The following is a 55,123-nucleotide window of genomic DNA, read 5'->3' on the forward strand; positions in this document are numbered from 1 at the left end:
GGTGCTGGCGCAAGCCGCCGAGTGATCGCGCCTTCACGCAAGCCCTCGCCTCATTCCTGACTATGCTAGGCTCGCTGCCGTTGAGCGCGCGCGAACGCGCGCCGGCCGACACAGGGAGAGCGCCATGGCCTATGAGCACATTCTCTATGAGGTGAGCGATAGAATCGCGACCATCACGCTCAATCGCCCTGATCGAATGAATGCGTGGACGCCGATCATGGAGCGCGACGTGCGCCATGCGATGGAAGCATCAAGTGCCGATGACAATGTCCGTGTCATCGTGCTGACCGGCGCGGGCCGCGCCTTCTGCGCCGGCGCCGACATGGATGCGCTGAAAGGGCTCGACCCCAACGATGTCAGGCGCGCTTCGAGCCTGCCGCCGTTCGACATGAACCGCCGGCCGGACTGGCAGACGCGCTACGGCTTCTATCCATCGATCGGCAAGCCTGTCATCGCGATGCTCAATGGCGCGACCGCCGGAATCGGCCTCGTCCATGCGCTGTATTGCGACCTGCGCTTTGCCGCGGACAATACGGTGTTCACGACCGCCTTTGCGCGGCGCGGCCTGATTGCCGAGCACGGCATCAGCTGGATGCTGCCGCGCATCGTCGGCCACGCCAATGCGATGGATCTCTTGCTCTCGGCGCGCCGCGTCTCGAGCGACGAGGCGCTGCGAATCGGTTTGGTCAACCGGCTCTGCGCGCCCGACAGGCTGCGCGAGGAAACCTACGCTTATGCCCGCGATCTCGCCGATTTCGTCTCGCCGAGCGCGATGGCCGTGATCAAGCGGCAGCTTTACGAGGTGCCGTTCCAGACCCTGGCCGAGGCAACGATCGAGGCCAACAGGGAGATGATGGTGGCGCTGAACGGCAGCGATTTCCGGGAGGGGGTGGCGAGCTTCATGGAGAAGCGGCCGCCAAGGTTTACGGGGAAGTAGGGGGTGTTTCTCAACCCGTCCGTCTTCGCCCTTTGGGCTTCGCCGGACACCACGCTTCGCCTTTCCGGCTCCGTCGTGGCTGCGCCACGCGTAGCCCGAAGGGCGAAGCGTGGTGGAGCCAGGCGGGATCGAACCGCCGACCTCGTCATTGCGAACGACGCGCTCTCCCAGCTGAGCTATGGCCCCTTTGCTGGCCGCTCTGGTGAACGCGGCCGACAACCGGGCGCCATTTAAGTCCCCGCCAAGGTCAAGTCAAGGACAGGTGTAAGGGGGTTTTAGCCATCCGGATGCCGACTTCCCTTGTTTGGGTCGGGGGGAACCGATATCTAGCCAAGATCACCCCCGCGGCAGGCCCAGAGAGTGTTTCGCTGATGCGTCCGATAGTCTTCATTCTGATCCAGATCATCAATCTCTACATCTATCTGCTGATCGCATCGGCAATCCTGTCCTGGTTGATCGCGTTCAACGTCGTGAATACTCGCAATCAGTTCGTTGGCGCGATCGCGGAATTTCTCTATCGGATTACCGAACCGGTCCTGGGGCCTATCAGGCGCCGGCTGCCCAGCATGGGCGGGCTCGACATCTCTCCGATCGTCGCCTTCTTCATCCTCTGGTTGATCCAGCTCTATCTCGCCGAATACGTTTATCCGAACGTACCCTAGGCGGTGGAACCGTGATGGAGCCCTGAGCGCCTTGACGGAACCCTGGCGCATCTCCACCACGGGCGTCAGCATCGCGCTGCGGGTGACGCCGCGCGGCGGACGTGATGGCGTCGACGGGATCGAGCTGCTTACCGACGGCCGCAGCGTGCTGAAGGTACGCGTGCGGGCCGTCGCCGATGGCGGCGAGGCCAATCGCGCCGTTCTGGCGCTGCTGGCGAAATCACTTCGTGTGCCCAAGGCCAGCGTCAGTCTCGTGTCGGGAGCGACGGCGCGGCTGAAGCAAGTCGCCATCGAAGGCGATCCGGCAAGGCTTGTCCAAGCGTTGCGCGAGCTCGCGCCAGTCAAATCGACAGACGAGGGGAACTGACATGACTGCCAGGATCATCGATGGAAAGATCATCGCCGCGGACCTTCGCGCCCGCGTCGCCGACGAGGTCGCCCGCGTCAGGCGGGAGCACAGTCTGGTGCCTGGCCTTGCCGTGGTCCTGGTCGGCAACGATCCCGCCAGCGAAGTCTATGTCCGCTCCAAGCATACGCAGACTCAAGCCGCGGGCATGGCCTCATTCGAGCACAAGCTGCCGGCAGATGTTTCGCAGGCGGAACTGCTGACCGTCGTCGCAAAGCTCAATCGCGATCCCGCCGTGCATGGCATCCTCGTGCAACTGCCGCTGCCCAAGGGCCTCGACACCGAGGCCGTGATCAATGCCATCGATCCCGCCAAGGATGTCGACGGCCTGCATCCGAACAATGCGGGTCGGCTCGCCGGCGGATTCCAGGCCCTGTCGCCCTGCACGCCGCTCGGCTGCATCATTCTGACCAAGAGCGTGCACGCTTCGCTCGAAGGCCTGAACGCCGTCGTGATCGGCCGCTCCAATCTGGTCGGCCGCCCGCTGGTGCAATTGCTGCTGAACGAGAACGCCACGGTGACGATCGCGCATTCGCGTTCGCGCGATCTGCCCGGCATCGTGAAGCGGGCCGACCTCGTCTATGCCGCGGTCGGCCGGCCCGAGATGGTGCGCGGCGATTGGCTGAAGCCGGGCGCGACCGTGATCGACATCGGCATCAACCGCATTCCGAAAGACGACGGCAAAACCCGTCTCGTCGGCGATGTCGCCTATCAGGAAGCGCTTGGCGTTGCCGGTGCGGTGACGCCGGTGCCGGGCGGCGTCGGCCAGATGACCGTCGCCTGCCTGCTCGTGAACACGCTGCGCGCGGCCTGCGCGATCGCAGGTTTGCCAAAGCCGGCGGTCTGAGCGGTGGCGTCGTTCCGGGGTGCACGAAGCGCGAACCATGGTGCGCAATTGCGCACCTGAGAACCTCGAGATTCCGGGTTCGTTGCTTTCGCATCGCCCGGAATGACGATCACCCCTTTTTCTTCTTCTCGCGCTCGATGCCTTCGAGGATCAGCTTCGCGGCTTCCTCGGGGCCGCCCCAGCGCAGGATCTTCACCCACTTGCCCTTCTCGAGATCCTTGTAGTGCTCGAAGAAGTGCTGGATCTGCTGCAGCGTGATGTCGGGCAGGTCGGAATACGACTTCACCTTGTCGTAGCGCTGCGTCAGCTTCGACGACGGTACCGCCAGAATCTTCTCATCGCCGCCGGCCTCGTCTTCCATGAACAGCACGCCGACCGGGCGTACGCTCATGACGGCGCCGGGAATGATGGCCCGGGTGTTGATGATCAAGACGTCGCAGGGGTCGCCGTCGTCGGACAGGGTGTGCGGGATGAAGCCGTAGTTACCGGGGTAACGCATCGGCGTGTACAGGAAGCGGTCGACCACGAGCGTGCCGGCTTCCTTGTCCATCTCGTATTTGATCGGTTCGCCGCCCACGGGGACTTCGATGACGACGTTGACGTCGTGGGGTACATTTTTTCCGATCGAGATAGCATCGATACGCATGAGGCAGGCTCCGTTGTCGCCGAGGTTAAATCGCGCCCGGCAGCGATTTCGGCGCTGTCATACGCGGGCTTGGCCCCTCGATCCATCGTGTTTTTGCGAAATAATGAATCCGGCGATCACCTGCGCAAACGCTGGCGGTATCGGCGGGTGGAGGGGCTGGCCGCCAAGATCTCAGCAGCTCAATTGGTCCAAACCTTGATTGGTCCAGATCTTAATTGGTCCAGGCGAAGGCTACCTTGTCGAGCGACTTCGGCCCGAACCGCTCCGAGGAGCGTGCCACCATGCGGCCGCCAAGGGCCCGGTAGAACTCGGTCGCCGGATCATTGTCCGACAGCGCCCACACCACCATGCTCTTCAGATTGCTCTGCATGAGATCGCGCCGGGCGGCGGCGAACAGACGGCGGCCGAAGCCGAGGCCCTGAAACTCCGGACGCAGGTACAGCTCATAGATCTCGCCGTCGAAATGCAGGCTGCGGGCGCGGTTACGGCCGTAATTCGCATAGCCCGCGATCTTGTCGCCGAACACCAGCACGCTGACGCGGCTGCCCTTGCGGATTGCGCTGTCCCACCATTGCGGACCGCGGCGGTTGATCAGCTTCTCGAGCTCGGCACCGGGAATGATGCCCTGATAGGCGGAGCGCCAGGCTTCGTCATGGGTGGACGCCACCGCAGTTGCATCTGCAGCTTTGGCCGGCCGAACCTCGATCAGGGTTGTGCTCATGAACGCGATCAAACCAAGTCGCCGCGCCGGCGGCAAGACCTATCGTTAATTATCGGTTAACCTGTGGACTTTCTGCATCAGTATTTTAACCATGTTGTGCCGAAAAAAGACAAGACGCCACTTCGATCGGCACCGGTGTGCCGCGCGTCGGTGCAAAACTGCCTTGCGGCAACGAATGAACGGCAACGGCAGCGCAGAAAGTCCGCCCCAAATGATTCGTTCCTACTAGTGTGCCGTCGCCGTCCGTGCTCGCTCCCGGCAACCCATGCGACTGTTCAACATCCTTGCGCGCCTGCCTCTGCTGGTTCTGCTGACTGCGTCGCCTGTGTGCGCGCAGGTCACGTTCGGGGCATCGGGCCCGGAGGGCGAGCCGTTTCGCCGCCAAGAATGGCGCGTGCCGTCACCGGATACCGATATTGCCGCGCGCGCGCTGCTATTTCGCCCCGCGGGCGCCGGCCCGTTCCGGCTTGCCGTGATCGCGCATGCCTCAACGCAGAACTTGCTCCGTCGTGCGCAAATGCCGCAGCCGGAATATCGTGCCCTCGCAGCGTTTTTCGTCGCGCGCGGCTTTGCAGTGCTGGTGCCGGAGCGCCTTGGGCATGGCGCGACCGGTGGCCGCTATGTCGAGGATCAAGGCGGCTGCGACGAAGCGGATTACGCGCGCGCCGGCCGCGCCACCGCGGCGGAAATTTCGCTCGCGCTGGACTATCTGCAAAAGCAGGATTTTATTCGCAAGGACGCCGCGGTCGTGATCGGGCATTCCGCCGGCGGCTGGGGCGCGCTGGCGCTTGCGGATGCCGATCCGAAAGCGATTGCCGCGATCATCGCCTTTGCACCCGGGCGCGGCGGTCATGCCAATGACGAACGCAACAAGATCTGTGCGCCGCATACTCTGCTCGCTGCGGCGGCTGAATTCGGCAAGACGGCGCGCATTCCCGTGATATCGCTGGTTGCAGCCAATGACAGCTATTTTGTGCCGGCATTTTCGAAGACACTGGCGGAGGCGTTTCGCAGCGGCGGCGGCAAGGATGATGTTCGCACGCTGCCATCGGTGGGCAGTGAAGGCCATTGGATGATCGAGACCGAGGCCGGTGTCCAAGCCGCAAGCAGCGAGCTCACGCGCGCGCTGAGCCCGCCAAAGCCGGTGGCGAAGAAGCCATGATGCTGTATTTCCTGGTCAAATATCTTCACATCCTCGGCGCCATCGTCATTCTTGGTACCGGAACCGGCATCGCCTTCTTCATGCTGATGGCGCACCGCACTGATCATCCGGAGTTCATCGCGCGTACGGCGTCGGTGGTGGTGATTGCGGACGCGATCTTCACGCTATCGGCGGTGATGCTGCAGCCAGTCACCGGCGGCCTGCTGATGATGCTCTCGTCCACGTCGATCATGGAGCGTTGGATCCTCGCCTCGCTCGTGCTCTATGCCATTGCAGGCCTGTTCTGGATTCCTGTCGTCTTCATGCAGATCGAGATGCGCGATCTCGCGCGCAAGGCCGCCGAGCAAAAAGCCGCGCTGCCGGAGCGTTACTTCGTCCTGTTTCGCCGCTGGTTCGCGTTCGGCTTTCCCGGCTTCGGCGCGACGATGGCGATCCTCTGGCTGATGATCGCAAAGCCGTTCTGAGGAATCCGATGAACCAGCGAACCATTTTGGCGCTCGGCGCCTCCGGCCTGATCGGCCGCTTTGTCACCGACGATCTGCGCGCGAGGGGTTTTCGCGTTGTCGGCGTCGCACGCAAGCTATCGCCGGCGCAGATGATGAGCGCGCTCGATATCGAGCTGCCGATCCTGTCACTCGATGCGCCCACGTTGACACGCCTGCTGAGCGAGCACGAAGTCGACGTCGTCGTGAACTGCCTCGGCGTGCTTCAGGACGGCCCCGGCAGCGACACCAATGCCGTGCATCGCGATTTTGTCGGGCGTCTGCTCCAAGCCACTGCCGATAGCGGTCGTGCGATCCGGCTGGTGCACATCTCGATTCCCGGCAACGCGGATGCTGATCGCACCGCCTTCGCCATGACCAAGCGCGAGGCCGAGCGGCTGATCGCGGCATCCGGCATTCCCCACGCCATCCTGCGGCCCGGCTTCGTCGTGGCGCCTTCAGCCTATGGTGGCAGCGCCATGCTGCGCGCGCTCGCCGCCTTCCCGTTCGATCTGCCGGAGAAGGAGATGGCGACGCCGTTCCAGCCCGTCGCGGTCGAGGATATCTCTGCGACCATCGCCTGGCTCGCCGCGCGTGAGATCGATGATGCCTCCGTGAAGGCCGTGGGTTGGGATCTCATGCAATCCGAGCCTGTTACGATGGCCGGTGTCGTCAAGCAGTTCCGCCGCGCATTCGGCACGGCCGGCTGGCCTGACATCGCGATGCCGTCCTTCATGCTCGACCTCGGCGCGAGACTGGGCGATCTCGCCGGCACGCTCGGCTGGATGCCGCCGCTGCGCTCCACCGCGATCGCCGAGCTTCGCCGCGGCGTGCGAGGCAATCCCTCGGCATGGATCACCGCCACCGGCATCGCGCCGAAGACGTTGGCGGATGCGATCGGTCGCCATCCCGCCACCATCCAGGACGTCTGGTTCGCGCGGCTGTTCCTGATCAAGGCGCTGATCATTGCGAGCCTGGTCGCGTTCTGGCTCGTCTCCGGCATCATCGCGCTGTTCGTCTCCTACCGCGCCGCGGCCGGTATCCTGACCGCGCACAACTTCCCGCCCGCGCTGGTCGATCCCGTCACGACAGGCACAAGCCTGATGGACATGAGCATCGGCGCGCTGATCGCCTTCCGCCGCACCGCTGCGATCGGCCTGGTTGCAGGCATCGTCGCCTCGCTCGGCTACATGTTCGGCGCCGCGATCCTGACGCCCGATCTCTGGATCGAGCCGCTCGGCGCGCTGGTGAAGACCGGGCCGGCGATCGTGCTGATGGTGGTCGCGCTGCTCATGCTGGATAATCGCTGATGTCAAAATGGCCCGACGACGACGTGATCCTGTTCGACGGTGTCTGCATCTTTTGCTCGCGCTGGGTCCGCTTCGTCGCTAAGCGCGACACGGCGAAGCGCTTTCGCTTCACGCCGATCCAGTCGGATTACGGGGCGCGATTGGCGCGCACGTTCGGCATTGACCCTGAAGATCCCGACACCAACGCGGTCGTCCACGGCGGCGAGGCGCTCTTGAAGTCCGATGCCGCGCTGACGGTGCTGTCGCAACTTCCGGGCTGGACCTGGGTGCGCGCACTCTTCGCCGTCCCAAAGCCGCTACGCGACCCCATCTACAGCCTCATCGCGCGCAATCGCTATCGCATCTTCGGCAAGTATGATGCGTGCTTCGTGCCGGATGCTGATTTGCGCACGCGGGTGATCGAGTGACTCGTCCTTGCGAGCGCAGCGAAGCAATCCAGAATCTTGCCGCGGCGGCAGTCTGGATTGCTTCGCTGCGCTCGCAAGGACGGCGTGTGAGGCTAGCGTTTGCTCCGAGCCGCCAGCACCTCCTTCGCCGCCCGCTCCCCGCTATCCCGCGCCCCATGCGCCGTCGTGAAGAACGTTGGCGACGTTGCTTCGCCCGCAAAGAACAGCCGTCCATCCACCGGCGCCGCGAGCACGGCGCGATCGCCGGCATGCCCGGGCAATGCGTGCGAATACGACCCCCGCGCCAACGGGTCGCGCCCCCAGCGCGACTCGTACAGCGGCTTCAGCTTGCGGCGGATGTCGTTGCCGAGAAAACCTGCGATCTCGTCGATGCTGTGCGCCGCGATGGCACCGTCGCCGGCATCTTCCAGCGCACGGGCAAAGCTGCCGCCGAAAAAGCCTTCGATGCAGGGCTGGCCGAACGGGCGGATGTGATAGGTGCCCATCTCGGTGCGCATGGTGGCGCCGCGCAAGTTTCCTTCTTTCGGAAATGCTTCGGCGCCGTCGAGCGCGAGCGTGACCTTGTCGTCGACGCCGAGCGGCAGGCCGGCTGCGGCATCGACCTTGGTTGGTAATGGCGGAGAGAAGCGGATCGCCTCGTCAGCGATCAGATTGCTCGGCACGGTGACGATCACCTTGTCGGCGGTCAGCGTGCCCTGTGATGTCTCGATGCGGACGCGCCTGTTCGAGTGATCGATCAGCGTGACGTTGCAGTTCAGCGCCACCGGGCAGGGCGCGCCATAGGCCGCGATGAGTGCGCCATAGCCGCGGCGGACGCGCCAGTTGAGCTCGCTGTCCTCATAGGCGTCCCAGTCGAGCGTCGACATGTCCTTGAGTTCGCAGCCGTTGATATAGGTCGAGATCGCGTCGATCATTGGGTTCCAGCGATTGCCAGGCTCGAGGCTCAGGCTCGCCGGCTCGTCCTTGCCCTTTTGTGCGGCCTGCCAAAGCCGATCGTAGAACGCGTCCATCGCGCGCATGAAATCGTCGCGCAGGCTTTGCGGAAACGCATTGCCATAGGCGCGCTCGCGCCAGGGCGGCAGGTCCTTGTTGAGCTCGAAGCCGAGCGTTCGCGCAATCGGCACGAAGGAGTTCTTGTCGGCGGAATGCAGCCAGCCGCAGCCGACGTCGAAGGTTACTTCAGGCGAAGCCTGTACAGTCCAGGCGCGGCCGCCGAGCCTGTTGCGCGCCTCCAGCACGATCACGGAGAGACCGGAGCCACCAAGCGCATGCGCCGCGCCGAGGCCGGCTGCACCGGCCCCGATGATGGCGACATCGACGGAGGAGGGGAAGGACATGGATGGGCTCTAGCACGTCTCCGATACGCGCTAAAGGCACCACAAAGTGGCGTTTCGTAGGGTGGGCAAAGGCGCTCTTGCGCCGTGCCCACCATTCTCAACTGTCATCGCCCGCGCAGGCGGGCGATCCAGTATCCAGAGGCAGGTGTTGTAGAGCCGAGAAGCCGCGGCGTACTGGATTCCCCGCTTTCGCGGGGAATGACACCGAGCGAGAAAGGTACCCTTACGCCACCGCTTCCTTGGCCTTTTCCGCGCGCTTGCGCTCGTTCGGATCGAGATGCTTCTTGCGCAGGCGGATCGACTTCGGGGTGACCTCGACGAGCTCGTCGTCCTCGATATAGGCGAGCGCCTTTTCCAGTGTCATACGGATCGGCGGGGTCAGGCGCACGGCTTCGTCCTTCGAGGTCGTGCGGATATTGGTGAGCTGCTTGCCCTTGAGCACGTTGATCTCGAGATCGTTGTCGCGGGTGTGCTCGCCGACGATCATGCCCTTGTAGACCTTCCAGCCAGGCTCGATCATCATCGGGCCGCGGTCTTCCAGCTTGAACATGGCATAGGCCACCGCCTCACCCTGGTCGTTGGAGATCAGGACGCCGTTGCGGCGGCCCTGGATCTCGCCCTTGTACGGCGCATAGCCGTGGAACAGGCGGTTCATGATCGCGGTGCCGCGGGTGTCGGTGAGCAGTTCGCCCTGGTAGCCGATCAGGCCGCGGGTCGGCGCGTAGAACACCAGGCGCTGGCGGTTGCCGCCCGATGGCTTCATCTCGATCAGCTCGGATTTGCGCTCGCTCATCTTCTGCACGACGACGCCGGAATGCTCCTCGTCGACGTCGATCACGACCTCCTCGATCGGCTCCAGGGCGCCGCCGGTGGCTTCGTCCTTCTGGAACACGACGCGCGGACGCGACACCGAGAGCTCAAAGCCCTCGCGGCGCATGGTCTCGATCAGGATCGCGAGCTGCAATTCGCCGCGCCCCGAGACTTCCATCGCATCCTTGTCGGCGGATTCGACGACGCGCAATGCGACATTGCCTTCGGCTTCACGCAGCAGACGATCGCGGATCATGCGGCTCGTCACCTTGTCGCCCTCGGTGCCGGCGAGCGGGGAGTTGTTGACGATGAACGACATCGACACGGTCGGCGGATCGATCGGCTGGGCCGGCAGCGGCACCTCGACGGTGGGATCGCAGAAGGTGTCGGCGACGGTGCCCTTGGTCAGGCCCGCAATCGCGACGATGTCGCCGGCTTCGGCTTCATCGAGCGGCGTGCGCTCGAGACCGCGGAAGGCGAGGATCTTGGTGATGCGGCCGGTCTCGACCAGCTTGCCGTCGGCGTGAAGCACCTTGACCTGCTGGTTCGGCTTCAGCACGCCCGACGAGATGCGGCCGGTGATGATGCGGCCGAGATAGGGATTGGCCTCGAGGATGGTGCCGATCATGCGGAACGGGCCTTCCTCGACCTTCGGCGGCGCGACGTGGCGCAGCACCAGGTCGAACAGCGGCTCCATGCCCTTGTCCTGCGGACCCTCCGGGCTCTCGGCCATCCAGCCCTGCTTGGCCGATCCATAAAGGATCGGGAAGTCGAGCTGCTCCTCGCTGGCGTCGAGCGCCGCGAACAGGTCGAACACCTCGTTGATGACTTCGGTCGGGCGCGCGTCGGGGCGGTCGACCTTGTTGATGACGACGATCGGCTTGAGGCCGACCTTGAGCGCCTTGGAGACCACAAACTTGGTCTGCGGCAGCGGCCCTTCGGCGGCGTCGACCAGCACCAGGGCGCCGTCCACCATGTTCAGGATGCGCTCGACCTCACCGCCGAAATCGGCGTGGCCTGGCGTGTCGACGATGTTGATGCGGGTGTCCTTCCACTGCACCGAAGCGGCCTTGGCCAGAATGGTGATGCCGCGCTCGCGCTCCAGATCGTTGGAGTCCATGGCGCGATCCGTCACCTTTTGGTTCTCGCGGAACGTGCCGGATTGCTGGAGGAGCTTGTCGACCAGGGTCGTCTTGCCGTGGTCGACGTGGGCGATGATGGCGACGTTACGAAGATTCATGAGTGAGCTTCTTTGCGGTCGGACAATGGGTTAAGCGCGATCTCGCCGGTCAGACCGGGACCTCTTCGCGGGAACAACGCTGGAAACGTGGAAAACGGGGCCTGCTTCGCCCAAAAAAGGAAACCCGGCCATGTCGATCGGGTACCCCGTGCGTTTGCGGCGCAATATATGCAAAAACCGCCAAAAAACAATGCGTTCTTTGCCGGTTGGTTGACTGAATTTTGTCCGGGAATTCCCGGGACTTAAGGTCGGGTTGCGGGATCGGTGGGAGCTTTTCGCCCCTTGATGGCCAGCCCGATCAGTGCGGCTCCTCCGATGGCGATGAGCAGTCCCAAAGAGACCAGCGGTGCGACGTCCGAGTCGATCTTTCCGCCTTCCACCAGGGACATCCCGCCGAACAGCAGTGCGCAGAGCCCCGGTAGCAGCATGATGACGCCGAGGACGGCCATGAGCGCGGTCAGGCAGCCGCTGCGCTGCGGGGGAGGCGAACGGGGCGGGGGCGGGGGGTCGATGGTGCTCATCGTGATGCCACGCTACTGACGGGGCTTGGGTGGGGTCGCCACGCGAATGAAGAGGAAGATCGCAGTTCCGATCAGGACCAATCCAATCAGGACAAATGCGCCGCCTTGGCCGGCGAATGCCATGAAGCACAGGCCGGGGAAAAGCAGCACGATGCCGGTAACCACCATGAAAGCGGTCAGGCACCCGTCGCGCTGTGGCGGCGCTGTCGAAGGTGTGTCCTCTTGAGGGGGCAGTGTCGGAGGAGTTATGCCGGTATCGCTCATCGTGGCACCTCCTCGCCTTGGCGTGCCTCGCGATAGGTCTGGCCCGCCAATGCGGCGCGGATGCCGTCGATCTTGCCGTTCCGGTAGAACAGGTTGTAGGTATCGAACGGGATGATCGCGCCGCTTTCAGTGACGAAATGGATGCAGCTGCGCTTGACGTTGCCGACGCAGAAATTGAAGCGATCGAGAAACTGCACGATAGTGACGCGGAATACGTTCTCGTAAGAAAGCCCTTGCGGCACCTCGAAGCTGGGCAGACAGCACAGCAATTCGCAGACGCGCTCGGAGGTGTTGAGCGGACCTGATGACAGCGAGAACAGATCGACGAACTTCTCCCGTAGCATCGGATATTTTTCCGGGCTGATGGTGTTGGGCATCACCGCAATGAGCTGCTCCTGCGGAATCAGCGACGTCAGGGGAAGCACCTTCGCGCCATTGCGCAAGCCGTAGCCGATCGAGATGCTTTCGGGGTTGCAGGGCAGCGGGATCATGTCCTTGTCGCCGAACACGCCGGTCTCGATGACGCGGTTGCGAATCTCCGACAGCATGATGCGGTCGGTATTCTTGTCGAAGCTTTCGTTGCGGCCGGCATCCTGCACCGGCTGCAGCGTGACACCCCGAACGCACTTCCAGGTCAGCGCATGGCGAACGATGTCGCCGATCTCGGCATCGTTGATGCCGCGCTTGATGGTCGCCACCAGCGTGGTCGAAACACCGAAATGCTCGAGATTTTCCAGGGCCTGCTGGCGGATCTTGCGCAAATCCGCGCCGCGCAGATTGATCAATGGATCGCGCCGTAGCGAATCGAACTGGAGATAGACCTCCAGCCCGCGCTTGTTCTCGGCGAGCCGTGCCACGAAATCCTTTTCGCGGGCGATGCGCAGGCCGTTGGTATTGATCATGACATGGCGGATCGGGCGGGCGCGCACGGCGTCCAGGATCTCGAAGAAGTCCGGGTGCAATGTCGGCTCGCCGCCGGAAATCTGCACGAGGTCGGGTTCGCCCTCGCTGGCAACCAGCGCGTCGAGCATCTTCTCGACCGTCGCGAGCGGGGTGAATCTGGTTCGTGTGGGCGCCGATTCGGCGAAGCAGACCGGGCAGGTGAGATTGCAGTGCTCGGTGATCTCGATCAGCGCCAGGCAGGAATGCTGCTCGTGGTCGGAGCAGAGGCCGCAATCATAAGGACAGCCGAATTCGGTGCGGTGCTGAAATTGCAGGGGCCGGTCGCCCGGCTTGATGAAATCCTTGCACAGACGCCAATAGGCCGCGTCGGTGGAAACGAGCGTCGACTGGACGCCGTGCTCCCGGCAGCGCTTCTCGTACCAGACCTCGTTGTCGAGAATCTGGATCTTGGTCGGCACCAGCTTCAGGCAGATTTCACAAAGGGACTGGGTCTGGCCCCAGAAGATGTAGGGGCGCGACTTACGCAACGGCGCGTTCATGTAGCGGTCTCGCTTTGGGCGCCGTCGCCAGCATGATTGCGGCGTAGAGCAGAATCGACAGCGACAGCAGGTGAAACAGTGTAAGGGAGCCGATCAGCGTGGCGTAGGGCTTGAGGAATTCCCAGAGGAAGCGCTGCGCTCCATAGAAGAGCAGAACCAGGTAGAGACCATTGGTGATCGCGTACGCGTTCCGGTTCAAGACCGCCAGCACATAGAGCAGCGCGAACACACCCATCGCGGCGCTCTCGTAGAGCTGCACGGGGTGGCGGAGAATGCCGTCGCCGAAATCGTGGCCCCAGGGCAATGCTGTCGGCGTGCCGTAGGTGAAATCGTCGAGGCCTGCAAAATAGCAGCCGAGCCGCCCGATTGCGATGCCGAGAGCCAGCGGCAGTGCAAACCGTGCGCCGGTGCGCACGCCGATCCCCGTGGACCATTTGTAGAGCTCGACGGCTGCGATGCCGCCGGCGAGGGCGCCCTCGACCGATCGCGCAATGCCGCTCTCGCCCGACAGCCACAGATTGGCGGACCCGAACAGATAGGCGCCGAGGCCGGCCCCGAACATCAGCGCGGCGACATAAGGCAGCGCGAAGGATTGCGCCGGAAACCGCAAGCCTTGTCGCGACAGCCAGTAGACTGCCGCGCCCGCCGCCAGCCACGCCGCAACATCGAAGACAGTGTGAAGAAGGGCCCCGCTCATGCAGGGTCAGTATAACACGGCGAACATACAGCGTCGCGCACCGGCATCCTCGCCCGGAGCAGGAGAGGCAAGGAGGCGAGCGTCACCCCGTGCTGCTCGCTTCCTCGGTCGGATAAACCCCGCGCAGCACCTCCTCGAAATGCAGCTTCACGGCGTCGTTGCAGAGGCAGGCGCGCAGCCGCAGGCCGTCATGGTTGCGAACCAGGATCGCGCCGCGCCTGGTGTCGAGCACGCCTTCCGCCTTGAACGATTGCAGCACGCGGCTGGCATAGCTTCGCCCCACGCCGAGCAAGGTGGCGAGTTGCTCATGCGTCAGGGGCACGCTGTGCTCATCGCCGGTCCGCTCCATCGCCGCGACGATCCATTTCGCGGTGCGCTGCTCGATCGAATGGATCGCGTTGCAGGCGGTCGACTGGAATATCTGCGCCAGCATGCAGTCGGCATAGCGGGCGAAGATGTTGCGCAGCGACGGCGAGCGCGCCTTGGCCGCGTCCAGCTTGCCGACGTGAATATGCGCGAACGGCCCGCCGAATTTCACGCAGATGCGGGTATAGGCCGGCAGAAATCCCTCGCTGACGATGCCGCCCACCGCGCCTTCGCGGCCGACCAGAATGGTCTCGACGTCGCGGCCGTCTTCGTTCGGGACGAGAAACGTCGCGAGCGACGGCCCGCAGGGAAAGTGCACGATCTGGACATCGTCGCCGGGATTGTAGAGCAGCTGGCTCGCACCGACGTCGCCAACGGTGATATGCGGTGCGAGCAGCGCATAGTCGGTCGCATTCAATCGCCGCAGCAGATTGTTGGCCGGGCGGCTGTCGATCTCGCTCGTCTTGCTGATACGCGCATCCATCGCAAACTCCCCCGTCCTCCTCTCCACATTAGCGAGTTCCGGCCACGGCCTGTGTGCACATGTGGACAGACGTCAAAACAGTTCTGTGGTGAGTTTCGTTCCGGGAACCCTCCGATGCGCTGGGCGCAGGTGTCGCATGAGGTTGTCCTGACGGTGACAACATGCAGCCCTCGATAGCCAACATCATGATACCTGCCTCCCCGGCCGACACCCCTGCCGATGTTCTGATCGTCGAGGACGATCCGATCATCGCGATCGATTTTGAGGATCGGCTGCTCGGCTTTGGCGTGAGACACGTGCGCACCGTGGGCTCGGTCGCGCAGGCGCTGGATGCGATCGCAAGGCGCGCGCCCGACTTCGCGCTGCTCGATGTCGAGCTGATCCGCGAGAAGAGCTTTGCGATCGCCGAGCGGCTGGCAGCGCTGGAGATTCCGTTCGCCTTCGTCACCGGCTATGGTGCGGAGACCAGCATTCCCGCGCAGTTCGCCGCGCATCCGCGGCTGCAAAAGCCGTGCTCCAGCGATGCGCTGGAGGCGGCTTTGCAGGGGCGCGGCGGCTAAATCAGCTTCAGGTGAGTTTCGGATCGAGCGTGGTCGACCACAACGCGACGTCGGCGCGGTCGCGCAAGGTCACCGTCATCTGGCCGGAGGCGCCGTCGATCTTGACGTGGCCGAAGAACTGCATGCCGGCGGACGGCGGCAGGTTCTGCTTGTCGAGGCCGGGCGCCTTGACGAAACGCACCTCGGGGCCAAACGTGTTGTCCATCTCGCCGGGCCCGAACGTTCCCGCATGCAGCGGACCCGACACGAATTCCCAGAACGGCTCGAACTCCTGGAATTGCGCCTTGTCGGGATTGTAATAGTTCGCGGCGGTGTAATGCACGTCGGCGGTCAGCCACACCGTGTTCTTGACCGGCGCCATCTTGATGAAGCGCAGAAGGTCGGCGATCTCAAGCTCGCGACCGCGCGGCGGGCCGTCGCCCTGCGCGAAGGCTTCCGACCCCTTCTTGTTCGGCGCATCGTCGTAAACCAGGATGCTGAGCGGCATGTCGGAGGCGATCACCTTCCATGTCGCACGCGAATTGAGCAGGCCGCGCTTCAGCCAGGCCATCTGCTCGGGCCCGAGGAAATAGCTGGCCGGGCCGTACTCGGTGTCGAGATTGGCGCCGTTCGGGCCGCGATAGCTGCGCTCGTCGAGCACGAACACGTCGAGATGCAGGCCGTAGGAGATCTGGCGATAGACCCGGCCCGGCTCAATGATGCTCTCGCGCATCGGATACATTTCGTGGAATGCGCGGCCGGCGCGCGCGGCGAGCAGCGAGATGTCGCGCACCTTGTAGGTCGCCGGCAGATCCTTCGACAGCGACCAGTTGTTGGTCACCTCGTGATCGTCCCACTGCACGAAGATCGGCACCTCGGCATTGAAGGCGCGGACATTTTCGTCGGTGAAATTGTATTTGTGCGCGGCACGAAACTCGTCCAGCGTTTCCGCAACCTTGGCCTTCTCGGCGATGGTGACGTTCTTCCAGGTCTTGCCGTCGGCAAGCTTGACCTCGGAGGGGATCACGCCGTCGGCATAGATCGTGTCGCCGGAATGCAGGAAGAAGTCCGGGCGATGCTTGCGCATCGCCGAGAAAGTGAACATGCCGCCGTCATCTGGGTTGATGCCCCAGCCTTGGCCGGCGACGTCGCCGCCCCAGACGAAGCTGACGTCGCGGCGGTCGGCCGGCGCGGTGCGGAAGCGGCCGACCACGGGCTCGCCTTCGATCGCGGTGTGGGAGAGATCGCGGAAGCGGACGCGATAGAAGATGTCCTGTCCGCCGGGAAGATTGTCGACCAGCATCTTCGCGGTGAAGTCGCTCTCCGGCAGCGCCGCGATCGGCGGCAGCTTGCGGGCGTCCTTGAAGGTATCAGTCGTCGCCACCTCGACCAGCATCTGCGCGGGCCGGTCGGACCGGGCCCAGACCACGCCGCCGTCGATAGTGACGTCGCCGGACTGCACGCCATGGGTGACCATCGGCCGGTCGGCCGCGCGCGACAGATGCGGCATCGCGATCGCGCCGAGTGCGCCGGCGCTGGTGGTGAGGAATTTGCGGCGGGAGAATTTGATCTTCATGGGATGGCTCGCTGGCTAGCGGTCTCGCGCACATTTGGCGCCGTCATTCCGGGATGGTCCGAAGGGATCGCGATGCGACCCTGAGGACCAGGCCCGGAATCTCGAGATCCCGGGTTCGCGCTTTGCGCGCCCCGGAATGACGGTGGAACCTATATTGAGCCAATGTGACGCTGCAATTACGCGCGCAAACGTCTATGCGTTTCCGGCGGCCCGGAATTGCGCGCCGGCGCGTTGCAGGTTCTGCGGCAGGCTTGATAGCACCGCCTTGCGGTCGGCGACCGCGGCGTGGAATTGGTCGAGCGCGATGTTGAAGGCGGTCAGCGCGCCTTCCTCGATGGCGCCGTGGTCGTAGCAGCGCAGCGTGTCGCGCAGGATATCGTCGGCTTCGGTCTGCATCTGGTCGAGCTCGTCGGTCGTCTCGCTCTTGCGGGCGGCGGTGAGCATGTCGAGCAGGCGTTCGCGTAGATGGCTGTTATTGTCGCGCTCGTCCTTCTTCAGATAGCCCGCGAACCAGGCGCCGAGCGAACCCATGGCCGAAAGCGCCATCAGGCTCCACCAGATATAGTCGCTGTATTTGTCGAGGAAGGTCTTCTCCTCGCCGTCGACAAAGGCGGCGGCGCCCGGATGCACGGGGATCACCGCGTCCTTGTCGGTGTCGGGCGTCTCGATCTTGGCGGCCTGCGGGAAGTCGGTCAGCAATTGCTGGCGCACGGCGAAGAGCTGCCGGGTGAAGGCCGCAACCGTGGTCTCGGACAGGCCTTTGCGCGCCACGATGTGGTGCGAGAAGCTGATGGTCTTGACCTCGTCCTCCGGACGATCGGGCGAGCCGCCATAGGTCCCGGCGGGAATTTCCGAGGCTTCATAGACCGGATGGTTCTGCGCGATGGCATCGGCCGAATCGATCGCGAGAAAGATCGGCGTGCCGCCGTCCTTGGCGGAGGCGGCGATCGCCTCCGCAGTGACCTTGCTGTTGACGGGGCCCGCCGCGAGATAGACGTCGACCTTCTGCGCCTTGATCGCCTCCGCGACCTCGCTCGCAGGAAATTGCACGATATCGACCTTGGCCGGATCGACGCCGTATTGCTGCAGGATCACCTTGAGCAGATTGACGTTGGCCTGCGTCTTGCCGACCACGCCGACGCGATGGCCGGCGAGCTGCGAGATCTTGGTGATCTTCGCGCCCTTCTTCTTGCCCTTGCCGGGCACCGACCACAGCACCACGACGTTCTTGCGCAGCGTTGCGACGGCTTGTGCGTTTTTGGGGACCTCGAGATCACCACGGACGATGGCAAGATCAGCCTTGCCTTCGGCGAGCTGCTCGGCGCTGGCGGTGGCACCGTCGGTCTGGATCGGGCGCAGCCGCACAAAACCCTTGCTCTGCGCAAAGGCCTGCGTCAGCGTCTGGACCACCTTGACGTCGTCGCTGTTGGCGGGACCGACCGCGATCTTCAAGGTCACCGGCCGCATTGCGAAATAGTAGCCGCCGGCCAGCGCGCCGATGATGGCGAGCACCAGCGCCAGAGACACGAGCGCGGTCTTCCGCGCCGCGGATCGCGGCGAAGGCGGAGAGGGCGCTTCAGCCAGGTTGGAATCCCCGGTCATCGATCTCCCAAACAGGCGCTTCAGGCTCAGTTTCATCTTGGCCGGCGGTTTACGCCCGCAATTGTAGCAAATTTCTTGTCCGCCGGGGTTACATCTCCGTCATGGTTAGCGGATCGGCCAAATCCCAAGCGAATCTCCCAAGTGAACCCGGACCGTCAGCACGGTGTTAGGGTAAAGTTCCCCTGAAACGGAGGTCATCATGGCAGAACGTCTATCGGCGGACGCCCGCAAGCAGGCGCTGGGCACCCTCCCCGGCTGGGCCGAGGTCCAGGACGGCAAAGGGATCGGCAAGACCTTTGTCTTCAGGGATTTCAATGAGGCCTTCGGCTTCATGACCCGGGCGGCGCTAACAGCCGAAAAAATGGATCACCACCCGGAATGGCGCAATGTCTACAAGACGGTAGAGGTGGTGCTGTCGACCCATGATGCCGGCGGTCTGACCAAGCTCGACATCGAGCTTGCCACCGCGATGAACGCGATTGCCAAGCTGACGCAGGGCTGACGTCTTGCGGGTCCGGGCCGCATCCCCATCTTGTGATCGTCACCGGATGCGGCCTTCGGTCGCGCCGCCTTAAGCGGGAGTTTTGGGAAGATGGCTGCCGAACACAGCGTCGGCTTCGAGCCGGCGGATCGGCTCGCGGAAGATCGTGACAGCGTGCGCCGCCGCTTCTGGCGCAAGCTGAAGCGCGTCGCCGCGCATCTGCCGTTCACTGAAGATCTGCTCGCGGCCTATTACTGCGCGTTCGACCGGCAGACGCCGCGCCATGTCCAGGCCTCGCTCTTGGGTGCGATCGCCTATTTCATCCTGCCGTTCGACTTCATCCCCGACGTGATGCCGGTGCTCGGCTTCACCGATGACGCCGCCATTCTCGCCACCGCCATTCGCATGGTCGCGAGCCATATCACGCCAGAGCACCGCGAAGCGGCGCGCGCTGCATTGAAGCGTGGGGTGGATGAGGGGGAGGCCGCGTAGCCGTCCCTGTGTCGTCCTGGCGATAGCCAGGACGACACTGAAAGAGATTCCACCACCCACCGCGCCCCACCGCTACTTCTTCTCCGCCCGCGCCTTCTCCGCGTCCCACGCCTGGAATTGCCTGAACAGCGTTTCCCTCTCTGCGTCGGTCACTTTCGCGGCCGCGGGGGTTTGCTTCAGGAATGCCTCGAAGCGTTGCCGCGTCACCGGTTCGATGCCATGTTTGTCGAGCCATTGCTGTGCCACCGGCAATCTGTTCCAGCCGGACAGAGGGGCCGCCAGCGAGACCTCCTTCCACTTCGGATGGAAGGGCGGGTTCTGGAGCGCGGGGAATTTCGTGAAGAAGGCGTCCACGAACAGCGCGAGCTTGCGATAGCGCTCGGTGTTCGGAGCCCAATTATAGGCGGCAAGCACCGCGGGCACCGCGATCGTGTCCACGGTCTCGCCCTCCTTGATCAGGTTCGGATAGTCCTTGGCGTTCAGCGTCGCCGGCAGATAGTCGCTCTGGAGCGGCTTTGCATAATCGACCCCCGCAAGATGGAAGCGTCCGTCATTGGCGAAGTTCGAGACCGATTTGTAAGGCTTGCCCCCGACCACGATGACGGCGTCGATCTCGCCGGCTTTCAGCTTCTCCATCGCGATGCGCTGCTCGACATAGACGAACTTGGCCTTGATCCCGAGCCGCTCGAACACGGTCAGCGCGGTGACGAAGGTGCCGCCGTTCGGCAGGTCCACGCTGACGGTCCTGCCCTCGAGATCCTTGAGCGTCGTGACTGACTTCGGCGCGATCACCTGCATCTCTTCATTGTAGAGCTTGGTCACATAGGTGAACTGCTTCTTGATATCCTTGGCAAAGCCCCTGCGTTCGAGATAGTCGAGCGTGTCGGCACGCACGACGCCGAGATCGACGCCCTGCAGGAACAGAATGTCGGCGACGCTCTGCACCGAGCCGCGGCCGACGATCGGCAGCACGCGGATCTTGTTGCCGTCGTCGAGCACGGAGGCGAGGTCGGCGCCGAACTGCACATAGGTGCCGCCGATCGTGCCGGTGATCAGTGTGACAGTGTTGGCGTTCAACGACTGCTTGGTCGAGGTCGAGCCGAAATGGAAGATGGCCTTCAGTCCGTCCGAGACCTTGGCCGGATCGTATTCGGTCTGCTCGGCGCGTGCCGCGAAGGCACAGATGGTCATGATGGCGGCAACTGCCATTTTCAAAGCGTTACGCATGATGTCCTCTAAAAAGCTCTAGTTGCGAAGCTGGGCGAGGCGCTGCCCCGCCTCCGCCGATCCGAGTGCCGCGGCCTTCTGGTACCAGTCGCGCGCGGCGGCCGCGTCGCCGGCGATGCTCCGTGCGTCGCTGGTGCCCAGCACGGCCGGGTCATAGGTCTGTCCCAGCAGGAACGCGGCCGTCGCATCCTGCGCATTGGCCGCGCGTTCGAGCAGCAGACGGGCTGCAACGATATCGCCGATCCTCAACAGGCTCTTCGCGCGCGTCATCAGCCCGGCGAGCGTGTCGGCGTCGATCGTCTTGACGGGCGCAGGGGGCGCAGGCGGCGCGGCGACGGGTGCGGGTGCCTGGGCTTGCAGCGCCGACTGATAGGCGGTCGCGATCGCTTCGCGGCTCGGCGTTGACGGTGCAGGGAGGTCTTGGGTGTCGGCGCTCGCCAGCTTGGTGTCGGTCACGCGGACCGGATGTTCGAGCGGGGTCTGACGTACGGCCGGCGGGCTGGTCGACGCCATGGCCTGCTCCGCGATGCCCACCCAGCGACCGGCATTGGCGGCCAAGAGGCCGCGAAAGTCGGACTGAAACAGTGTGACCAGAGCCGCCAGGGTGGATGCAGCCAGAACGCTTGCGAGAACACGCGGGACAAATCTGGAGCGCAACTCCACCGGCGCATATTCGCGTGGGTCCGGCGCACCGAGCGGATCGGACAAGAAGAGTGGAATTGGATCGTCCCGTGAAAGATCAGCCCGCGCGGCGCGAGCACGGATAAAGGACGCGGTTGGCGGATGTGATGCGACTCGACTGGAGTCGAGCGCCCTCGACTCCCTCGACGGGCGATGCGCCGTCGTCTCCATGGTGATGCTCCCCATTACTACGTAACGCAGGGGCATTCCCGGCTTCAGTCTTCTTGCTCTTGTCCAGAAGTGTCCCGCAAATGGAACCGGTAAAACGCAGTTTGAATCAGCCCAAAAAACGACGGCGGTTTGCGCGAATCGGGAAAGAGTTGGGTTTGATTGGGGCGGCGCGGGGGAATGCACCGCAATTTTGGCGATGATGGTTGAGGGAGGTTCAACCACACGGCGCCGCGCTCGAGCACCGCGTAGAGGGAGTGGACGCGCGACAACACACGCCAATGTCATCCCGGCTTTCGCAGGGACGACTTGCGGGGGCAGTCTTCGCTATTGCGTCACCTCACGGATGCAAGATCACCTTGCCCATGGCCTGGCGTCCCGCCAGCACCTTCAGTGCGTCGGCGGTCTGCGCCAGCGGGAAGGTGCGGTCGACATGCGATGAAATCTTTCCTTCCGCCGTCCATTTCACCAGCTTCTCGAGATTGGCGCGGTTCTTTTCCGGATTCTGCCGGGTCCAGGCGCCCCAGAACACGCCTCTGATATCGCAGCCCTTCAAGAGCGCCAGGTTCAGCGGCATCTTCGGAATGTCGCCGGCTGCAAAGCCGATGACGAGGAAGCGGCCTTCCCAGGCGATCGAGCGCAACGCCTGTTCGGCATACGCACCGCCCACCGGATCGAAGATGATGTCGACGCCCTTGCCCCCGGTGAGCTTGCGCAGGCCTTCCTTCAGATCTTCCTTGGCGTAGTTCAACGTCAGCTCGGCGCCATGCGCTTTGGCGAATTCGAGCTTCTCTTCGGACGAGGCGCAGGCGATCACCTTCAGCCCCATCAGCTTGCCGAGCTCGCACGCGGCAAGGCCGGTGCCACCGGCAGCGCCGAGCACGGCGAGCGTCTCGCCCGGCTTCGGGCTGGCGCGATCCTCCAGCGCATGCAGTGCGGTGCCGTAGATGATGATGATGCCGGCCGCGCGGTCGTAATCGAGATTGTCGGGAATCTTCACGATGCCGGCTGCCGGCAGCGCGATCTTTTCGCGCGCGCCGTTGTGACCGCACGAGGCGACCACCCGATCGCCGACTTTGAGATCAGTCACGCCGGATCCAACGCTCTCGATCACGCCGGCGACTTCGGCGGCGGGCGAGAACGGGAACGGCGGCTTGATCTGGTACTTGCCCTGGATCATCAGGATGTCGAAGAAATTCAGCGCCGCCGCCTTGATCGCGATCACGGCCTCGCCGGGACCAGCCACCGGATCCGGCACATCGGCGAGCACGAGATCGTCGGGCTGGCAATATTGCGAACAGAGGATGGCTTTCATGGCGGCACCTTCTCGAGAAGTAAGTAGTGGGGCGTTTCGAGTGGAATTATAGTTGGAGCGGTTTTGCCGGATTTAGCGCGACCGGACAATCCGGATTCTTTGGTCTGACGCAATGTTCGGCCTATCCTCGTCATTGCGAGCCAACGGGTCCGCGCAAAGCGCGGCCCGTTGGCTCGCAATGACGGAGCAAGCAGAAACAGCGAGGATTCAAACGATGTTTGAACCAGGTCTGCTCAGGGACAAGCGCATCCTCGTCACCGGCGGCGGCTCGGGCCTCGGTGCTGCGATGGGGCGCCGCTTCCTCAGCCTAGGCGCCGAGCTCGTGATCTGCGGCCGCAAGCTCGACCGTCTCGAAGCGACCGCGAGCGAGATGCGCGCAGAGACCGGCGGCAAGGTCACGACCATCGCATGCGATGTTCGCGATGGTGCCGCGGTCGACGCGATGATGGACGCGATCTGGCGCGAGGCGCCACTCGACATCCTCGTCAACAACGCTGCCGCGACCTTCATCGCGCAGAGCGAGCATCTGTCGTTCCGCGCGGCCGATGCGATCCTGGCGCCGACGCTGCATGGTGCGATGTACTGCACGCTCGCTGCCGGCAAGCGCTGGATCGATGGTGCGCACAATGGTGTCGTGCTCTCGATCCTGTCGACCTCGACCATCACCGGCCGTGCCTTCACGGTCCCATCCGCGATGGCGAAGTCGGGGGTGCTGGCGATGACCAGGAGCCTCGCGGTGGAATGGGGCCCGAAGGGCATCCGCACCGTCGCGATCGCGCCGGGGCCATTCCCGACGCCGGGCGCATCGGGGCAGCTCCGCCCCGAGGGCCGCGACGAGGGGTGGACCACCCGCAACCCGCTGGGACGCGTCGGCCAGCATAGCGAGCTCGCCGACCTCGCCAGCTTCCTGGTCTCGGATCGCGCCGGATACATCAACGGTGAGATGGTGGTGATCGACGGCGGCGCGCATTTGCGCAGTTCCGGGGCCGAGGACCTGTTGCGATGGACTGATGCGCAATGGGCGGAACAGCGCGCCGCGCGGTCCAAAAGCTAACCGTGTTGTCCCGCTAACTGCCTTCCCAAACTGGACTTTCCCAGTTATCCCTGCGCGGGGACAAATCGCCGCCGGGCCATCTTCCAGTCACAATATTGAGGGAACCACTCCAGCATGTGGCGGGCGCTCTTTTTTGCTTTGATGACTGGCGTGGCGGCGTGGGGGTGGGGTGAATCCGCGCGCGCCCAAACCGCGCAACCGGCGCCGAAGGCGGCGGCCAAGCCGGCGGCACCAGCCGCCAAGACCGAAGCCAAGCCTGAAGCCAAGCCTGAAGCCAAGTCGGCCGCCAAGCCCGAGAGCAAGCCGGCCTCCCCTGCCGCGGCAGTCGCGGGTGGCGCGGAGCCGACGCTGATCGGCCAATTCGGCACCTGGGGTGCCTATGCGGCGACACCCAACGGCAAGAAGGTCTGCTTTGCGCTAGCAAAGCCTTCCTCGTCGAAGACAAATCCGCCGAACCGGCCGCGTGACCCCGCCTATGCCTTCGTCTCGACCCGGCCGGCCGAGAAGGTGAACAACGAAGTCTCCGTAATGATCGGCTACGCGCTGAAGCCGGGCTCGGAATCGACCGTCGAGGTCGGCGGCGCCTCCTTCGCGATGTACACGCAGGGCGACGGCCTCTGGATCAAGAACGCGGCCGAGGAGGAGCGAATGGTGGAGGCCATGCGCAAATCCGCCGATCTCGTGGTCAAGGGCGTCTCGGCCAAGGGGACGGAGACGACCGATACATTCTCACTGAAGGGCCTCGCCCAGGCTCTCGACAAGATTGCGCAGGATTGCCGGCGGTAAGGCTAAGTAATTGCCACGGTCGCAATCGGCGGTTCCGGTTGCTATATAAAGCCGGTTCCACAGTTTCAGTCGTCATGGCCGGGCTTGACCCGGCCATCCACGTGCGAGCCACAGGCGAAGAAGACGTGGATGCCCGGGGACAAGCCCGGGCATGACGAGACAGCAACTATTCAGGCAAACAATGCAACCGACGACCGAGCCGCACAACGCAATCCTGGTGGAGAAGACTCCGCTCGAAACCTATGTGCCGCCGGCAAAGCCGTCGCTGATCGGCCTGTCGCGCACTGAACTTGCCGACCGTCTCGGCGAGATCGGCGTCGCGCCGGCACAGCGCAAGATGCGCGTGCAGCAGCTCTGGCACTGGCTCTATTTCCGCGGCGCCCAGAGCTTCGACGACATGACCTCGATCTCGAAGGGCATTCGCGCCGAGCTCGCGCAGCATTTCACCGTCGACCGGCCCGAAGTCGTGGCCGAGCAGATCTCCAACGACGGCACCCGCAAATGGCTACTGCGGCTGCCGAGCGGCGACGTCGTTCAGAAGGCGCATGAAGTCGAATGCGTCTACATCCCCGAGACCGATCGCGGCACGCTCTGCGTCTCCTCGCAGGTCGGCTGCACGCTCAATTGCTCGTTCTGCCACACCGGCACGCAGCGCATGGTGCGCAATCTCACCGCCGGCGAGATCGTCGGCCAGATCATGGTCGCGCGCGATCGTCTTAATGATTGGGCTGACCGCGAGGACGGCACGCGCCGCGTCACCAATATCGTGATGATGGGCATGGGCGAGCCGCTCTACAATTTCGACGCGGTGCGCGATGCGTTGCTCATTGTCGGCGACAATGAAGGCATCGGCATCTCTCGTCGCCGCATCACGCTGTCGACCTCGGGCGTGGTGCCGAACATCGTGCGCGCCGGCGAGGAGATCGGCGTCATGCTCGCGATCTCCTTGCATGCGGTGCGCGACGAGCTGCGCAACGAGCTGGTGCCGCTCAACCGCAAATATCCGATCAAGGAGCTGCTGCAGGCCTGCCGCGATTATCCTGGAGCCTCGAACGCCCGCCGCATCACCTTCGAATATGTGATGCTCAAGGGCGTCAACGATTCGCTCGACGATGCAAAGCTGCTGGTGAAGCTGCTCAAGGGCATTCACGCCAAAATCAATCTGATCCCGTTCAATCCCTGGCCCGGCACCGCCTATGAATGCTCGGACTGGGACCAGATCGAAAAATTCTCCGAATACATCTTCAACGCCGGCTATTCCTCGCCGGTGCGCACCCCGCGCGGCCGCGACATCCTCGCCGCCTGCGGCCAGCTCAAGTCGGAGACGGAAAAGCTCTCGGCCCGCGAGCGCCAGGCGCTGCGCGCCATGGCGATGACGGATTAGCTAGCGATGTGCGCGCTCTCGCCTCCTCGTCATTGCGAGCCACCGGGGCCGCGCTTCGCGCGGCCCCGGTGGCTCGCAATGACGACTACGGTGACTTTGCCCGCATGTCCCTGATCGGCCGCCTCATCGTCATCTTCATCGGCTTTCTCGCCGCCTGTTTCGTCGGCGGCATGATCGTCGTCGGCGCGCTGCTGTTTCCTGAGTTCTCCGATCTCGGAGCCGGTCCTGTCGATCAGGGCACGATCGACATCCTGCTCGGCTTCGGCTTCATCTTCGTCTCCGGTTTTGCACTGGTGCCGGCGGCGGTGATCGTGGCGATCACGGAAGCGCTCTATATCCGCAGCGCGCTCGCCTATGCCGTCGGCGGCGGCCTGGTCGGGCTCGCCTGCTATCTCGGCCTCATCCCGTTCCATCCCGATACGTTCCAATTCGAAGGTATCGTGCGCCGGCATCTGGAGATCATGACCGGCGCGGGCATCATCGCCGGCGTCGTCTACTGGCTGATCGCCGGTCGCAATGCCGGGGCCTGGCGCATCCCGCCGGCCCCGCGCCGGCCGCCTCCGCCGCTCCCGTCGAATTCAAGGCCGGATGTGCGGTGACGGCATTCCCTCGTGACGCGAAGCTGCGCACCACACAATCAGCGCCCGCGTCACGATGGATTCCAGGGTTTCCATCCCCGTCCCACTCCGCTAAACCGCGCGCCATGAACCGGACTGGACTCTTCATCGCCCTGGCGCTGTGGCTCGTGATCGGCGTCGTTTTCGGCCTTTATCCCGAACTCGATCTCAAGCTCGCCGCGCTGTTCTTCGATCCCCAAACCAAATCCTTTCCGCTCAAGCTGAACGAATGGGCCGCCATCGCGCGCGATGCTGCGATGTGGGTCTCCTGGGTGTTCGTGCTGCCGTCGCTGGTCGCGCTCGTGGTCAAGATGATCAGGCCCGACCGTCCCCTGATGGTGTCGGGACGCGCGATCGTGTTCCTGCTGGTCACGATCATCATGTCGGCCGTCATTCTCTCGAACCTCACCTTCAAGACCTATTGGGGCCGGCCGCGGCCGGTGGTGGTGACCGAGTTTGCCGGCGATCAGCAATTCGTGGCGTGGTGGGATCCGCGGGGCGATTGCGAACGCAATTGCTCTTTTTTCTCGGGCGAGGGTGCGACGGCATTCTGGACGCTGGCCCCCGCCGCGCTGGCCCCTCCGGCCTGGCGGCCGCTCGCCTATGCCGGCGCAGTGGTGTTCGGCGCCGTGACCAGCGCCCTGCGCATGGCCTTTGGCGGCCACTTCTTCACTGATGTCGCAACCGCCGGCCTCGTCACCTTCGTCGTGATCTGGTTCGCTTTCGCGTTGATCTACCGCTGGCCGCGGACCCGGTTCTCGGATGAGGCGGTCGATGCCGCCCTGACCCGGCTGAACATGCCCGCCTATCGGCTCCGCAAGCGCCTGTTCGGCCGCAAGACGGGTCCCGCACCCTCGATCTGAGGCCATTAAATGGGTGCCGAGGCGTGCGAAATTTGATATTCGCGCGGTCACGTTCACCCTCACGTCAGCCCTTGAAACCCCGAATTGGAAGCCCCATGACCACGATCCTGAAAAGCCTGCCCAAGGGTGAGAAAGTCGGCATCGCCTTTTCGGGCGGCCTCGACACCTCGGCGGCGCTGCTCTGGATGAAGCAGAAGGGCGCGCGCTGCTACGCCTATACCGCCAATCTCGGCCAGCCCGACGAGGCCGACTACAACGAGATCCCGCGCAAGGCGGAAGCGTTCGGCGCCGAGAAGGCCGTGCTGGTCGATTGCCGCACGCAGCTGGTGCACGAGGGCATCGCCGCGATCCAGTCCGGCGCCTTCCACATCTCGACCGGCGGCATCACCTATTTCAACACCACGCCGCTCGGCCGCGCCGTCACAGGCACGATGCTGGTCGCGGCGATGAAGGAGGACGGCGTCAACATCTGGGGCGACGGCTCGACCTTCAAGGGCAATGACATCGAGCGCTTCTATCGCTACGGCCTGCTGACCAATCCGTCGTTGCGCATCTACAAGCCCTGGCTCGACCAGCAGTTCATCGACGAGCTCGGCGGCCGCGCCGAGATGTCGGCATTCATGACCGCGCAGGGCTTTGCCTACAAGATGAGCGCCGAGAAAGCGTACTCCACCGACAGCAATCTGCTCGGCGCGACGCACGAAGCGAAAGATCTCGAAAGCCTCGACAGCGGCATCAAGATCGTCAACCCGATCATGGGCGTGCCGTTCTGGCGCGACGATTGCGTCGTCAAGGCCGAGAAGGTCGTGGTGCGTTTCGAGGAAGGCCAGCCAGTCGCGCTGAACGGCAAGACCTTCTCTGATCCGGTCGCGCTGTTCCTCGAAGCCAACGCTATCGGCGGCCGTCACGGCCTTGGTATGAGTGACCAGATCGAGAACCGCATCATCGAAGCCAAGAGCCGCGGCATCTACGAGGCGCCCGGCATGGCGCTCTTGCATATTGCTTATGAGCGTCTCGTCACCGGCATCCACAACGAGGACACGATCGAGCAGTACCGCATCAGCGGCATGCGCCTTGGTCGCCTGCTCTATCAGGGCCGCTGGTTTGATTCGCAGGCGTTGATGCTGCGCGAGACCGCGCAGCGCTGGGTTGCCCGCGCCGTCACCGGCGAGGTGACGCTCGAGCTGCGCCGCGGCAACGACTATTCGATCCTCAACACCGAGAGCCCGAACCTGACCTATGCGCCTGAAAGGCTCAGCATGGAGAAGGTCGAGGACGCCGCGTTTACGCCGGCCGACCGCATCGGTCAGTTGACCATGCGCAACCTCGACATCGCCGACACGCGCACCAAGCTCGGTCTCTATTCGAAGACCGGACTTCTCTCCGGCAGCGAAGGCTCGCAGATTTTCCGGCTCGAGAGCGACAAGGAATAGTCTTGTAGGGTGGGCAAAGGCGCGCTCTTCGCGCGCCGTGCCCACCACTTGCAAATGGTGGGCACGGCGCAAGTGCGCCTTTGCCCACCCTACGATTGCTGTGTCCGGGGCACGAGAACAACCAAAACAAAAATGGCCGGGATCGCTCCCGGCCGTTTTGCTTTGTGGCTATCGTCTCAGCGCGGCGGCGTGACGCCGGGCGGGGGCGGCGGCAGCGAGGCCGTGCCGCCATTGAGCAGCGGCGTGATGCGGCGGATGGTGACGCGCCGGTTGATGCGGCTCGGACCGTCGGTCTGCTCCTTCAGGTACTGCTTGCCGTAACCCTGCGACGTCAGGTTCTCGGCGGGCACGCCGAACTGCTGCGTCAGCAATTCGGCTGCGGCCTGCGCGCGGCGATCCGACAGCGACAGATTGTCGACGTCATTGCCGACCGCATCGGTGTGTCCCTCGATCAGGAACACCTCGCGCGGGTTGCGCTGGATCGCACGATTGAGGCCGTCGGCGATCACCTGCAGCCGCGCCGCCTGATCCGGCGGAATGGTCCACGATCCGGTCTCGAAATTGAGCGTGTTGACATCGATGCTCGGCATCGCCATGCGGACGTTCGGCGAGTAGCGGATCTCGTCGAGCGAATAACGCCGCTCGATCCGCTGCACCGGCGGTGCTTCCATGGTCTCGTAGATCACGTCAGGCGAGGCTTCCTGAGCGTCGACGATGTAGCGATCGTAGGGAATGTTGACGACCGGCGGCGGCACGTCGACATAGAAGCCGCCCACCGACCGCGGATCGCGGTAGCTGTTGTCGATGATGACGAGCTCGCGCCCGCCGGGGTCCCTGCGGATACGGCGCAGCAGCGAACCATCGGGACCGACCACGGTGATCACCTCGCTGCCGTCGGGACGGATCACGACGGTGCGGGTTTCGCCGCCGACGGTCTCGGTGCGGATGTCGCGGGCGCCGTAGCGGAAGCGGTAGAGATCGTTGCCGCGAACATATTCCTGACCGCTGGGGTCGCGGATGATGATGCGATCCGGTTCGGTGTAGACGGTACGGCCGCCTTCGACGATCTCCTGCCGCTGGTTGCGGTAGTCGGCGATGGTGGCGCCGATCACGGCACCGGCGACGACGCCCGCGCCGAAGGCGAGCGGCGTCAGGTCACGCTGCGGCGGGCGCGGCGGCGGCGGCAGCGGAGCGGCCACTGCCGGCGCCGCGCGGAACGCCGGCGTAACCGTCGGCGGTGCGTATTGAGCCTTGTCGGGCGGCGGAGCCGCGGCCGGTGAGGCAGGAACGACTGTCGGAGCTGCGACGCCGGGCGGCGGCGCCGGGGGACGCGGCGCGGTGCCCGCCTGCGGTGCCGCAGGCGGTGTTCCGGGAGCAGGCGCCGTTCCGGCAGCGGGTGCGCCCGGGGGTGGCGTTGCACCCTGGCGTCCTGGCGTTGCGCCACCGGGCGCCGGCGTGGCCGTTGGAGCCGGGGTTGGAGTCGTTGTTCCTGCCGCCGGCGGCGCGCCGGGACGTCCTGATGGCGTCGTGCCGGGCGCTGGCGTTGCTGACGGCGCCGGTGTGGCTGTCGGGGTTGGAGCCGGCGTCGGCCGACCCGCCGGCGCTGCTGGCGCCGGCGTGGCTGTCGGGGCTGGAGTCGGCGTCGGCCGGCCCGCCGGCGCTGCTGGCGCCGGTGTGGCCGTCGGGGTTGGAGTCGGCGTCGGCCGGCCTGCTGGCGCTGCGGGTGTCGGTGTGGCCGTCGGGGTTGGAGTCGGCGTCGGCCGGCCCGCCGGCGCTGCGGGTGACGGTGTGGCCGTCGGGGCTGGCGTTGCCGCGGGCGCTGGCCGAGCCGCAGGGGCCGCGGGCGGCGGAGGCGTTGGCGTTGCGGCCGGACGAGCCGGTGTCACGGTCGGCGCCGGCGGCGGTGCAGCGGGAGCGTGCTGCTGCGGAGGCGGCGGCGGAGGCGGTGTCGGCGCATGCTGCTGCGGAGCCGCAGCCGGCGGCGGCGTCGGCGGCTTGGGTGCAGCAGGCGGCGGGGGCGGCGGGGCCTGATGGGTCGCGGGCGGCGGAGGCGGCGGCGTCGGGCGTGCCGGTGCGGCAGCCGGTGGGGGTGGAGCAGGCGGGTGCGGCGGTGCAGCGGCCGGGGGCGGTGCGGCCGGGGGCTTGGGCGCAGCAGGCGGCGGGGGAGGCGGAGCGGCGGGAGGCGGCGTCGCCGGGCGGGCGGCGGGCGCACCGGGCGGGGGTCCCTTTGGCGCTTCCTTCGGAGGCTGCTTCGGTTTTCCGTCAGGGCCCGTCTCCGGCTGGGCCTGCGCGACCACGAGCGGCGGCGCGCTTTGCGCATGAGCTGCGGAGCAGGCAAATTGCATCGCGGTCAGGGCCGTCGTGGCGAGCAGCACGAAACGAAGGTTGGTCATGTGGTTGAACTTCCCCGGAAGGTTCTTTGACGATGTGAAGTCGGGTGATGAACAGCTACGCGTTAGGCTGGATTGTGGCGGGCGAAGACATTGCGTCGCGATTTATTTCTGCATGCAAATCATGTCACGAGGACAACGTTCATTGCGTATTCAGGCGTGAGTCGCAATCGCCTCAGATGTGATTGCTCTCGTCTCGCACGTGACACGAGCGACGAATTGGCATCCGTCGCGGGATTGGGTGCGAGCGGACCGTTCGGTCCGCGCGATGGAATCTCTTCAGGCATGCGGCCTGGCAATTCATCAGGTCGCGGCGATTGCCCGGGCTCGTGTACCGGCGGCGTGATTTCAGGCTGCGGATTGCCCGGCGGGATGCCGGGCGGCGGCTCGGTCGGCGTGCCGGGTGTCGATGGCGGTATCTCGGGCGGTTCGATCGGCATCGGCAGCACGGGGTCAGTTGTCAGGAGAACGACAACGATGATGTGGCGCCGATGTTCCGCCTCACGCTGCCCTATTCCGGCGTGTGGCAGACGGCCTCGATGTTGTGGCCATCAGGGTCGAGCACGAAGGCGCCGTAATAGTTCGCGTGATAATGCGGGCGCAGGCCGGGCGGCCCGTTGTCGCGGCCGCCTGCCGCCATCGCAGCCTTGTAGAACGCGTCAACTGTGGCGCGGTCTTTCGCAGATATCGCGACATGCACCGGCTTGTTCATGGCGCCCTTTCCCTCGATCCAGAAATCGGGCTTGCCGTTCGCGCCGAAGCCGGCGGCCGCGGCGTGACCGGTCTGCTCCGCCGTCACTTCCATGATCATGCTGTAATCGAGCGGCGCGAGCGCCTTCGCATAGAACGCCTTCGCGGCCTCATAGTCGGAGACGGAGAGGCCCAAATGATCGATCATCGTATCCTCCTTGGGTTCGGCGTCAGCGCGACAGGAACGTATTGCTGCGCGTCTTGCGCGCGACGGTAAAGCCGCGCGCAACCATGTCAGCGATACAATCCTGCTGCCATTCGTTCTGTGACAGATGCTCGATCACGACGGCGCGGGGCCACAGCGATGGGGGCGCGTCGCGGAAGAATCCGATCAGCACGCGGTCCTCGAATCCCTCGACGTCGATCTTGAGCGAATCGACTTGGGTCACGCCGGCCTCGTCCAGAATGCGTGTCAGCCGCAGCGACGGCACCTTGATGGCCTCCGTGCTGGCCGCGCCGGTGACGACATGCGTGGCGCCGAGATTGCCGCCGCCGCTCTCGATCATCAGCTCGCCGTCGGCATCTCCCGCGGCCGCCTGCACCAGGCGAACCTGCGTCGCTTCCGAAGCGGAATGGTTGAACGAGAGCCGGTTGAAGGTGAGGGGATGCGGCTCGATCGCGACAACCTTGCCACCGGGCCCGACCTGCCGCGCCATCACCAAAGCAAACGTGCCGACATTGGCGCCGACGTCGACGAACGTGCCGCCGATCGGCGTGTGCTGACGCAGGAAGTCGAGCTCGTCGATGTTGTAATCGGGGTTGAACAGCGCGCCGCGCTCGGTGGCGCTGCCCTGATGATAGAAGCGGAACGAAGCGCCCTGATATTTCACGTCGACCGGGCCGCTGCGCAGCAGATGAACCAGCCGCGACATCCAGGGCCGGAACGCGCCGCGCCTCAGCCCCGATCCCTGCACGAGACTGATAATCGCTGCCTGCGCTGCGTTGGGCGCAAACGCGCCGAATGGCGCGGTCGAAAGGGAATTGTCGGGCGTCAAGCAGGCGGTCCTCGTTGCGGGCGGCGCATGCATAGCCGGTTTTGCCGGGGACTCCAATCTTCACGAGAGTTTGTAGCCCGGATGGAGCGAAAGCGGAATCCGGGGTTCTCGCGTCGCCGATAGACTTTCCCGGATTGCGCTGCGCTCCATCCGGGCTACGGATCTCACGCCGCCTTCTTCGCCGCCTTTCGCTGGCGCAGGAATCGCCCGAGCAGCCTGCGCCGGCCCTTGCGGGGAATCAGGTCGATATCGCTGACGAGCTTGGCGCCGCCCTTGTGGCGCTCCAGCACGATCTTGCGGCTGTGGAAGGCCTCCAGCTCGACACGATGCGCGACGCTGATGATGGTCGCCTTCGGCAGCTCGTCCGTGACCATCTGCATCATCTTGTCCTGACTCTTCTCGTCGAGCGCCGAGGTCGCTTCGTCAAGCACGACGATATCGGGGGTGTGGAGCAAGAGCCGCGCGAAGGCGAGGCGCTGCTTCTCGCCGCCTGAGAGGGTCTGATCCCAAGGCCCTTCTTCGGCAATCTTCTCCTTGAGATGATTGAGGCCGACCTTGTGCAGGGCCTCGCCGATCTCCTCGACAGTCCAGTCCTCCTCGGCGCCGGGATAGGCGACCGCGCGGCGCAGACTGCCTGAGGGCACGTAGGGCCGCTGCGGCAGCATGAACAGCCGCCGGTCGGGATGGAAGTTGACGCTGCCGCCGCCCCATGGCCACAGGCCTGCGATGGCGCGCACCAGCGTGCTCTTGCCGGTGCCGGATTCGCCCGCGACCAGGAGCCGCTCGCCGGACTCGATCACCACCTCGGTCTCGCCGACCACGGCGGTGCCGTCGTCCAGCGTGACGGAAAGGTCGTGCAGCTCCAGCATCGCATCGTTGCTGGTTTCGCCGCGCTTGATGCGGCCAAGGCCGTCGCCCTGCTCGGCACGCTCGAGGCCGTCGAGCGACATCATCAGCGAGGCGATGCGGCGCGCGCAGGCGTTCCAGTCGGCGAGCCTGGGATAATTGTCGACCAGCCAGCCGAATGCGCTCTGCACGATGGTGAAGGCGGAGGCCGCCTGCATCACTTGTCCGAGGCTCATGCTGCCGTCGAGGAATTTTGGCGCGCACAGCAGCAGCGGCACGACCGGGGCAACGAGGCTCGAGCCCTGCGACACCAGCGTGGTCCGCATGTGTTGTCCCGCGAGCCGCGCCCATTGCCTGAGCACGTTGGAAAAATTGCGATCGATGCCGCCGCGTTCCTCCTCTTCGCCGCCGAGCAGCGCGATGCTCTCGCCGTTCTCGCGCACGCGTGTCAGCGTGTAGCGGAAATCGGCTTCCGCCTGGTTCTTGTCCTCGGAGACCTGCACGAATTGACGGCCGATCACCATGATCGAGCCCGAGGCGATCGCGGCATAGAGCACCGCGGCGATCACGAGGAAGCCCGGTATGGTGATGGCGGAGCCGCCAAGCGTGACGGTCAGCGCGCCGCCGATGGTCCAGAGCACGACGATGAAGGTTGCCGCGGACAGCAGCGCCGAGGTCACCCCGGCGAGAAAATCGACCGGCGAGTCGGTCGCGATGCGCAAATCCTCGGCGATCCGGTATTCCGGATTGTTGTGGTCGCCGCCGACGAGGTTAAGCTGGTAGTAGCGCCCGTTCGCGAGCCAGCGCGTCAGCACGCTATTGGTGAGCCAGGCGCGCCAGCGTCGCTGGATTCCCATCCGCGCAAACACCTGGACGACAGCGAGCGCGATACTGCCGATGGCGAGCGGGAAGAACACAGCGCTGAGGTGAAAGACGGTGGTCGCGTCGCGCTTCTCGATGGCGTCGAAGATCGCCCGATTCCAGACATTGATGCCGTATTGGAAGCCGACGGTGAGAACGATGAGCACGACGAGGCCGATCGAGAACGGCCAGGCCAGGCGGTCGCCCTTGCGGCTCCAGAAGCCGCGCGCACTGATCCAGAAGCGGGTGAGGAGATAATCCTTGCGCGCCTGCTCGACCTCCTCGGGGGTAAGCTCGGAATCGGGCTCGAGCACTTCCGGCGGCGGCGGGGCGACCTCATCGCCATTCTCGCCGGTAATCTTCACGATGGGCGGTGTCTTGCCCGGCTCACTGTTTCGGACCGGCTTCTGCATGAGCGGACAACGCGAGCCGGTTCCCTCGGGTTCCTGATCTCACTCCGCGGCGCCGTCGCGCACCCGTTTCGCGCGCGCCGCGCGGTGCAGGACCCGCGACAGCTCTTCGATCGAATAGGGCTTTTGCACCAGCTCGAAGCCGGCGATGCCGTCCTGGGCCAGAGCCTGGCTATAGCCGGTGGTCAGCACGATAGGTACGCTGATGCAGCGATCGCACATCGTCTGCGCCAGATCGAGCCCGGTCATCCCCGGCATGACGACGTCGGAGAAGACGACGTCGAAGCGATCGGCGTGGCTGACAAGTTCGGTGAGCGCGTCGGTGGCGTTGTCGACCAGCGTGATGCTGTAGCCGAGCTCGGTCAGCCCGTCGGCGGCGAAATTGCCGAGCTCGATATTGTCTTCGACGACCAGCACCGACATGCCGCTGCCGGCGACAGCCGGGGCCGTGGTCGGCGCGGGACTCCGGGGCAACAGATCGGCCGGCGCGCGCGGCAGATAGAGCGAGAAGGTGCTGCCCTGGCCGACCTCGCTGACGACGGTCACTTCGCCGCCGGATTGCCGGGCGAAGCCGAACACCTGCGACAGGCCAAGGCCGGTGCCCTGGCCGACCTGCTTGGTGGTGAAGAACGGCTCGAAGATGCGGCCCAATTGGCCTGCGGGAATGCCGACGCCGCTGTCGCTGACGGTGACGCAGATGAAACCGGGATTTTTCACGGTCTGGCTGCCGGAGAGGTGCGCGAGCGTATCCGGAACTGATGTCGCCGCGTGCACCGTGAAGATGATCCGGCCCTTGCCCTGCATGGCGTCGCGCGCGTTGGTCGCCATGTTGATTATGGCCGTCTCGAACTGGCCGGCATCGGCGCTGACGAGGCAGAGCTCGGCCGGCAGCTGCGTGACGATCTCGATCGCAGGCCCAAGCAGCGTGGAGAGCATGTCGCGCAGCGATCGCATCCGCTCGCCGACGTCGAACACTTCGGGCTTCAAGGTCTGGCGCCGCGCAAAGGCCAGCAGCTGCGAGGTCAGCTTGGCCGCGCGCGCGACGGCCTCCCCGATCGCCGTGATGTAGCGCTGCCGCCGCTCCTCGCTCAGTTGCGGGCGGTTCAACAGATCGACCGATGCGCGGATCACGGTCAGCAGGTTGTTGAAATCATGCGCGACGCCGCCGGTGAGCTGGCCCAGCGCCTCCAGCCGCTGGCTGTGCTTGAGCGCCTCCTCGGCCTCGCGCCGCTTGGCAGCTTCGAGCTGCAGATGCTGGGTGCGGCGGAAGGCGAAGGCCAGCAGGATGAACAGCAGCGCGGTGGCCGGCAGGCCGAACACCAGATGCTGGCTGATGGTCGTGAGCCATCGGCCGCGGATCGCCGAGGTCTCGAGGCCGGCGCTGACATAGATCGGATATCCGGCGACGCGCCGGTAGCCGATGCGCCGCTCCAGACCGTCGGTCGGCCAGGCGATGGTCATCAGCCCATGGACGGGATGGGCTGCGATGCTGCGGCCGACCTGGCCGTTCGGATCGAGCCGGAAATCGCGATCGAGCCGCGGCAGGTGCGCCAGCAGCACGCCATCAGTGCGGCCCATCGCAAAGAAGGAGCCCGGATCGCTGCCGATCCTGGCGTAAAAGCTCTCGAAATATTCAGGCAGGACGGATGCCTGGATCACGCCGATGAAGCTGCCGTCGTCGGACGAGCGGCGGCGGCTGACGCCGAAGAAGCGCGCGCCCTGGTAGGGCGGGCGCGGCGTCAAGACGGCGCCGATGAAGGTTCCGATGCTCTGGTCGACATGGGAATAGAAATAGTCGCGGTCGGCAAAGCTCTGATCCGGCGGCGGCGAGGCCAGGCTGTTGACCAGAGCCTTTCCGTTGGCATCGAAGATCCAGGCGGATTTGAGCTGCGGCAGCGCGTCGGCGAGCTGCTTCAGGCGCTTGTGCAGGGCGGGTTCCCGCGACCGGATCGTGTCGTCGGGCAGGTCGCGCACGACCTCGTTGAGCTCGGCCAGGCTCCGGTCGATCGTCTCGAACACCTTGAGCGCGTGCTCATGCGCGACATCGAGCGTCCGCTCGATCTCGCGGTCGGCGATATCAAGCGTCGAATTGTAGGAAATCGTTGAGGCAATGGCAAACAGCGCAATGGGCAGCGCCAGGGATGCCGCCATCATCCACTGCAGCAGTCTCAGCGAGTTGCGTTGTGCGCCCTGCACGGTCGCTCCGGTCCCCCGACCGGAGAGCTTACTTGAATCGCGCGTCAGGAAGGAAGCGGCTTGTGATGGGAACCGGAGGTTGTAGGCCGTTGAATCGCCCGCGACACGAGATGGAGCGAATTTTATCCGAGTTGCTCCAATCGCAGATTGCCCCCGGCGGCCGCCCGGGCCGGGGCAGAGCCAGCATCGATGCGGCCTAGATCTGTCGTTCGACCATCTTGAGCTTGAGCTCGGCGATGGCCTCGGCCGGGTTCAGGCCCTTCGGGCAGGCCTTGGCGCAGTTCATGATGGTGTGGCAGCGGTAGAGGCGGAACGGATCCTCGAGATTGTCCAACCGTTCGCCGGTCGCCTCATCGCGTGAGTCAGACACCCAGCGGTTGGCCTGGAGGAGAGCGGCCGGGCCGAGATAGCGGTCGCTGTTCCACCAATAGCTCGGGCAGGAGGTCGAGCAGCAGGCGCACAGGATGCACTCGTAGAGGCCGTCGAGCTTCTCGCGGTCCTCGTGGCTCTGACGCCATTCCTTCTGCGGCGTCGGCGAGGTCGTCTTCAGCCACGGCTCGACGGAGGCGTATTGCGCGTAGAAATTGGTGAGGTCCGGAACCAGGTCCTTGACCACCGGCTGGTGCGGCAGCGGGTTGATCTTCACCGCGCCGTCCTTCACGTCGTGCATCGAGCGGGTGCAGGCCAGCGTGTTCTGGCCGTCGATGTTCATGGCGCAGGAGCCGCAGACGCCTTCGCGGCAGGAGCGGCGGAAGGTCAGCGACGGGTCGATGTGGTTCTTGATCCAGATCAGGCCGTCCAGCACCATCGGACCGCAATCATTGACGTCGACGTAATAGGTGTCGACGCTCGGATTCTTGCCGTCGTCAGGATTCCAGCGATAGACGCGAAACTCGCGCGTCTCGGTCGCGCCTGCGGGCTTCGGCCAGGTCTTGCCGCCGGTGATTTTCGAGTTCTTGGGAAGTGCGAATTCAACCATTAGTCCTGCCTCTGGTTTCTTTCGTCATGCGCGGGCTTGACCCGCGCATCCATCTTCAAGGATGGATTGCCGGGTCGAGCCCGGCAATGACAAGCAGCAAATCAATACACGCGCGCTTTCGGCGGGATGTACTGCACGTCGTTGGTCATGGTGTAGTCGTGAACCGGGCGGTACTCGATCTTGACCTTGCCCTTGTCGTCGAGCCAGGCCAGCGTGTGCTTCATCCAGTTCTGGTCGTCGCGCGCGGAGAAGTCCTCGCGCGCATGCGCGCCGCGGCTCTCGGTGCGGTTGGCGGCCGAGTTCATCGTCACCACCGCCTGCGAGATCAGATTGTCGAATTCCAGCGTCTCGACGAGATCCGAATTCCACACCAGCGAGCGGTCGGACACGGCGATGTCGGTGATGCCGCTGTGGACCTTCGCGATCAGGTTCTGGCCTTCGCTCAGGACTTCGCCGGTGCGGAACACGGCGCAATTGTTCTGCATCACGTGCTGCATGCCTTCGCGCAGCTTTGCGGTCGGCGTGCCGCCGGAGGCGTAGCGATAATGGTCGAGGCGGCCGAGCGCGAGATCGGCCGAGTTCGCCGGCAGCTCGGGCTGCTTGCCGTTCGGCGTCAGCTTCTCGGCCAGGCGCAGCGCCGCGGCGCGGCCGAACACGACGAGGTCGATCAGCGAGTTCGAGCCGAGGCGGTTGGCGCCGTGCACGGAAACGCAGGCCGCTTCGCCGATCGCCATCAGGCCGGGGATGACGGCGTTGTCGTCGCCGTCCTTCTTGGTCAGCACTTCGCCGTGATAGTTCGTGGGGATGCCGCCCATGTTGTAGTGCACGGTCGGCACGATCGGGATCGGCTCGCGCGTCACGTCGACATTGGCGAAGATCTTTGCGGATTCGGAGATGCCCGGCAGGCGCTCGGCGAGCACGGCGGGATCGAGATGGTCGAGATGCAGGAAGATGTGGTCCTTCTTCTTGCCGACGCCGCGCCCTTCGCGGATCTCGATGGTCATCGCGCGCGAGACGACGTCGCGCGAGGCGAGATCCTTCGCCGAGGGCGCGTAGCGCTCCATGAAGCGCTCGCCTTCGGAGTTGACGAGATAGCCGCCTTCGCCGCGGGCACCCTCGGTGACGAGGCAGCCCGAGCCGTAGATGCCGGTCGGGTGGAACTGCACGAACTCCATGTCCTGGAGCGGCAGGCCGGCGCGCAGCACCATGCCGCCGCCGTCGCCGGTGCAGGTGTGCGCCGAGGTGCAGGAGGCGTAGGCGCGGCCATAGCCTCCGGTGGCGAGGATCACGGTCTGGGCCCGGAAGCGGTGCAGCGTGCCGTCGTCGAGCTTGAGCGCGATGACGCCGCGGCAGGTGCCCTGGTCGTCCATGATCAAATCGATGGCGAAGAACTCGATGAAGAACTCGGCCGCGTGACGCAGCGACTGGCCATACATCGTGTGCAGCATGGCGTGGCCGGTGCGGTCGGCGGCGGCGCAGGTGCGCTGCGCCTGGCCCTTGCCGTAGTCCATGGTCATGCCGCCGAACGGACGCTGGTAGATCTTGCCGTCCTCGGTGCGCGAGAACGGCACGCCCCAATGCTCGAGCTCGTAGACCGCCTCGGGCGCGTTGCGCACCATATATTCGATCGCGTCCTGGTCCCCGAGCCAGTCCGACCCCTTCACGGTGTCGTACATGTGCCAGCGCCAGTCGTCCTTGTGCATGTTGCCGAGCGAAGCGGAGATGCCGCCCTGGGCCGCGACCGTGTGCGAGCGGGTCGGAAACACCTTGGTGATGCATGCCGTCTTCAGGCCGGCCTCGCTGCAACCGACCACGGCGCGCAAGCCCGCGCCGCCGGCGCCGACCACGACGACGTCATAGGTGTGGTCCTCGATCGGATAGGCTTTGCCGTTGCTGGCGGGAGCGCCGTTGGCCTTGCCATTCGTCTCTGTGGCCATGGCTTACACTCCGGATGACAGTTTGATGATCGCGTAGGTCGAGGCGAGCGCGACGGCGATCGAGAAGAAATTATTGAGCATGATCGAGATGAGCTTCAGCTTCTCGTTGTGGACGTAGTCCTCGATCACGACCTGCATGCCGATCTTCATGTGCCAGGCGCTGGCGATGATGAAGAGCAGCATGATCACCGCGATCGGCAGCGAGCCGAGGATCACCTTGGCGCCGGCCTGGTTGCTGCCGAGCGTCATCATGACGACGATGATCACCGGCAGCATCAGCAGGGTCATCGCAACGCCGGTGAGGCGCTGGCGCCAGAAATCAGAGGTTCCCGAATGCGCGGCGCCGAGATTGCGGACGCGACCAAGCGGGGTGCGCATGCTGCGCTTCGGCGTATCGCTGGCGCTCATCGTATACCTCCGATCGCGTAGGCGATGATCCAGATCAGAACCGTCAGGACGATGCCGCCGATCAGGGCCGCCCAGGTCAGCGCCTCGCGCTCATTGGCCTTGAAGCCGAAGCCGAGGTCCCACACGAAGTGCCTGACACCGCTCAGCATGTGGTGCATCAGCGCCCAGGTGTAGCCGAACACGATGAGCCGGCCGATGATGCTGCCGGTGAAAGCCTGCACGTTGGAATAGGCGGCGGCGGAGCCGGACGCCGCTGCGATCAGCCACCAGGCCAGCAGCAGGGTTCCGACGTAGAGGGCGATACCAGTGGCGCGATGGACGATGGACAGCGCCATCGTCAACGTCCAGCGGTAGACTTGCATGTGTGGTGAAAGCGGTCGTTCGATCCGTGCGGTCATGGGCTTTTGATGTTTATGGCGGCCCAGCGGGGCGCGCGCGGGGATCGCGAAAGGTCGGCTCTATTTACGGAGTCGATTTCGCCTGCGCAATCACCAAATCGCCATAAACCGAACCTGGGTTCAGCTCTACGGCGTTGATGCATCAAGCCAATCGGGGCCTTGGTATACCAGAGCAATGGTGCACCGACGAAGAACAGAGCGATGATTCATCTTTTGTGATCACCGTTGAGGCGCGTTGAAATTACTATTGGAACGGCTCTAAGCCGCCGAGCGGCTGTCATGGTTCGAACCAGTCAGTTCATGGCGCCTCGACCGCTTGGCAAGCTCGCGTGCCATTGCCAATTTCCGCGAGACGCATCGATTTCCCGCATGGCGGCGGATATGCGCCGTCTGCAATCCACCCAAGACGGCCGGCGCGGCCTGTCGACCGTTCAAATTGGATCGCCTGCAGCCTCGCCCGCATCGCCGACGTGCCGCTCGACGTATGCCGCTCTGGGGCACCTCGAAGCGGACGCGCTGGAGGCTGCGTTCGGTTATCTGTTGATCGTGGGCAACCGGTTTGTGATGAGCCTGGTGGGCGGACAGTGAGTTTGGCTGCACAGGGTGGGTTAGCGCAGCGTAACCCACCACTTCTGTCACCGCGTAAATCAAAGCGGTGGGTTGCGCCTTCGGCTAACCCTACGGATTGCGGGCTTCGCGCCCCTATTTCTTCGCGTAAATATCCTTGTACGTATCGCGCAGCACGTTCTTCTGCACCTTGCCCATCGTATTGCGTGGCAATTCATCGACGACGAACACCCGCTTCGGCATCTTGAACTTTGCCAGCCGTCCGTCGAGCGCCTTCAACACCGCGGCTTCGGTAACGTCGGCGCCCTTGTTGCACACGAGAACGGCGGTGACGCCCTCGCCGAAATCTGCATGGGGCACGCCGATCACCGCTGATTCGATCACGCCGGGCATGGCGTCGATCTCGCTCTCGATTTCCTTGGGATAGACGTTGAAGCCGCCGGATATGACGAGATCCTTGCCGCGGCCGAGGATATGGACGTAGCCTTTGTCGTCGATCTTGCCGAGGTCGCCGGTGATGAAGAAGCCGTCGGGCCGGAATTCCGACCTGGTCTTCTCAGGCATGCGCCAATAGCCCTTGAACACGTTCGGGCCCTTGACCTCGATCATGCCGATCTCCTCGCGCGGCAATTCCTTGCCGGTCTCTGGGTCGGTGACGCGCACCGAAACGCCGGGCAGAGGGAAGCCGACCGCGCCGGGGACGCGCTCGCCGTCATAGGGATTCGACGTGTTCATGTTGGTTTCGGTCATGCCGTAGCGCTCGAGCACGGCGTGCCCGGTGCGTGCGGACCATTCGCGGTGAGTCTCGGCCAGCAGTGGCGCCGAGCCCGAGATGAACAGCCGCATATGCTTGGTCGTCTCCTTCGACAGCGCAGGATTTTGCAGCAGGCGCGTGTAGAAGGTCGGCACGCCCATCAGCACTGTGGCGCGCGCCATCAGCTTGATGATCAGATCCGGATCGAGCTTGGGCAGGAAGATCATCGAGGCCCGCGCAAACAGCGTGACGTTGGTCGCCACGAACAGGCCGTGGGTATGATAGATCGGCAGCGCGTGGATCAGCACGTCCTTGTCGGTGAAGCGCCAATAGTCGACGAGCGAGAGCGAGTTCGAGGCCAGATTGTCGTGGCTGAGCATCGCGCCCTTGGAGCGGCCGGTGGTGCCCGAGGTGTAGAGGATCGCAGCGAGGTCGTCGTTGGCCCGTGCGACCGTCGCGAATTCGCCGCTGGCCTTGTCAGCGGCGTCGGTCAAGGAGCCCCTGCCGTCAGCTCCGAGCGTCTCGATCCTGGCCTTCACCTTGGCGGCGATCGGGGCGAGGCCTTCCGCCTTGGAGGGATCGCAGACCACCAGCGCCGGCTCGGCATCGCCGATGAAGTAATCGAGCTCGTTCAGTGTATAGGCGGTGTTGAGCGGCAGATAGACCGCGCCGGCCCGCACGGTCGCCAGATACAGCACGATGTTGGCGACCGATTTTTCGACTTGCACCGCGACGCGATCGCCGGTCTTCACGCCGCGCGCGACCAACACATTCGCCATTTGGCCTGCCCGCGCGACCAGATCGCCATAGCTGATCCGGGCGCCGTCATGCGTCTCGATCGCGAGGCGTTTGGGGTCGTCGAGGCCGTCGAACAGGCGGGAAAACAGGTTGGCGTTGGCTGCGTGGTTCATGCAAGATTTCCTCGACCGCAGGACTGACAAGGCCGGTCAAAACCGAGGGCTGGATTAGCAAAAACCGCCCCAATGAAGCAACGGAGACAGTTTGCATGACAAAAAATGGGAAACGCGTGGCCTGGGTCACCGGTGGCGGCAGCGGGATCGGGGAGGCCGGCGCCGAGGCGTTGGCCGCCGACGGCTGGACGGTGGTGGTTTCCGGCCGACGGGAGTCAGCCCTGGATGCCGTGGTGGCAAAGATCACCAAGGCTGGGGGATCCGCTGAAGCACTCGCGCTTGATGTGGCTGACGCGGGCGCGGCCCAGAAGGCGGCCGACGGAATCGTCGCGAAGCATGGCCGCATCGACCTGCTCGTGAACAATGCCGGCATCAATGTCCCCAAGCGCAGCTGGAAGGATATGGAACTGGAGGGCTGGGACAGACTGGTCCAGGTCAATCTCAACGGCGTGCTCTATTGCATGCGCGCAGTGCTGCCGACGATGCGCAAGCAGCAGGACGGCTCGATCATCAACGTCTCGTCCTGGGCCGGCCGCCACGTCTCGAAGATGCCGGGCCCGGCCTACACCACGACCAAGCATGCGGTGCTGGCGCTGACCCATTCCTTCAACATGGACGAATGCATCAACGGCCTGCGCGCCTGCTGCCTGATGCCGGGCGAAGTGGCGACCCCAATCCTGAAGCTGCGCCCGGTGGTGCCGAGCGAGGAGGAGGAGGCCAAGATGCTGCAGCCCGAAGATCTCGGCCGCACCATCGCGTTCATCGCCTCGATGCCGCCGCGCGTCTGCATCAACGAGCTCCTGATCAGCCCGACCCATAATCGCGGCTTTATCCAGACGCCGAACAATAGAGACTGAGGCGGGCACCCTGCCGTAGGGTGGGCAAAGCGTAAGCGTGCCCACGCATTTTCCGTGATCGAGAGAGTGGTGGGCACGGCGCTTCACGCCTTTGCCCACCCTACGGCACCGTGCGATTGCGCACCCACCCCACACGGACACGCCGCGCCATAGTTTCACGCATCACAATAAATTATTCCCCGAAACCGCCGCGCGAATCCTCCCGTAGTTCGGCCAACGACGCGCTGCTGCTTCACGTCAACTGTCGCAGACGCCGTTGTTGCCCCAACGCAAACGCCGGCGATCGCCGGTCACAATCGGGAGTCTCTCCATGTCGAAGCGCATTGCCTATCTCACCGCTGCTGCCCTCGGCGCGCTGGCCATCACCGCAACAATCATCGCGCCCGCCCGCGCCGAGGAAAAGACCGTCATGGTCGGCGGCGCCGCGATGTTCCCCTCGAAGAATATCGTCCAGAACGCCGTCAATTCGAAAGACCACACCACTCTGGTGGCGGCGGTGAAGGCGGCAGGTCTCGTCCCGACGCTGGAAGGCAAGGGCCCGTTCACGGTGTTCGCCCCGACCAACGCCGCCTTCGGCAAGCTGCCGGCCGGCGCCGTCGATAACCTGGTCAAGCCCGAGAACAAGGCGACCCTGACCAAGATCCTCACCTACCATGTCGTGCCCGGCAAGCTCGAGGCCTCCGACCTCACCGATGGCAAGAAGCTGAAGACGGCCGAGGGCGAGGAACTCACCGTCAAGAAGCAGGACGGCAAGGTCTGGATCATCGACGCCAAGGGCGGCACTTCGATGGTGACGATCTCCAACGTCAACCAGTCCAACGGCGTAATCCATGTGGTCGACACCGTGCTGATGCCGGCAACGTAACACCGCACCCTCCTGTTTCATCCCCGACAGGATGCGGACGAAACGGCGAGCCGGGGAGACCCGGCTCGCATTATTTTGACCACCATAGCCTGACGGTATCGATTCGATTTGCCGCGTGGCGTAACGAAAGCGGCCGGACCGGCGTATAATCACCGACACCGACGTTCAGGACGGAACCATCATGTCGAGCCTTACCGCGACCGACGAGCAGATCAGCGCCACCAAGGCCAAGGTGATCCAGCCGGCCTGGGTCCGCGTCATGCACTGGACCAACGCCGTCGCCATGATCCTGATGATCATGTCGGGCTGGCAAATCTACAACGCCTCGCCGCTGTTCGACTTCCGCTTCTCCCATGACGTCACGCTGGGCGGCTGGCTCGGCGGCGCGCTGCTCTGGCATTTTGCGGCGATGTGGCTGCTGATGGTCAACGGCCTCGCCTATCTCATCACCGGTTTCGCCACCGGCCGCTTCCGGAAAAAGCTGCTGCCGATCACGCCGTCAGGCGTGCTCCACGACGTCAAGGCGGCCTTGACCTTCAAGCTCGCCCATGACGATCTCACAGTCTACAATTACGTACAGCGGCTGCTCTATGCCGGCATCATCGTGGTCGGCGTGCTGATCGTGCTGTCAGGCCTGTCGATGTGGAAGCCGGTGCAATTACACTGGCTGGTGACGTTGTTCGGCGACTATCCGACCGCGCGCTATGTCCATTTCTTCTGCATGGCCGCGATCTGCGCCTTCCTCGTCATTCACGTGCTGCTTGCGCTGCTGGTGCCGAAGAGCCTGCGCGCGATGATCGTCGGTCGCTGAGGAGAATAACGATGGCCAAGCGCTCATTCCTGATCCCCGGTGTCGACAAGCGGCTGCTAATCAAGGACTCCCTCAAGGTGATGCCCGATCTCACCCGCCGCCGCTTCATCGCCGGCGGCGCCAGCCTCGGGGCGCTGACGCTGCTCACCGGCTGCGACGTGATCGATTCGTCGTCGGCCGAGGAGATGCTGAAGACCGTCTCGAAGTTCAACGACGCGGTGCAGGACTTCATCTTCAATCCCGACGCCCTGGCGCCGACCTTTCCCGAGAGCGCGATCACAAAGCCGTTCCCGTTCAACGCCTATTACGATCTCGACGATGCGCCCGAAGTCGATGGCAAAGACTGGAAGCTCGAGGTCCGCGGCCTCGTCGAGAACAAGAAATCCTGGACGCTGGACGAGCTCTATAAGCTGCCGCAGTTCACCCAAATCACCCGCCACATCTGCGTCGAAGGCTGGAGCGCGATCGGCAGCTGGACCGGCACGCCCTTGCGCGATTTCCTCAAGCTTGTCGGCGCCGACACGCGCGCGAAATATGTCTGGTTCCAGTGCGCCGACAAGGACGGCTACAACTCGCCCTTGGACATGCGCACCGCGCTGCATCCGCAGACGCAGATGACGTTCAAATATGCGGGCGAGATCCTGCCGCGCGCCTACGGTTTCCCGATGAAGATCCGCGTGCCGACAAAGCTCGGCTTCAAGAACCCGAAATACGTCATCTCGATGGAAGTCACCAACGACTACAAGGGCGGCTATTGGGAAGACCAGGGGTATAATTCGTTCAGTGGGAGCTAGCGGCGAACTCCGCTGCCGTAGGGTGGCAAAGGCGCGTAGCGCCGTGCCCATCATCTCTCTCGATCGCGAAAAATGCGTGGGCACGCTTCGCTTTGCCCACCCGACGGCACCGCTTATTTGGCCGGCCCCACCTTCCGCTGCAGCAGCGCCAGCACCGCGCCGAGCGCCAGCAGCGCCGCCGATACATTCAGCGCGTAGCTCAAGCTCCCCAGCGCGTCCGTGATGGCGCCGACCACGATCGGACCCAATGTCTGGCCGATGCCGAACGAGATCGTCATCGCCGCGATTGCCGTCGGCCACACCTCGCCCGGATAGTTGAAGCGCACGAAGGCTGTGGTCGAGCCGACGACCGCAAAGAAGGCCACGCCGAACACCAGCGCCGAGATTGCGAGCCATGCAGGCGAATGGCCGAGGATCGGCAAGGCCGCGCCAATCGCGTTGGTGCCGAGGATGATCGCGGTGGCGAGACCGCCGCGATCGAGCGCGAGCACGCGGCGCCAGGCCCAGGGCGTGACGAACGCACTCATGCCGATCAGGCCCCAGAATGCCGCCTGCGCCGCGGCCCCGCCGCCGCCGTCGCGCACATAGGCGATCATGAAGGTCATGTAGGCGATGTAGCCGGCGCCGAACAGGAAGTAGGCGGCGAGATAGATCAGCACCGGAAGCACGGCAAAGGCGCCGTTTCTGCCTTCGGAAAAGCGCGCGCCGCTCTCGATCCGCACCAGAAACAGTGGCACGGTCATCGCGGCCGAGAGCAGCGTCATCGCCCACCACACGATCCACCATGAGCCCGGACCGAAATGCTGCAGCGTGAACGGTGCGATCAGCCCGGAGGCGAGAATGCCGATGCCGGGCCCGGCATAAAACAGGCTCAGCAGGAAATTGGCCCGTTCGGGGCGCGACTGCGCGATTGAAGCCGCCAGCGCGCCGCCGGCGACGAAGCCGGCCGCGGCCCCGAGGCCGAGCACCAGGCGGGCGAGGCTCAGCGCGATAAAATTCCCCGTCAGTGCACAGGTGGCCAGCGCGGCGAGGCAGGCGAGGGTTCCGCCGCGGATCGCCGCCGACCAGCCAATGCGCTGGATCAGCCGGGACGCGGCCAGCGCGCCGACGAGGTAGCCGACGGCGTTGATGGTGTTCATGAAACCCGCCGCCGAGTAGGACCAGCCGAGGTCCTCCCGCATGTCGGGCAGCACCAGCGCATAGGCAAAGCGGCCGATGCCGAGCCCGACGGTGGCGGCCAGCGACAGGGTCAGGATCAGCCGCGCGGGATGCGCGACAGGTGGGCGGCGAGGTGCGGGCAAGGGGGTACTCCGGCGGGGCGCAGTGTGGCAGGCCCCGTCCGCCTTGCACAGCCGCACCCCGGCAATGGTGTCTTGCCAAGCGCGCAACGCCGCTCTAGCACTCCGGCCGAATTTCATCCTGCTCGTCATGCCCGGGCTTGACCCGGGCATCCATCTTTCAAAAAAGCTGGATTGCCGGGGTCAAGCCCGGCAATGACGAGGAAAACTGAGGAAGAACTGATATGGCGACCCACAAATTGCTGCTGCTCCCCGGCGACGGTATCGGCCCCGAGGTGATGGGTGAGGTGAAGCGGCTGATCGACTGGCTCAATTCATCGGGGATCGCCAAATTCGAGACCGATACGGGCTTGGTCGGCGGCTCCGCCTATGACGCGCACAAGGTGTCGATCTCCGAAGGCGACATGGCCAAGGCCAAGGACGCCGATGCCGTGATCTTCGGCGCGGTCGGCGGTCCGAAATGGGATTCGGTGCCTTATGAGGTCCGCCCGGAAGCCGGCCTCTTGCGCCTGCGCAAGGATCTCGCTCTGTTCGCCAACCTCCGCCCGGCGGTGTGCTATCCGGCGCTGGCCGATGCCTCCAGCCTCAAGCGCGAGGCGGTCGAGGGCCTCGACATCGTCATCGTGCGCGAGCTCACCGGCGGCGTCTATTTCGGCGAGCCCAAGACCATCACCGATCTCGGCAACGGCCAGAAGCGCGCCATCGATACCCAGGTCTACGACACCTATGAGATCGAGCGCATCGGCCGCGTCGCCTTCGAGCTTGCCAGGAAGCGCAAGAACAAGGTGACGTCGATGGAGAAGCGCAACGTCATGAAGTCGGGCGTGCTCTGGAACCAGGTCATGACCCAGCTCCACAAGCGCGAATATCCCGACGTCACGCTCGAGCACCAGCTCGCCGATTCCGGCGGCATGATGCTGGTGAAATGGCCGAAGCAGTTCGACGTCATCGTCACCGACAATCTGTTCGGCGACATGCTGTCCGACATCGCCGCGATGCTCACCGGCTCGCTCGGCATGCTGCCCTCGGCCTCGCTCGGCGAGGTCGACGTCAAGACCAGGAAGCGCAAGGCGCTGTACGAGCCGGTGCACGGCTCGGCTCCTGATATCGCCGGCAAGGGTCTCGCCAATCCGATTGCGATGATCTCGTCCTTCGGCATGGCGCTGCGTTATTCCTTCGACATGGGCGATCTCGCCGACAAGGTCGACCAGGCGATCGCCGCAGTGCTCGCCAGCGGTCTTCGCACCGCCGACATCAAGTCGGAAGGTACCACCGCCGCCTCGACCACGCAGATGGGCGAAGCGATTTTGAAGGAATTGCAGAAGCTGCACGCGTAGCACAAGCACCGCAATCGTAGGGTGGGCAAAGCGCAAGCGTGCCCACCAGTTGGTTGTGATTAGAGAGAGATGGTGGGCACGGCGCGATGCGCCTTTGCCCACCCTACGGCACCTGCTCCCGGAGCTACTTTCATGGATGCCTCACCCCGCCCCAAGATCGCGGAAACCTTCATCCATGAAACCGTGCGCCAGCGCGAGGCGCAGATCGGGCGGCGCTGCGAGATCCTTAGCCACACCCGGATCGAATACGCCGCGCTCGGCGATTACTCCTATCTCGGCGAATATTGCGACGTCGCCGACGCCGTGATCGGCAAGTTCACCGCCATCGCCAATTCGGTGCGGATCGGCGCGCCCAATCATCCGATGGGGCGGCCGTCGCAGCATCGCTTCACCTATGTCCCCGAATATTACGAGGCGGGCGCAACGCGCGATCGCGACTTCTTCGCCCATCGCCGCGGCGACCGCGTCATCGTCGGCAATGATGTCTGGATCGGCCACGCCGCAATCCTGCTGCCCGGCGTCAGCATCGGCGACGGCGCGGTGATCGGCGCGGGCGCCGTCGTCAGCCGCGATGTCGCGCCCTATACCATCGTCGGCGGCGTGCCTGCGCGCGCCATCCGCAAGCGCTTCGATGATGCTGTCGCGGCAAGCCTGCGCCGCATCGCCTGGTGGGATTGGCCGGACGAGCTGATCTTCGGGCGCCTCGCCGATTTCCGCTCCGAGGCAATCGAGGAGTTTTGCCGGCGCTATGATCCGGCGGCCAATTCGTAGGTGGTGTCGTAGGGTGGGCAAAGCGTAAGCGTGCCCACGCATTGTTCGTGATCGAGAGAGATCGTGGACACGGCGCAAGAGCGCCTTTGCCCACCCTACGGCACCTCGCACAAACAAAAATGGCCGGGCGCGAGCCCGGCCATTCTGATTCGGAAATCAGCCCGCTCAGTACAGCGGGAAATTCTGCGGGTAGCCGCCGACATCGGCCGGGGTCGCCAGCGGCTGGCGATCGATCGGGCGGTTGAGGTTTTCGCGGGCGAAGGACGGATAGCCGACGGCCGGCGGGAAGGCGTAGTCGGTGAACTTGCGGTCGCCCGGATTGACCTCGGTGCCGCCGTCGAGCCAGGAGCGCTTGCTCACATAGATGCGGGTGCGACCCTGCTGGTAGACCGCGTTGGGACCAGCAGGGCCGTAATAGGGACGGCCGCGATCGTCGAAGCGCTGCTTGGTCTTGGTGTCGGCCGAGGCCGGCGCCGCGAAGGCCACGGCCATCACGGCGCTCGCCGCAAGCAAGGTCGCCAATCTGTTCGCGGCAAAAAAATTCGAGCTCATCACGTCCCCTTCAGGCGGCAAGCCGCCGGTCGATTTCACCCCATACTAGCGCGGCCCGGGGCACTGCAACTAGGTCAATTCAGTCACACCAACACGGAATAATCGGGCGCGCCGGCAAAAGTTGCATGAATACCAGCGACTTGAGCTTGATACGGGTCAAAGCGCGCCGCGCAATTGCGCATTCGCCGCGCCCAGCAGCCAGTCGGCCGAGCCGACGGGATCACAGGAGCGGCGCTTCAGCTCGGCATGGGCGAACATCTCCGCCAGCTTCGGCTCATTGCCCGAGGTCAGCAGTGTCAGCCGGTTCAGCGTGCAGGCGATCGCGGCGCGCCGGGCCGGCATGGTGTCGCCCTGGCAGGAGAAGCCGGAGATCTGCAGCGGTGGCTCCTCGTTGCGCTTGAGGTAGCCAAGGCACGCCGGCGAGCCGTCCGCGGTACCCGATGGCCAGAACAGGGCGACAGGGCCGAATTTGGTGTCGATTAGGCCGGCCTGCTCCAGCGCGGTGGCCGCAACGAGGCCCATCTGGACGGCGAGGCCCGAGGCCGCCGGCCGCGTCACGTCGAATTCGTTGCCTTCCCGATAGATCTCGAGCTCGGCCCAAGGTCTGTCGGCGTCGCCAGCCCAGCGCATGACGTCGCGGCGGCCGCCTTCGGGGTGCCTGAAAATCGTATAAGAGGCTGTTTTCTCTGATGTATCGAGCCGACTGAGAGCGAAGGCCGGATGCGAACGGTCAGCGATAGCCCAGCCTGGTTTCGAGGCAGGCTCATCGTCACGCAAATCGGGCAGCTGGCCGAGCCCGGCAAGCGCCAGGATGGCAAACAGGGCCAGCGCCCCCACATAGGCGAACAGGCGCGCCAGCGTGCCGACCACCTCGTCGGCGAAATTGGCGAGCGCCAGATGGATCTGGGTGGGGTTTGCGGCCGTGCTGGCCTCAGGCGACTGCATCCACGGCCTTCAGGCAGGGTCCAACGTTGTCTTGAGGCCGGTTCTCGCATAGAAGCGCTGCTCTTCCTGTTTAAGCGTCAGCTTCAGGAACGGGCTTTTTCATCGGAGAGTGAACGATGGGTTACAAAGTCGCAGTCGTCGGCGCGACCGGCAATGTCGGACGGGAAATGCTCAACATCCTCGATGAGCGCAAATTCCCCGCGGACGAGGTCGTTGCCCTGGCGTCACGCCGCAGCGTCGGCGTCGAGGTCTCCTATGGCGATCGTACCCTGAAGGTCAAAGCGCTCGAGCATTACGATTTCTCCGATGTCGACATCTGCCTGATGTCTGCGGGCGGCTCGGTGTCGAAGGAATGGTCACCGAAGATCGGCGCCGCCGGCGCCGTCGTGATCGACAATTCCTCGGCCTGGCGCATGGACCCGGACGTGCCGCTGATCGTGCCCGAGGTGAACGCGGCCGCGACCGAAGGCTTCAGGAAGAAGAACATCATCGCCAACCCGAACTGCTCGACCGCGCAGCTCGTGGTGGCGCTCAAGCCGCTGCACGACAAGGCCACCATCAAGCGCGTCGTGGTCTCGACCTATCAATCGGTGTCGGGCGCCGGCAAGGATGCGATGGACGAATTGTTCTCGCAGACCAAGGCCGTCTACACCAATGACGAGCTGGTCGCGAAGAAGTTTCCCAAGCGCATCGCCTTCAACGTCATCCCCCACATCGACGTCTTCATGGAGGACGGCTACACCAAGGAAGAGTGGAAGATGATGGCGGAGACCAAGAAGATCCTTGATCCCAAGATCAAGCTCTCCGCGACCTGCGTGCGCGTGCCGGTCTTCGTCGGCCACTCCGAGGCCGTCAACATCGAGTTCGAGCATCCGATCACCGCCGATGAAGCGCGCAACATCCTGCGCGTGGCGCCCGGCTGTCTCGTCATCGACAAGCAGGAGCCCGGCGGTTATGCCACGCCGTATGAAGCCGCCGGCGAGGACGCCACCTATATCAGCCGCATCCGCGAGGACGCGACGGTGGAGAACGGACTCGTGCTGTGGTGCGTGTCGGACAATTTGCGCAAGGGCGCCGCGCTGAACGCGATCCAGATCGCCGAAGTCCTGATCAACCGCAAGCTGATCAGCGCAAAGAAGCAGGCGGCGTAAAGAAGAATGTAGGGTGGGCAAAGCGAAGCGTGCCCACCATTCGTTCGTAATCATGAAGAGATGGTGGGCACGGCGCTTTGCGCCTTTGCCCACCCTACGAGAGCAGTGAGCTACACCACGCTCCGCGCGCTTCTGAATTCCTTGCTCGCCTGGTCCAGCACGAACAGCGTCCCTTCCGCGACACCGAAATAGGCGCCATGGAGCTGCATCTGACCGCTCTCGACGGCCTTGCGCACGAACGGGAACGTCATCAGGTTTTCGAGGCTGCGGAACACTGCGGCCTTTTCGATGCGCTCGACGAACTGCGCCATGGTCTCGTGGTCGCGCTGCTCCACGACTTCGCCCGGCTTGATGAACATCTGCATCCATTTGCCGATGAAGTCGCCCGGCGTGAGCGGCTCGATCTTGTCGACGAAGGCGCGGATGCCGCCGCATTGCGCGTGGCCGAGCACCACGATGTGCTTCACCTTCAGCACCGTCACGGCATATTCCAGCGCGGCCGAGACGCCATGCGCATTCTCGTCGGGCTGGTAGGTCGGCACCAGATTGGCGATGTTGCGCACCACGAACAGTTCGCCGGGCCCGACATCGAAAATCACCTCGGGTGAGACGCGGCTATCGCAGCAACCGATCACCATCACCTCAGGCGACTGTCCCTTCACCGACAGCTCGCGATAACGGTTCTGCTCGGCCGGCAACCGGTTGGTGGCGAAGGCGTTGTAGCCGTCCAGCAAGGACTTCGGGAATGTGATCATGGCCTATGCCTAATCATAGACCGCCAGGGCGAACAAGCCTTTCGAATGGGCAGCCCAGATGCTATCGCCTCCACCTGGAACAAGTCCGAGCCATCAGGAAGGAACGCAGCATGACCCGCCCGCGCCGCAGCCATCTGTTCATGCCCGGCTCCAATCCTCGCGCCCTTGAAAAGGCAAGGAATCTCGCCGCCGACGGCCTGATCCTGGATCTCGAGGATTCCGTCGCTCCTGACGCCAAGTCCGCGGCGCGCGACGGCATTGCCGCCGCGATCGCTGCAAAGGGCTTCGGCAAGCGCGAGGTCCTGATCAGGACCAACGGTCTCGACACGCAGTGGTGGGCCGAAGACGTCGCCATGGCCGCCAAGGCTTCGCCTGACGGCATCCTGGTTCCAAAAGTTTCAAGCATCGAGGATCTCCAGAGCATCGGCCGCGACCTCGACCATCTCGGCGCCGCGCCATCGGTGAAGGTCTGGGCGATGATCGAGACCGCGCGCGCGGTGCTGCATGCCGAGGAGCTGGCCGAGGCCGGACGCGATCCATCGAGCCGCCTCGCCGGCTTCGTGTTTGGCCCTAACGACATCTCGCGCGAGACGCGGATCAGGATGCTGCCCGGCCGCGCCGCGATGATCCCGATGATCACCCATTGCATCCTGGCGACTCGCGCCGCCGGCCTCGAGATCCTCGATGGCCCCTATAGCGACATCGCCAACCCCGACGGTTTCGCCACCGAATGCGCACAAGCGCGCGATCTCGGCTTCGACGGCAAGACGCTGATTCATCCCTCGCAGATCGAGGCCTGCAACGCGATCTTCACACCGCCCGAGGAGGACATCGCCCGCGCACGAAAAATCATCGCGGCATTCGAATTGCCGGAAAACGTCTCGCGCGGCGCGATCCGCCTCGATGGCGCGATGGTGGAGCGCCTGCACGCCGACATGGCGCGCCGCACCATCGCAATCGCGGACGCGATCGCCGCGATGAGCAAGGGCTGAGGTGTGGGCCAGTCCGCTTTGTCAACCTGGACAGCATTGGAACGCGGGTCGTTTTGAGGCTTTAAACGCCGCGAATGCATTGATTTGCCGCGCCGGTTTCTGATCACGACCGCGCGAAAATCGGCCGCGGTTGCTGCCGTTGACTTGCATAAGGCCCACGTCGCAAGGTAATGCCGGAATGAATTGAAAATACTGGGTCCAACCTGGTGTGAGGTATCCTCATGACGGCTCTTGCGGAAGTGCCTGCTCCGGCCAATCTCGTTGACGAACTCACTGTTCATGCGGTGCGCAGCATCGAGGCCGCTGACCATTCCGCGTCTCCGTTTCCCCACATCGTCTTCCGCGATTTCTTCCCCGCGGATTTCTACCGGGACATGATCCGGAGCGTGCCGACCCAGGGCTACGATCCGATCACCGGTACGGGCACGCGGATGGCGCTGCGCCTCTACGGTGAAAACGTCGACAAGATCGAGCCGTCATTGCGCCCCGCATGGGCTGCGGTGTCGGCCATGCTGACCTCGAAGCCTGTCGAGCGGGCGATACGGAACCGGCTGCATGACGGGCTCGAGATTCGCGCCCGCGGCGACAAGGTGGCCAAGGCTGAGGATCTGACGCTGGTTGCAAAGCCGGTCGT

At 64.5% G+C, this 55,123-nt stretch carries 55 protein-coding genes, 1 tRNA gene and 1 pseudogene (1 of these 57 cut by a window edge); 27 read left to right on the forward strand and 30 right to left on the reverse strand.

Going from position 1 to position 55,123, the window contains the following annotated elements:
- Positions 1-124: 124 nt before the first annotated feature.
- On the forward strand, positions 125-937 hold the full coding sequence (locus tag HYH07_RS16900) for an enoyl-CoA hydratase (RefSeq protein WP_220003552.1): 813 nt from the start codon (positions 125-127) through the stop codon (positions 935-937).
- A gap of 110 nt (positions 938-1,047) precedes the next feature.
- Here the strand turns inward: HYH07_RS16900 and HYH07_RS16905 are convergent.
- A tRNA-Ala gene (locus HYH07_RS16905) sits at positions 1,048-1,123 on the reverse strand.
- A 185-nt stretch (positions 1,124-1,308) separates the two neighbouring features.
- Between HYH07_RS16905 and HYH07_RS16910 the strand changes: the two genes are divergently transcribed.
- From HYH07_RS16910 to folD, 3 genes are read left to right on the forward strand one after another with little or no spacing between them, the layout of a single operon-like run.
- Positions 1,309-1,599, forward strand: a complete 291-nt coding sequence (locus HYH07_RS16910; protein ID WP_057740594.1) for a YggT family protein — start codon at positions 1,309-1,311, stop codon at positions 1,597-1,599.
- 22 nt (positions 1,600-1,621) lie between these two features.
- Complete coding sequence (locus tag HYH07_RS16915) at positions 1,622-1,966, forward strand: DUF167 domain-containing protein (RefSeq protein WP_220003710.1); 345 nt, start codon at positions 1,622-1,624, stop codon at positions 1,964-1,966.
- Position 1,967: 1 nt separating this feature from the next.
- Positions 1,968-2,852 carry a bifunctional methylenetetrahydrofolate dehydrogenase/methenyltetrahydrofolate cyclohydrolase FolD gene (gene folD / locus HYH07_RS16920; protein WP_220003553.1) on the forward strand — a complete coding sequence of 295 codons (885 nt, stop codon included), beginning with the start codon at positions 1,968-1,970 and terminating at the stop codon, positions 2,850-2,852.
- A 109-nt stretch (positions 2,853-2,961) separates the two neighbouring features.
- Here the strand turns inward: folD and ppa are convergent, their stop codons facing one another.
- Together ppa and HYH07_RS16930 are read right to left on the reverse strand one after the other, a co-directional pair.
- Positions 2,962-3,498 (reverse strand): inorganic diphosphatase, encoded by a 537-nt coding sequence (gene ppa / locus HYH07_RS16925; RefSeq protein ID WP_220003554.1) that lies wholly within the window; start codon positions 3,496-3,498, stop codon positions 2,962-2,964.
- 211 nt (positions 3,499-3,709) lie between these two features.
- Positions 3,710-4,219: a GNAT family N-acetyltransferase gene (locus HYH07_RS16930; RefSeq protein WP_027555342.1), complete on the reverse strand. Its 510-nt coding sequence runs from the start codon at positions 4,217-4,219 to the stop codon at positions 3,710-3,712.
- 265 nt (positions 4,220-4,484) lie between these two features.
- Between HYH07_RS16930 and HYH07_RS16935 the strand changes: the two genes are divergently transcribed.
- Genes HYH07_RS16935 through HYH07_RS16950 form a run of 4 tightly spaced genes read left to right on the forward strand, consistent with a single transcriptional unit; the run spans position 4,485 to position 7,580 of the window.
- Entirely contained in the window at positions 4,485-5,381 is an 897-nt protein-coding gene (locus HYH07_RS16935) for a dienelactone hydrolase family protein (protein ID WP_220003555.1), read from the forward strand.
- Positions 5,378-5,845 (forward strand): DUF2269 domain-containing protein, encoded by a 468-nt coding sequence (locus HYH07_RS16940; protein ID WP_220003556.1) that lies wholly within the window; start codon positions 5,378-5,380, stop codon positions 5,843-5,845. The genes HYH07_RS16935 and HYH07_RS16940 overlap by 4 nt, the downstream gene beginning before the upstream one ends.
- An 8-nt stretch (positions 5,846-5,853) precedes the next feature.
- Positions 5,854-7,173: an SDR family oxidoreductase gene (locus HYH07_RS16945; RefSeq protein ID WP_220003557.1), complete on the forward strand. Its 1,320-nt coding sequence runs from the start codon at positions 5,854-5,856 to the stop codon at positions 7,171-7,173.
- A complete protein-coding gene (locus HYH07_RS16950; protein WP_220003558.1) occupies positions 7,173-7,580 on the forward strand; it encodes a thiol-disulfide oxidoreductase DCC family protein in 408 nt (135 codons plus the stop codon). Before HYH07_RS16945 ends, HYH07_RS16950 begins: the two co-directional genes overlap by 1 nt.
- Positions 7,581-7,672: 92 nt before the next feature.
- Here the strand turns inward: HYH07_RS16950 and HYH07_RS16955 are convergent, their stop codons facing one another.
- The 7 genes from HYH07_RS16955 to HYH07_RS16985 all read right to left on the reverse strand — a co-directional run bounded on the left by HYH07_RS16955 (position 7,673) and on the right by HYH07_RS16985 (position 14,741).
- Complete coding sequence (locus HYH07_RS16955; RefSeq protein ID WP_220003559.1) at positions 7,673-8,917, reverse strand: NAD(P)/FAD-dependent oxidoreductase; 1,245 nt, start codon at positions 8,915-8,917, stop codon at positions 7,673-7,675.
- 223 nt (positions 8,918-9,140) lie between these two features.
- Complete coding sequence (gene typA, locus HYH07_RS16960) at positions 9,141-10,967, reverse strand: translational GTPase TypA (RefSeq protein WP_220003560.1); 1,827 nt, start codon at positions 10,965-10,967, stop codon at positions 9,141-9,143.
- Positions 10,968-11,209: 242 nt separating this feature from the next.
- On the reverse strand, positions 11,210-11,488 hold the full coding sequence (locus tag HYH07_RS16965) for a hypothetical protein (RefSeq protein WP_220003561.1): 279 nt from the start codon (positions 11,486-11,488) through the stop codon (positions 11,210-11,212).
- Positions 11,489-11,500: 12 nt separating this feature from the next.
- Positions 11,501-11,752: a hypothetical protein gene (locus tag HYH07_RS16970; protein ID WP_220003562.1), complete on the reverse strand. Its 252-nt coding sequence runs from the start codon at positions 11,750-11,752 to the stop codon at positions 11,501-11,503.
- Positions 11,749-13,194, reverse strand: coding sequence for a radical SAM protein (locus tag HYH07_RS16975; RefSeq protein WP_220003563.1), 1,446 nt, complete (start codon positions 13,192-13,194; stop codon positions 11,749-11,751). The genes HYH07_RS16970 and HYH07_RS16975 overlap by 4 nt, the downstream gene beginning before the upstream one ends.
- The gene (locus HYH07_RS16980) at positions 13,175-13,891 is read right to left on the reverse strand and encodes a prolipoprotein diacylglyceryl transferase (protein ID WP_220003564.1); all 717 of its coding nucleotides are present in this window, start codon (positions 13,889-13,891) and stop codon (positions 13,175-13,177) included. The genes HYH07_RS16975 and HYH07_RS16980 overlap by 20 nt, the downstream gene beginning before the upstream one ends.
- A gap of 82 nt (positions 13,892-13,973) precedes the next feature.
- Positions 13,974-14,741, reverse strand: coding sequence for a Crp/Fnr family transcriptional regulator (locus HYH07_RS16985; RefSeq protein ID WP_220003565.1), 768 nt, complete (start codon positions 14,739-14,741; stop codon positions 13,974-13,976).
- Positions 14,742-14,926: 185 nt separating this feature from the next.
- Here HYH07_RS16985 and HYH07_RS16990 point away from each other — a divergent pair, with 185 nt between their 5' ends.
- Entirely contained in the window at positions 14,927-15,301 is a 375-nt protein-coding gene (locus HYH07_RS16990; protein ID WP_220003566.1) for a response regulator, read from the forward strand.
- A gap of 7 nt (positions 15,302-15,308) precedes the next feature.
- Here HYH07_RS16990 and HYH07_RS16995 read toward each other — a convergent pair whose 3' ends face one another.
- Together HYH07_RS16995 and HYH07_RS17000 are read right to left on the reverse strand one after the other, a co-directional pair.
- A complete protein-coding gene (locus tag HYH07_RS16995) occupies positions 15,309-16,856 on the reverse strand; it encodes an alkaline phosphatase (RefSeq protein WP_220003567.1) in 1,548 nt (515 codons plus the stop codon).
- Positions 16,857-17,048: 192 nt separating this feature from the next.
- Positions 17,049-18,494 carry a TAXI family TRAP transporter solute-binding subunit gene (locus HYH07_RS17000; protein ID WP_220003568.1) on the reverse strand — a complete coding sequence of 482 codons (1,446 nt, stop codon included), beginning with the start codon at positions 18,492-18,494 and terminating at the stop codon, positions 17,049-17,051.
- 163 nt (positions 18,495-18,657) lie between these two features.
- Here HYH07_RS17000 and HYH07_RS17005 point away from each other — a divergent pair, with 163 nt between their 5' ends.
- Both HYH07_RS17005 and HYH07_RS17010 read left to right on the forward strand, forming a co-directional pair.
- Positions 18,658-18,960, forward strand: a complete 303-nt coding sequence (locus HYH07_RS17005; protein ID WP_057740564.1) for a 4a-hydroxytetrahydrobiopterin dehydratase — start codon at positions 18,658-18,660, stop codon at positions 18,958-18,960.
- Positions 18,961-19,050: 90 nt separating this feature from the next.
- A complete protein-coding gene (locus tag HYH07_RS17010; RefSeq protein ID WP_220003569.1) occupies positions 19,051-19,431 on the forward strand; it encodes a YkvA family protein in 381 nt (126 codons plus the stop codon).
- Between the two features lie 72 nt (positions 19,432-19,503).
- On the opposite strand, the gene HYH07_RS17015 is transcribed toward HYH07_RS17010, so the two are convergent.
- From HYH07_RS17015 to HYH07_RS17025, 3 genes are all read right to left on the reverse strand, one after another.
- Entirely contained in the window at positions 19,504-20,658 is a 1,155-nt protein-coding gene (locus tag HYH07_RS17015) for a TAXI family TRAP transporter solute-binding subunit (protein ID WP_220003570.1), read from the reverse strand.
- 18 nt (positions 20,659-20,676) lie between these two features.
- On the reverse strand, positions 20,677-21,366 hold the full coding sequence (locus HYH07_RS17020) for a hypothetical protein (protein ID WP_228749605.1): 690 nt from the start codon (positions 21,364-21,366) through the stop codon (positions 20,677-20,679).
- A gap of 481 nt (positions 21,367-21,847) precedes the next feature.
- On the reverse strand, positions 21,848-22,822 hold the full coding sequence (locus HYH07_RS17025; protein ID WP_057740561.1) for an NADPH:quinone oxidoreductase family protein: 975 nt from the start codon (positions 22,820-22,822) through the stop codon (positions 21,848-21,850).
- A gap of 214 nt (positions 22,823-23,036) precedes the next feature.
- On the opposite strand from HYH07_RS17025, the gene HYH07_RS17030 reads away from it, so the two are divergent.
- The 6 genes from HYH07_RS17030 to argG all read left to right on the forward strand — a co-directional run bounded on the left by HYH07_RS17030 (position 23,037) and on the right by argG (position 28,959).
- Complete coding sequence (locus tag HYH07_RS17030) at positions 23,037-23,876, forward strand: SDR family oxidoreductase (protein ID WP_220003572.1); 840 nt, start codon at positions 23,037-23,039, stop codon at positions 23,874-23,876.
- Between the two features lie 114 nt (positions 23,877-23,990).
- Positions 23,991-24,662, forward strand: a complete 672-nt coding sequence (locus tag HYH07_RS17035) for an invasion associated locus B family protein (RefSeq protein ID WP_220003573.1) — start codon at positions 23,991-23,993, stop codon at positions 24,660-24,662.
- A gap of 181 nt (positions 24,663-24,843) precedes the next feature.
- Complete coding sequence (gene rlmN / locus HYH07_RS17040) at positions 24,844-26,046, forward strand: 23S rRNA (adenine(2503)-C(2))-methyltransferase RlmN (RefSeq protein ID WP_220003574.1); 1,203 nt, start codon at positions 24,844-24,846, stop codon at positions 26,044-26,046.
- A 104-nt stretch (positions 26,047-26,150) separates the two neighbouring features.
- Positions 26,151-26,645: a hypothetical protein gene (locus HYH07_RS17045; protein WP_220003711.1), complete on the forward strand. Its 495-nt coding sequence runs from the start codon at positions 26,151-26,153 to the stop codon at positions 26,643-26,645.
- Between the two features lie 104 nt (positions 26,646-26,749).
- The gene (locus tag HYH07_RS17050; RefSeq protein WP_220003575.1) at positions 26,750-27,526 is read left to right on the forward strand and encodes a phosphatase PAP2 family protein; all 777 of its coding nucleotides are present in this window, start codon (positions 26,750-26,752) and stop codon (positions 27,524-27,526) included.
- Between the two features lie 95 nt (positions 27,527-27,621).
- Positions 27,622-28,959, forward strand: coding sequence for an argininosuccinate synthase (gene argG, locus HYH07_RS17055; RefSeq protein ID WP_220003576.1), 1,338 nt, complete (start codon positions 27,622-27,624; stop codon positions 28,957-28,959).
- A gap of 176 nt (positions 28,960-29,135) precedes the next feature.
- Here argG and HYH07_RS17060 read toward each other — a convergent pair whose 3' ends face one another.
- The 10 genes and pseudogenes from HYH07_RS17060 to sdhC all read right to left on the reverse strand — a co-directional run bounded on the left by HYH07_RS17060 (position 29,136) and on the right by sdhC (position 41,129).
- Positions 29,136-31,352, reverse strand: a complete 2,217-nt coding sequence (locus HYH07_RS17060; protein WP_220003577.1) for an OmpA family protein — start codon at positions 31,350-31,352, stop codon at positions 29,136-29,138.
- Positions 31,353-31,570: 218 nt separating this feature from the next.
- Positions 31,571-31,789 (reverse strand): annotated as a pseudogene (locus HYH07_RS36325) (hypothetical protein); the annotation flags it as partial.
- Positions 31,790-31,860: 71 nt separating this feature from the next.
- Positions 31,861-32,247 carry a VOC family protein gene (locus HYH07_RS17065; RefSeq protein ID WP_220003578.1) on the reverse strand — a complete coding sequence of 129 codons (387 nt, stop codon included), beginning with the start codon at positions 32,245-32,247 and terminating at the stop codon, positions 31,861-31,863.
- A gap of 22 nt (positions 32,248-32,269) precedes the next feature.
- Positions 32,270-33,127, reverse strand: coding sequence for an FkbM family methyltransferase (locus HYH07_RS17070; RefSeq protein ID WP_409363900.1), 858 nt, complete (start codon positions 33,125-33,127; stop codon positions 32,270-32,272).
- Positions 33,128-33,258: 131 nt separating this feature from the next.
- On the reverse strand, positions 33,259-35,214 hold the full coding sequence (locus HYH07_RS17075; RefSeq protein WP_220003580.1) for an ABC transporter ATP-binding protein/permease: 1,956 nt from the start codon (positions 35,212-35,214) through the stop codon (positions 33,259-33,261).
- A 39-nt stretch (positions 35,215-35,253) separates the two neighbouring features.
- Complete coding sequence (locus HYH07_RS17080; protein ID WP_220003581.1) at positions 35,254-37,407, reverse strand: hybrid sensor histidine kinase/response regulator; 2,154 nt, start codon at positions 37,405-37,407, stop codon at positions 35,254-35,256.
- Positions 37,408-37,603: 196 nt separating this feature from the next.
- The gene (locus HYH07_RS17085) at positions 37,604-38,386 is read right to left on the reverse strand and encodes a succinate dehydrogenase iron-sulfur subunit (protein ID WP_057752396.1); all 783 of its coding nucleotides are present in this window, start codon (positions 38,384-38,386) and stop codon (positions 37,604-37,606) included.
- 101 nt (positions 38,387-38,487) lie between these two features.
- On the reverse strand, positions 38,488-40,323 hold the full coding sequence (gene sdhA, locus HYH07_RS17090; RefSeq protein ID WP_220003582.1) for a succinate dehydrogenase flavoprotein subunit: 1,836 nt from the start codon (positions 40,321-40,323) through the stop codon (positions 38,488-38,490).
- A gap of 3 nt (positions 40,324-40,326) precedes the next feature.
- The gene (gene sdhD / locus HYH07_RS17095; RefSeq protein ID WP_057752399.1) at positions 40,327-40,731 is read right to left on the reverse strand and encodes a succinate dehydrogenase, hydrophobic membrane anchor protein; all 405 of its coding nucleotides are present in this window, start codon (positions 40,729-40,731) and stop codon (positions 40,327-40,329) included.
- Positions 40,728-41,129 (reverse strand): succinate dehydrogenase, cytochrome b556 subunit, encoded by a 402-nt coding sequence (sdhC, locus tag HYH07_RS17100; RefSeq protein ID WP_220003583.1) that lies wholly within the window; start codon positions 41,127-41,129, stop codon positions 40,728-40,730. The genes sdhD and sdhC overlap by 4 nt, the downstream gene beginning before the upstream one ends.
- 369 nt (positions 41,130-41,498) lie before the next feature.
- On the opposite strand from sdhC, the gene HYH07_RS17105 reads away from it, so the two are divergent.
- A complete protein-coding gene (locus tag HYH07_RS17105) occupies positions 41,499-41,717 on the forward strand; it encodes a hypothetical protein (protein WP_220003714.1) in 219 nt (72 codons plus the stop codon).
- A 114-nt stretch (positions 41,718-41,831) separates the two neighbouring features.
- Here HYH07_RS17105 and HYH07_RS17110 read toward each other — a convergent pair whose 3' ends face one another.
- Positions 41,832-43,361, reverse strand: a complete 1,530-nt coding sequence (locus HYH07_RS17110; RefSeq protein WP_220003584.1) for a malonyl-CoA synthase — start codon at positions 43,359-43,361, stop codon at positions 41,832-41,834.
- Between the two features lie 95 nt (positions 43,362-43,456).
- Between HYH07_RS17110 and HYH07_RS17115 the strand changes: the two genes are divergently transcribed.
- The 4 genes from HYH07_RS17115 to HYH07_RS17130 all read left to right on the forward strand — a co-directional run bounded on the left by HYH07_RS17115 (position 43,457) and on the right by HYH07_RS17130 (position 46,688).
- Positions 43,457-44,218 carry an SDR family oxidoreductase gene (locus HYH07_RS17115; protein WP_220003585.1) on the forward strand — a complete coding sequence of 254 codons (762 nt, stop codon included), beginning with the start codon at positions 43,457-43,459 and terminating at the stop codon, positions 44,216-44,218.
- A 310-nt stretch (positions 44,219-44,528) separates the two neighbouring features.
- Positions 44,529-45,083 (forward strand): fasciclin domain-containing protein, encoded by a 555-nt coding sequence (locus HYH07_RS17120; RefSeq protein ID WP_220003586.1) that lies wholly within the window; start codon positions 44,529-44,531, stop codon positions 45,081-45,083.
- Between the two features lie 181 nt (positions 45,084-45,264).
- Complete coding sequence (locus HYH07_RS17125; RefSeq protein ID WP_220003587.1) at positions 45,265-45,894, forward strand: cytochrome b/b6 domain-containing protein; 630 nt, start codon at positions 45,265-45,267, stop codon at positions 45,892-45,894.
- 11 nt (positions 45,895-45,905) lie between these two features.
- Positions 45,906-46,688, forward strand: coding sequence for a molybdopterin-binding protein (locus HYH07_RS17130; protein ID WP_220003588.1), 783 nt, complete (start codon positions 45,906-45,908; stop codon positions 46,686-46,688).
- A gap of 113 nt (positions 46,689-46,801) precedes the next feature.
- Here HYH07_RS17130 and HYH07_RS17135 read toward each other — a convergent pair whose 3' ends face one another.
- Entirely contained in the window at positions 46,802-47,989 is a 1,188-nt protein-coding gene (locus HYH07_RS17135; protein WP_220003589.1) for a YbfB/YjiJ family MFS transporter, read from the reverse strand.
- A 221-nt stretch (positions 47,990-48,210) separates the two neighbouring features.
- Here HYH07_RS17135 and leuB point away from each other — a divergent pair, with 221 nt between their 5' ends.
- Entirely contained in the window at positions 48,211-49,323 is a 1,113-nt protein-coding gene (gene leuB / locus HYH07_RS17140; protein ID WP_220003590.1) for a 3-isopropylmalate dehydrogenase, read from the forward strand.
- A gap of 132 nt (positions 49,324-49,455) precedes the next feature.
- A complete protein-coding gene (locus HYH07_RS17145; protein WP_220003591.1) occupies positions 49,456-50,094 on the forward strand; it encodes a DapH/DapD/GlmU-related protein in 639 nt (212 codons plus the stop codon).
- 165 nt (positions 50,095-50,259) lie between these two features.
- Here the strand turns inward: HYH07_RS17145 and HYH07_RS17150 are convergent, their stop codons facing one another.
- Together HYH07_RS17150 and HYH07_RS17155 are read right to left on the reverse strand one after the other, a co-directional pair.
- Positions 50,260-50,646: a hypothetical protein gene (locus HYH07_RS17150; protein WP_220003592.1), complete on the reverse strand. Its 387-nt coding sequence runs from the start codon at positions 50,644-50,646 to the stop codon at positions 50,260-50,262.
- A gap of 156 nt (positions 50,647-50,802) precedes the next feature.
- Positions 50,803-51,591, reverse strand: coding sequence for a hypothetical protein (locus HYH07_RS17155; RefSeq protein ID WP_220003593.1), 789 nt, complete (start codon positions 51,589-51,591; stop codon positions 50,803-50,805).
- Between the two features lie 116 nt (positions 51,592-51,707).
- On the opposite strand from HYH07_RS17155, the gene HYH07_RS17160 reads away from it, so the two are divergent.
- The gene (locus tag HYH07_RS17160; protein WP_220003594.1) at positions 51,708-52,742 is read left to right on the forward strand and encodes an aspartate-semialdehyde dehydrogenase; all 1,035 of its coding nucleotides are present in this window, start codon (positions 51,708-51,710) and stop codon (positions 52,740-52,742) included.
- A 110-nt stretch (positions 52,743-52,852) separates the two neighbouring features.
- On the opposite strand, the gene HYH07_RS17165 is transcribed toward HYH07_RS17160, so the two are convergent.
- Positions 52,853-53,497, reverse strand: a complete 645-nt coding sequence (locus tag HYH07_RS17165; RefSeq protein WP_220003595.1) for a carbonic anhydrase — start codon at positions 53,495-53,497, stop codon at positions 52,853-52,855.
- A gap of 110 nt (positions 53,498-53,607) precedes the next feature.
- Here HYH07_RS17165 and HYH07_RS17170 point away from each other — a divergent pair, with 110 nt between their 5' ends.
- Together HYH07_RS17170 and HYH07_RS17175 are read left to right on the forward strand one after the other, a co-directional pair.
- A complete protein-coding gene (locus HYH07_RS17170; RefSeq protein WP_220003596.1) occupies positions 53,608-54,489 on the forward strand; it encodes a CoA ester lyase in 882 nt (293 codons plus the stop codon).
- Positions 54,490-54,710: 221 nt separating this feature from the next.
- Positions 54,711-55,123, forward strand: partial view of a hypothetical protein gene (locus tag HYH07_RS17175; RefSeq protein ID WP_220003597.1) — the 5' portion only. Its footprint extends 340 nt past the window's final position; the window shows 413 of its 753 coding nt (coding positions 1-413); the start codon lies at positions 54,711-54,713; its stop codon lies off the right edge, out of view.

The sequence above is a fragment of the Bradyrhizobium sp. BR 10261 genome (genome assembly GCF_019455395.1).
In the GTDB taxonomy this organism is placed as follows: Bacteria; Pseudomonadota; Alphaproteobacteria; order Rhizobiales; family Xanthobacteraceae; genus Bradyrhizobium; species Bradyrhizobium manausense.

Bases quoted from the DNA above. Each gene is read 5' to 3' on its own strand.
- HYH07_RS16900 (WP_220003552.1), top strand. From the start codon at position 125: ATGGCCTATGAGCACATTCTCTATGAGGTGAGCGATAGAATCGCGACC.
- HYH07_RS16910 (WP_057740594.1), top strand. From the start codon at position 1,309: ATGCGTCCGATAGTCTTCATTCTGATCCAGATCATCAATCTCTACATC.
- folD (WP_220003553.1), top strand. From the start codon at position 1,968: ATGACTGCCAGGATCATCGATGGAAAGATCATCGCCGCGGACCTTCGC.
- ppa (WP_220003554.1), bottom strand. From the start codon at position 3,498: ATGCGTATCGATGCTATCTCGATCGGAAAAAATGTACCCCACGACGTC.
- HYH07_RS16930 (WP_027555342.1), bottom strand. From the start codon at position 4,219: ATGAGCACAACCCTGATCGAGGTTCGGCCGGCCAAAGCTGCAGATGCA.
- HYH07_RS16935 (WP_220003555.1), top strand. From the start codon at position 4,485: ATGCGACTGTTCAACATCCTTGCGCGCCTGCCTCTGCTGGTTCTGCTG.
- HYH07_RS16940 (WP_220003556.1), top strand. From the start codon at position 5,378: ATGATGCTGTATTTCCTGGTCAAATATCTTCACATCCTCGGCGCCATC.
- HYH07_RS16945 (WP_220003557.1), top strand. From the start codon at position 5,854: ATGAACCAGCGAACCATTTTGGCGCTCGGCGCCTCCGGCCTGATCGGC.
- HYH07_RS16950 (WP_220003558.1), top strand. From the start codon at position 7,173: ATGTCAAAATGGCCCGACGACGACGTGATCCTGTTCGACGGTGTCTGC.
- HYH07_RS16955 (WP_220003559.1), bottom strand. From the start codon at position 8,917: ATGTCCTTCCCCTCCTCCGTCGATGTCGCCATCATCGGGGCCGGTGCA.
- typA (WP_220003560.1), bottom strand. From the start codon at position 10,967: ATGAATCTTCGTAACGTCGCCATCATCGCCCACGTCGACCACGGCAAG.
- HYH07_RS16965 (WP_220003561.1), bottom strand. From the start codon at position 11,488: ATGAGCACCATCGACCCCCCGCCCCCGCCCCGTTCGCCTCCCCCGCAG.
- HYH07_RS16970 (WP_220003562.1), bottom strand. From the start codon at position 11,752: ATGAGCGATACCGGCATAACTCCTCCGACACTGCCCCCTCAAGAGGAC.
- HYH07_RS16975 (WP_220003563.1), bottom strand. From the start codon at position 13,194: ATGAACGCGCCGTTGCGTAAGTCGCGCCCCTACATCTTCTGGGGCCAG.
- HYH07_RS16980 (WP_220003564.1), bottom strand. From the start codon at position 13,891: ATGAGCGGGGCCCTTCTTCACACTGTCTTCGATGTTGCGGCGTGGCTG.
- HYH07_RS16985 (WP_220003565.1), bottom strand. From the start codon at position 14,741: ATGGATGCGCGTATCAGCAAGACGAGCGAGATCGACAGCCGCCCGGCC.
- HYH07_RS16990 (WP_220003566.1), top strand. From the start codon at position 14,927: ATGATACCTGCCTCCCCGGCCGACACCCCTGCCGATGTTCTGATCGTC.
- HYH07_RS16995 (WP_220003567.1), bottom strand. From the start codon at position 16,856: ATGAAGATCAAATTCTCCCGCCGCAAATTCCTCACCACCAGCGCCGGC.
- HYH07_RS17000 (WP_220003568.1), bottom strand. From the start codon at position 18,494: ATGAAACTGAGCCTGAAGCGCCTGTTTGGGAGATCGATGACCGGGGAT.
- HYH07_RS17005 (WP_057740564.1), top strand. From the start codon at position 18,658: ATGGCAGAACGTCTATCGGCGGACGCCCGCAAGCAGGCGCTGGGCACC.
- HYH07_RS17010 (WP_220003569.1), top strand. From the start codon at position 19,051: ATGGCTGCCGAACACAGCGTCGGCTTCGAGCCGGCGGATCGGCTCGCG.
- HYH07_RS17015 (WP_220003570.1), bottom strand. From the start codon at position 20,658: ATGCGTAACGCTTTGAAAATGGCAGTTGCCGCCATCATGACCATCTGT.
- HYH07_RS17025 (WP_057740561.1), bottom strand. From the start codon at position 22,822: ATGAAAGCCATCCTCTGTTCGCAATATTGCCAGCCCGACGATCTCGTG.
- HYH07_RS17030 (WP_220003572.1), top strand. From the start codon at position 23,037: ATGTTTGAACCAGGTCTGCTCAGGGACAAGCGCATCCTCGTCACCGGC.
- HYH07_RS17035 (WP_220003573.1), top strand. From the start codon at position 23,991: ATGTGGCGGGCGCTCTTTTTTGCTTTGATGACTGGCGTGGCGGCGTGG.
- rlmN (WP_220003574.1), top strand. From the start codon at position 24,844: ATGCAACCGACGACCGAGCCGCACAACGCAATCCTGGTGGAGAAGACT.
- HYH07_RS17045 (WP_220003711.1), top strand. From the start codon at position 26,151: ATGTCCCTGATCGGCCGCCTCATCGTCATCTTCATCGGCTTTCTCGCC.
- HYH07_RS17050 (WP_220003575.1), top strand. From the start codon at position 26,750: ATGAACCGGACTGGACTCTTCATCGCCCTGGCGCTGTGGCTCGTGATC.
- argG (WP_220003576.1), top strand. From the start codon at position 27,622: ATGACCACGATCCTGAAAAGCCTGCCCAAGGGTGAGAAAGTCGGCATC.
- HYH07_RS17060 (WP_220003577.1), bottom strand. From the start codon at position 31,352: ATGACCAACCTTCGTTTCGTGCTGCTCGCCACGACGGCCCTGACCGCG.
- HYH07_RS17065 (WP_220003578.1), bottom strand. From the start codon at position 32,247: ATGATCGATCATTTGGGCCTCTCCGTCTCCGACTATGAGGCCGCGAAG.
- HYH07_RS17070 (WP_409363900.1), bottom strand. From the start codon at position 33,127: ATGCATGCGCCGCCCGCAACGAGGACCGCCTGCTTGACGCCCGACAAT.
- HYH07_RS17075 (WP_220003580.1), bottom strand. From the start codon at position 35,214: ATGCAGAAGCCGGTCCGAAACAGTGAGCCGGGCAAGACACCGCCCATC.
- HYH07_RS17085 (WP_057752396.1), bottom strand. From the start codon at position 38,386: ATGGTTGAATTCGCACTTCCCAAGAACTCGAAAATCACCGGCGGCAAG.
- sdhA (WP_220003582.1), bottom strand. From the start codon at position 40,323: ATGGCCACAGAGACGAATGGCAAGGCCAACGGCGCTCCCGCCAGCAAC.
- sdhD (WP_057752399.1), bottom strand. From the start codon at position 40,731: ATGAGCGCCAGCGATACGCCGAAGCGCAGCATGCGCACCCCGCTTGGT.
- sdhC (WP_220003583.1), bottom strand. From the start codon at position 41,129: ATGACCGCACGGATCGAACGACCGCTTTCACCACACATGCAAGTCTAC.
- HYH07_RS17105 (WP_220003714.1), top strand. From the start codon at position 41,499: ATGGCGGCGGATATGCGCCGTCTGCAATCCACCCAAGACGGCCGGCGC.
- HYH07_RS17110 (WP_220003584.1), bottom strand. From the start codon at position 43,361: ATGAACCACGCAGCCAACGCCAACCTGTTTTCCCGCCTGTTCGACGGC.
- HYH07_RS17115 (WP_220003585.1), top strand. From the start codon at position 43,457: ATGACAAAAAATGGGAAACGCGTGGCCTGGGTCACCGGTGGCGGCAGC.
- HYH07_RS17120 (WP_220003586.1), top strand. From the start codon at position 44,529: ATGTCGAAGCGCATTGCCTATCTCACCGCTGCTGCCCTCGGCGCGCTG.
- HYH07_RS17125 (WP_220003587.1), top strand. From the start codon at position 45,265: ATGTCGAGCCTTACCGCGACCGACGAGCAGATCAGCGCCACCAAGGCC.
- HYH07_RS17130 (WP_220003588.1), top strand. From the start codon at position 45,906: ATGGCCAAGCGCTCATTCCTGATCCCCGGTGTCGACAAGCGGCTGCTA.
- leuB (WP_220003590.1), top strand. From the start codon at position 48,211: ATGGCGACCCACAAATTGCTGCTGCTCCCCGGCGACGGTATCGGCCCC.
- HYH07_RS17145 (WP_220003591.1), top strand. From the start codon at position 49,456: ATGGATGCCTCACCCCGCCCCAAGATCGCGGAAACCTTCATCCATGAA.
- HYH07_RS17150 (WP_220003592.1), bottom strand. From the start codon at position 50,646: ATGAGCTCGAATTTTTTTGCCGCGAACAGATTGGCGACCTTGCTTGCG.
- HYH07_RS17155 (WP_220003593.1), bottom strand. From the start codon at position 51,591: ATGCAGTCGCCTGAGGCCAGCACGGCCGCAAACCCCACCCAGATCCAT.
- HYH07_RS17160 (WP_220003594.1), top strand. From the start codon at position 51,708: ATGGGTTACAAAGTCGCAGTCGTCGGCGCGACCGGCAATGTCGGACGG.
- HYH07_RS17165 (WP_220003595.1), bottom strand. From the start codon at position 53,497: ATGATCACATTCCCGAAGTCCTTGCTGGACGGCTACAACGCCTTCGCC.
- HYH07_RS17170 (WP_220003596.1), top strand. From the start codon at position 53,608: ATGACCCGCCCGCGCCGCAGCCATCTGTTCATGCCCGGCTCCAATCCT.